Source organism: Gemmatimonadota bacterium, assembly GCA_026706345.1.
GTDB lineage: Bacteria > JAAXHH01 > JAAXHH01 > JAAXHH01 > JAAXHH01 > JAAXHH01.
Genome location: JAPOYX010000184.1, coordinates 1 through 57671, shown reverse-complemented (window position 1 = coordinate 57671; position 57671 = coordinate 1). Strand labels below are relative to the sequence as shown.

General features: G+C 61.3%; 51 protein-coding genes (1 of these 51 running past the window's edge). 33 read left to right on the top strand and 18 right to left on the bottom strand.

Translation table 11 applies throughout. The annotated features are described in order from the left end of the window. The 7 genes in view from rsmG to rpmH are tightly spaced (at most 43 nt apart) and all read right to left on the bottom strand, a layout consistent with a single transcriptional unit that may run on beyond the window. Positions 1–437, bottom strand: the 5' portion of a protein-coding gene (gene rsmG, locus OXG98_12855) for a 16S rRNA (guanine(527)-N(7))-methyltransferase RsmG (GenBank protein MCY3772893.1). It extends 289 nt beyond the left edge of the window; only the first 437 of its 726 coding nucleotides appear in the window; its start codon is at positions 435–437; its stop codon lies beyond the left edge, outside the window. Further along, positions 438–2360 (bottom strand): tRNA uridine-5-carboxymethylaminomethyl(34) synthesis enzyme MnmG, encoded by a 1923-nt coding sequence (gene mnmG / locus OXG98_12850; GenBank protein ID MCY3772892.1) that lies wholly within the window; start codon positions 2358–2360, stop codon positions 438–440. Between the two features lie 27 nt (positions 2361–2387). After that, positions 2388–3770, bottom strand: a complete 1383-nt coding sequence (gene mnmE, locus OXG98_12845; protein MCY3772891.1) for a tRNA uridine-5-carboxymethylaminomethyl(34) synthesis GTPase MnmE — start codon at positions 3768–3770, stop codon at positions 2388–2390. A gap of 43 nt (positions 3771–3813) precedes the next feature. Continuing rightward, entirely contained in the window at positions 3814–5580 is a 1767-nt protein-coding gene (gene yidC, locus OXG98_12840) for a membrane protein insertase YidC (protein ID MCY3772890.1), read from the bottom strand. A gap of 39 nt (positions 5581–5619) precedes the next feature. Further along, positions 5620–5919: a membrane protein insertion efficiency factor YidD gene (gene yidD, locus OXG98_12835; protein ID MCY3772889.1), complete on the bottom strand. Its 300-nt coding sequence runs from the start codon at positions 5917–5919 to the stop codon at positions 5620–5622. Then, on the bottom strand, positions 5904–6275 hold the full coding sequence (gene rnpA, locus OXG98_12830; GenBank protein MCY3772888.1) for a ribonuclease P protein component: 372 nt from the start codon (positions 6273–6275) through the stop codon (positions 5904–5906). Before rnpA ends, yidD begins: the two co-directional genes overlap by 16 nt. Before the next feature lie 32 nt (positions 6276–6307). Then, positions 6308–6442 carry a 50S ribosomal protein L34 gene (rpmH, locus tag OXG98_12825; protein MCY3772887.1) on the bottom strand — a complete coding sequence of 45 codons (135 nt, stop codon included), beginning with the start codon at positions 6440–6442 and terminating at the stop codon, positions 6308–6310. Positions 6443–6784: 342 nt separating this feature from the next. Here rpmH and dnaA point away from each other — a divergent pair, with 342 nt between their 5' ends. From dnaA to OXG98_12755, 14 genes are all read left to right on the top strand, one after another. Next, complete coding sequence (dnaA, locus tag OXG98_12820) at positions 6785–8164, top strand: chromosomal replication initiator protein DnaA (GenBank protein ID MCY3772886.1); 1380 nt, start codon at positions 6785–6787, stop codon at positions 8162–8164. Between the two features lie 732 nt (positions 8165–8896). Then, complete coding sequence (dnaN, locus tag OXG98_12815) at positions 8897–10027, top strand: DNA polymerase III subunit beta (protein MCY3772885.1); 1131 nt, start codon at positions 8897–8899, stop codon at positions 10025–10027. A 4-nt stretch (positions 10028–10031) separates the two neighbouring features. After that, entirely contained in the window at positions 10032–11141 is a 1110-nt protein-coding gene (gene recF, locus OXG98_12810) for a DNA replication/repair protein RecF (protein MCY3772884.1), read from the top strand. 9 nt (positions 11142–11150) lie between these two features. Beyond that, positions 11151–11456: a DUF721 domain-containing protein gene (locus OXG98_12805; GenBank protein ID MCY3772883.1), complete on the top strand. Its 306-nt coding sequence runs from the start codon at positions 11151–11153 to the stop codon at positions 11454–11456. Between the two features lie 5 nt (positions 11457–11461). Further along, entirely contained in the window at positions 11462–13876 is a 2415-nt protein-coding gene (gene gyrB / locus OXG98_12800) for a DNA topoisomerase (ATP-hydrolyzing) subunit B (protein ID MCY3772882.1), read from the top strand. Positions 13877–13990: 114 nt separating this feature from the next. After that, positions 13991–16489 (top strand): DNA gyrase subunit A, encoded by a 2499-nt coding sequence (gene gyrA, locus OXG98_12795; protein ID MCY3772881.1) that lies wholly within the window; start codon positions 13991–13993, stop codon positions 16487–16489. Positions 16490–16631: 142 nt separating this feature from the next. Beyond that, positions 16632–16799, top strand: coding sequence for a lysine biosynthesis protein LysW (gene lysW, locus OXG98_12790; protein MCY3772880.1), 168 nt, complete (start codon positions 16632–16634; stop codon positions 16797–16799). Positions 16800–17039: 240 nt separating this feature from the next. Further along, positions 17040–17894 carry a RimK family alpha-L-glutamate ligase gene (locus OXG98_12785; GenBank protein ID MCY3772879.1) on the top strand — a complete coding sequence of 285 codons (855 nt, stop codon included), beginning with the start codon at positions 17040–17042 and terminating at the stop codon, positions 17892–17894. Then, positions 17891–18730: a lysine biosynthesis protein LysX gene (lysX, locus tag OXG98_12780; GenBank protein ID MCY3772878.1), complete on the top strand. Its 840-nt coding sequence runs from the start codon at positions 17891–17893 to the stop codon at positions 18728–18730. Before OXG98_12785 ends, lysX begins: the two co-directional genes overlap by 4 nt. Then, positions 18727–19770, top strand: coding sequence for an N-acetyl-gamma-glutamyl-phosphate reductase (gene argC, locus OXG98_12775; GenBank protein ID MCY3772877.1), 1044 nt, complete (start codon positions 18727–18729; stop codon positions 19768–19770). Before lysX ends, argC begins: the two co-directional genes overlap by 4 nt. 9 nt (positions 19771–19779) lie before the next feature. Continuing rightward, a complete protein-coding gene (hisS, locus tag OXG98_12770) occupies positions 19780–21045 on the top strand; it encodes a histidine--tRNA ligase (GenBank protein MCY3772876.1) in 1266 nt (421 codons plus the stop codon). Next, positions 21042–21839 (top strand): [LysW]-aminoadipate kinase, encoded by a 798-nt coding sequence (locus OXG98_12765; protein ID MCY3772875.1) that lies wholly within the window; start codon positions 21042–21044, stop codon positions 21837–21839. Before hisS ends, OXG98_12765 begins: the two co-directional genes overlap by 4 nt. Positions 21840–21938: 99 nt before the next feature. Continuing rightward, complete coding sequence (locus OXG98_12760) at positions 21939–23198, top strand: acetylornithine/succinylornithine family transaminase (protein ID MCY3772874.1); 1260 nt, start codon at positions 21939–21941, stop codon at positions 23196–23198. Continuing rightward, entirely contained in the window at positions 23195–24304 is a 1110-nt protein-coding gene (locus OXG98_12755) for a [LysW]-lysine hydrolase (protein ID MCY3772873.1), read from the top strand. The genes OXG98_12760 and OXG98_12755 overlap by 4 nt, the downstream gene beginning before the upstream one ends. A gap of 55 nt (positions 24305–24359) precedes the next feature. Here OXG98_12755 and OXG98_12750 read toward each other — a convergent pair whose 3' ends face one another. From OXG98_12750 to OXG98_12740, 3 genes are read right to left on the bottom strand one after another with little or no spacing between them, the layout of a single operon-like run. After that, complete coding sequence (locus OXG98_12750) at positions 24360–25142, bottom strand: DUF4159 domain-containing protein (protein ID MCY3772872.1); 783 nt, start codon at positions 25140–25142, stop codon at positions 24360–24362. 18 nt (positions 25143–25160) lie between these two features. Beyond that, a complete protein-coding gene (locus tag OXG98_12745; protein ID MCY3772871.1) occupies positions 25161–26396 on the bottom strand; it encodes a VWA domain-containing protein in 1236 nt (411 codons plus the stop codon). Further along, positions 26377–27294, bottom strand: a complete 918-nt coding sequence (locus tag OXG98_12740; protein MCY3772870.1) for a MoxR family ATPase — start codon at positions 27292–27294, stop codon at positions 26377–26379. The genes OXG98_12745 and OXG98_12740 overlap by 20 nt, the downstream gene beginning before the upstream one ends. A 292-nt stretch (positions 27295–27586) precedes the next feature. On the opposite strand from OXG98_12740, the gene OXG98_12735 reads away from it, so the two are divergent. The 8 genes from OXG98_12735 to OXG98_12700 all read left to right on the top strand — a co-directional run bounded on the left by OXG98_12735 (position 27587) and on the right by OXG98_12700 (position 33260). Next, the gene (locus OXG98_12735) at positions 27587–28060 is read left to right on the top strand and encodes a cytochrome c maturation protein CcmE (GenBank protein MCY3772869.1); all 474 of its coding nucleotides are present in this window, start codon (positions 27587–27589) and stop codon (positions 28058–28060) included. A 54-nt stretch (positions 28061–28114) separates the two neighbouring features. Then, on the top strand, positions 28115–28738 hold the full coding sequence (locus OXG98_12730) for a zinc ribbon domain-containing protein (GenBank protein ID MCY3772868.1): 624 nt from the start codon (positions 28115–28117) through the stop codon (positions 28736–28738). Between the two features lie 10 nt (positions 28739–28748). Next, positions 28749–29939, top strand: a complete 1191-nt coding sequence (locus tag OXG98_12725) for a hypothetical protein (protein ID MCY3772867.1) — start codon at positions 28749–28751, stop codon at positions 29937–29939. Continuing rightward, complete coding sequence (gene ccmA, locus OXG98_12720) at positions 29932–30642, top strand: heme ABC exporter ATP-binding protein CcmA (protein MCY3772866.1); 711 nt, start codon at positions 29932–29934, stop codon at positions 30640–30642. Before OXG98_12725 ends, ccmA begins: the two co-directional genes overlap by 8 nt. A gap of 107 nt (positions 30643–30749) precedes the next feature. After that, positions 30750–31430 carry a heme exporter protein CcmB gene (locus OXG98_12715; GenBank protein ID MCY3772865.1) on the top strand — a complete coding sequence of 227 codons (681 nt, stop codon included), beginning with the start codon at positions 30750–30752 and terminating at the stop codon, positions 31428–31430. A 2-nt stretch (positions 31431–31432) separates the two neighbouring features. Further along, positions 31433–32155 carry a cytochrome c biogenesis protein CcsA gene (gene ccsA, locus OXG98_12710; GenBank protein ID MCY3772864.1) on the top strand — a complete coding sequence of 241 codons (723 nt, stop codon included), beginning with the start codon at positions 31433–31435 and terminating at the stop codon, positions 32153–32155. A gap of 73 nt (positions 32156–32228) precedes the next feature. Next, positions 32229–32396: a CcmD family protein gene (locus tag OXG98_12705; protein MCY3772863.1), complete on the top strand. Its 168-nt coding sequence runs from the start codon at positions 32229–32231 to the stop codon at positions 32394–32396. Between the two features lie 96 nt (positions 32397–32492). Beyond that, positions 32493–33260 (top strand): RNA methyltransferase, encoded by a 768-nt coding sequence (locus OXG98_12700; protein ID MCY3772862.1) that lies wholly within the window; start codon positions 32493–32495, stop codon positions 33258–33260. Positions 33261–33365: 105 nt separating this feature from the next. Here OXG98_12700 and truA read toward each other — a convergent pair whose 3' ends face one another. The 6 genes from truA to OXG98_12670 form a co-directional block, all read right to left on the bottom strand. Next, on the bottom strand, positions 33366–34112 hold the full coding sequence (truA, locus tag OXG98_12695; protein ID MCY3772861.1) for a tRNA pseudouridine(38-40) synthase TruA: 747 nt from the start codon (positions 34110–34112) through the stop codon (positions 33366–33368). A 32-nt stretch (positions 34113–34144) separates the two neighbouring features. Further along, positions 34145–34966, bottom strand: a complete 822-nt coding sequence (locus OXG98_12690) for an energy-coupling factor transporter transmembrane component T (GenBank protein MCY3772860.1) — start codon at positions 34964–34966, stop codon at positions 34145–34147. A 359-nt stretch (positions 34967–35325) separates the two neighbouring features. Further along, the gene (locus OXG98_12685) at positions 35326–36579 is read right to left on the bottom strand and encodes an asparagine synthetase B (GenBank protein MCY3772859.1); all 1254 of its coding nucleotides are present in this window, start codon (positions 36577–36579) and stop codon (positions 35326–35328) included. 85 nt (positions 36580–36664) lie between these two features. Next, on the bottom strand, positions 36665–36862 hold the full coding sequence (locus tag OXG98_12680) for a hypothetical protein (GenBank protein ID MCY3772858.1): 198 nt from the start codon (positions 36860–36862) through the stop codon (positions 36665–36667). A 295-nt stretch (positions 36863–37157) separates the two neighbouring features. Further along, entirely contained in the window at positions 37158–38366 is a 1209-nt protein-coding gene (locus OXG98_12675; GenBank protein MCY3772857.1) for a threonine synthase, read from the bottom strand. Positions 38367–38474: 108 nt separating this feature from the next. Then, complete coding sequence (locus OXG98_12670; GenBank protein ID MCY3772856.1) at positions 38475–39299, bottom strand: DUF1207 domain-containing protein; 825 nt, start codon at positions 39297–39299, stop codon at positions 38475–38477. Positions 39300–39580: 281 nt separating this feature from the next. Here OXG98_12670 and acnA point away from each other — a divergent pair, with 281 nt between their 5' ends. Together acnA and gap are read left to right on the top strand one after the other, a co-directional pair. Further along, positions 39581–42343: an aconitate hydratase AcnA gene (gene acnA / locus OXG98_12665; GenBank protein ID MCY3772855.1), complete on the top strand. Its 2763-nt coding sequence runs from the start codon at positions 39581–39583 to the stop codon at positions 42341–42343. A gap of 148 nt (positions 42344–42491) precedes the next feature. After that, positions 42492–43490 (top strand): type I glyceraldehyde-3-phosphate dehydrogenase, encoded by a 999-nt coding sequence (gap, locus tag OXG98_12660; protein MCY3772854.1) that lies wholly within the window; start codon positions 42492–42494, stop codon positions 43488–43490. 18 nt (positions 43491–43508) lie between these two features. On the opposite strand, the gene OXG98_12655 is transcribed toward gap, so the two are convergent. Beyond that, positions 43509–45857 carry a response regulator gene (locus tag OXG98_12655; protein MCY3772853.1) on the bottom strand — a complete coding sequence of 783 codons (2349 nt, stop codon included), beginning with the start codon at positions 45855–45857 and terminating at the stop codon, positions 43509–43511. Between the two features lie 314 nt (positions 45858–46171). Between OXG98_12655 and OXG98_12650 the strand changes: the two genes are divergently transcribed. From OXG98_12650 to OXG98_12610, 9 genes are all read left to right on the top strand, one after another. Beyond that, complete coding sequence (locus tag OXG98_12650) at positions 46172–48793, top strand: hypothetical protein (GenBank protein MCY3772852.1); 2622 nt, start codon at positions 46172–46174, stop codon at positions 48791–48793. Between the two features lie 600 nt (positions 48794–49393). Further along, the gene (locus OXG98_12645) at positions 49394–49807 is read left to right on the top strand and encodes a hypothetical protein (protein ID MCY3772851.1); all 414 of its coding nucleotides are present in this window, start codon (positions 49394–49396) and stop codon (positions 49805–49807) included. Positions 49808–49883: 76 nt separating this feature from the next. Next, a complete protein-coding gene (locus OXG98_12640) occupies positions 49884–50522 on the top strand; it encodes a stage II sporulation protein M (protein ID MCY3772850.1) in 639 nt (212 codons plus the stop codon). Next, positions 50476–51111 carry a hypothetical protein gene (locus OXG98_12635; protein MCY3772849.1) on the top strand — a complete coding sequence of 212 codons (636 nt, stop codon included), beginning with the start codon at positions 50476–50478 and terminating at the stop codon, positions 51109–51111. Before OXG98_12640 ends, OXG98_12635 begins: the two co-directional genes overlap by 47 nt. 22 nt (positions 51112–51133) lie before the next feature. Further along, complete coding sequence (locus OXG98_12630; GenBank protein MCY3772848.1) at positions 51134–52066, top strand: M48 family metalloprotease; 933 nt, start codon at positions 51134–51136, stop codon at positions 52064–52066. Positions 52067–52103: 37 nt separating this feature from the next. Further along, positions 52104–53306, top strand: coding sequence for a hypothetical protein (locus tag OXG98_12625; protein MCY3772847.1), 1203 nt, complete (start codon positions 52104–52106; stop codon positions 53304–53306). Beyond that, positions 53303–54028 (top strand): YIP1 family protein, encoded by a 726-nt coding sequence (locus tag OXG98_12620; GenBank protein MCY3772846.1) that lies wholly within the window; start codon positions 53303–53305, stop codon positions 54026–54028. The genes OXG98_12625 and OXG98_12620 overlap by 4 nt, the downstream gene beginning before the upstream one ends. Before the next feature lie 21 nt (positions 54029–54049). Then, positions 54050–55264 carry an efflux RND transporter periplasmic adaptor subunit gene (locus OXG98_12615; protein MCY3772845.1) on the top strand — a complete coding sequence of 405 codons (1215 nt, stop codon included), beginning with the start codon at positions 54050–54052 and terminating at the stop codon, positions 55262–55264. Between the two features lie 20 nt (positions 55265–55284). Continuing rightward, positions 55285–56508, top strand: a complete 1224-nt coding sequence (locus OXG98_12610; protein MCY3772844.1) for an ABC transporter permease — start codon at positions 55285–55287, stop codon at positions 56506–56508. A 66-nt stretch (positions 56509–56574) separates the two neighbouring features. Here OXG98_12610 and OXG98_12605 read toward each other — a convergent pair whose 3' ends face one another. Next, positions 56575–57513, bottom strand: a complete 939-nt coding sequence (locus OXG98_12605) for a M48 family metalloprotease (protein ID MCY3772843.1) — start codon at positions 57511–57513, stop codon at positions 56575–56577. Positions 57514–57671 lie beyond the last annotated feature (158 nt).

Genomic DNA, 57671 nt, shown 5'->3' with positions numbered 1-57671 from the left:
GCCCTGGCCACGGCGCCATCGTACAGCTTCTCCGGTTCAAGCAGCGATTCAGCGCGGGTATGCTCCACCGTTACATTGTTCAGCACAAGAACGCGCCTCATCTTACGAAGAAATGTGCTTTTCCTGCGGTTTGATTCAACCAACACGAAGTCTGTATCGGGCAGTAATATGGCCAGAGGAATGCCGGGAAAACCACCCCCGCTTCCAATGTCCAGAATCGTCCCGTCAGTTGGAAGGATGCCTTTCAGGACGGGCATCAGCGAATCCAGAAAGTGCCGCGATGGAATGCGGTCCATGTCGTTTCTGGATATGAGCCCGAACACCGTGTTTACGCGCCGGATCTCGTCTCGGTATCGGCCAAATGCCCCGATTTTATGGGCATCCAGCTGATGGCCGGTGTCCCCGACATCCTGCAGGAACTGCGCAAATGAATCCATTTATGCTTCGGGATGTTCCACGTGGAACACCTGGTTTTCACTGCGGTCAGTTGCATTGATTCGTTCGAGGTGCACTGCGAGGATGGACAGGTCCGCCGGCGTTACGCCGGGGATCCGGGATGCCTGCCCCATGGTTTCCGGCCTGATGGCGGTCAGCTTCTCGCGGGCTTCATGGGACAGCGCGGCAATGGAAGTGTAATTAAAGCCCAGGGGGATAACACGTGTTTCCCACGACCGCATTCGGTCGATTTCCCTCTGCTGGCGTTCGAGGTATCCCGCGTACTTTACGGCAGTCTGGATCTGACCGATGACAGAGGGCTCATGGGCCATCGGTTCCGGATCGACGGTGGATATGTCGGAATACTGTATCTCCGGACGGGACAGTAACTTATGCAGAGACACCGGTTCCGAAACTGGTGCGGAAGACCTGGTTTTGAGCAATGGATTCACCTGTCCGGGCGCCACGTACATCCCCTTTAGCCGATTCATTTCTTCTTCCACCAGCCGCCGCCTTGCGACCGTGGCGTCGTGCCGTTCCCTGGAAATCACACCGTTTTCGAAAGCGCGGTCCGACAGGCGCATATCCGCGTTATCGTGCCTCAGCAGCAGCCGGTATTCAGCCCGTGACGTGAACATCCGGTAGGGTTCATCCGCGCCCTTCGTGATGAGATCGTCTATCATCACCCCGATATAGGCCTCACCCCGGTCGAGCGTGAACGCCGGCCGATTCCTTACTGACAGCGCGGCATTGATGCCGGCCAGAATGCCCTGCGCAGCCGCCTCCTCATAACCCGTCGTGCCGTTGATCTGTCCCGCGAGGAACAGCCCGCCGACCTGCCGGGTCTCAAGGCTCCGGGTCAGATTCTCCGGGGGGATGAAATCGTATTCCACGGCGTATCCGAATTGGAGAATGACGGCGTTCTCGAGGCCCTTGATCGTACGCAGCGCCCTGTCCTGCACGGGTTCCGGCAGGCTGGTCGAGAATCCGTTTACATACACCTCGTCGGTATTCCATCCTTCGGGCTCCAGGATGATCTGGTGGCTGTTCCTGTCGGGGAATCGAACGATCTTGTCTTCTACGGACGGACAGTACCTGGGACCGCGTCCCGTGATACGGCCCGAGTACATCGGCGACTGGTCCAGCGCGGACCGGATGATATCGTGCGTCAGGGCACTTGTGAATGTCAGGTAACATGGGAGCTGTTCATCGGCCGGCGACAATCTCTCATGGGAGAAATGCTCGGGAAACTCATCTCCGGGAATAACTTCTAAATCACTGTAATCTATAGAGTTGCCATCTATTCTAGGTGGCGTGCCGGTCTTCAGTCGGCCGATATTGAAACCGAGGGCCCGCAGGGAGTCCGACAGCTCCGTTGCCGCCTTTTCTCCCAGGCGTCCTCCAGGCGCGTTGCTCGTTCCACGATGCATGACACCGTTCAGAAAAGTTCCGGAAGCCACGACCACGGCCCTGCATGAAATGGACCTGCCGTCGCTCGTCCGGACTGCCGTCACGCGACGGTCGTCGATGTCCAGGTGCGTCACCTCTCCTTCCACCACTCTCAGGTTTTCGGCCTCCCCGATGACCCGCTGCATGTACTCCCGGTAGGCCGCCCGGTCATTCTGGGATCTCAAGGACTGCACGGCCGGACCCTTGCGCGTGTTCAGCATCTTGACCTGCAAGGCCGTCGCATCCGCGGCCTTGCCCATTTCGCCGCCCAGCGCGTCGACCTCCCGCACCAGTTGGCCCTTTCCCAGGCCGCCGATGGACGGGTTGCAGGACATCTGCCCGATTTTCGACGCATCAAGGGTAACGAGCGCCGTTGTCACCCCCATTCTCGCCGATGCCAGGGCGGCTTCGCATCCCGCGTGGCCACCGCCGACCACGAGGACTTCCACCGGTTTCGTCAGTTCAGTTCCGGTCACCGCATGGTCCTTGTTCCACGTGGAACATCATTTGCCTATACAGAACCTGGAGAAGACATGGTCCAGTACCGCATCACCGATTTCTTTTCCCACAAGAACGCCGAGGTGACGGACGCATTCCCGTAGATCGATGGCGGCCATCTCGGCGCCGAGCCCTTCTTCCAGGACTCCGATACCTCGATCCAGGCTCGCCTTAGCCTGGTTCAGCAGATCCCCCTGGCGAGCATTCACTACGAGGCCCGACTCGAATCGGGCGGGATCGTATTGTACGATATCAAGCATCGCTTCCACCAGGTCGTCCAGGCCCGTGCCCGCTTTTGCCGATGTCCTGACGCAACGGCCTCCGGCCGTCATTCCGGCGTAGGAATCCGGATCGTACGTATCCAAGTCGCACTTGTTCAATATAAACACGCAGTCTCGCCGGGACAACAGGTCCGCAAGACTCCGGTCATCGTTGTCCGGCGGTCCGGAGGCGTCGAAAACCACCAGCGGTATGTCCGCCTGGTCCAATTCCTTCCGCGACCGTGCAACGCCCTGCCGTTCAACCCAATCCGACGTCGACCGGATTCCCGCCGTATCCACGAAAGTGACGGGCACACCCCGGATATCGACGCTCTCCTCAATGGTATCCCGCGTCGTCCCCGACTCCGGATGCACGATGGCCCGGTCCAGGGACGTCAGCATGTTGAGCAGACTGGATTTTCCCACGTTGGGCTTTCCGAGCAACGCGATTCGGACGCCGTCCCTCAGTACGCGCGTCTCGTGGGAAGACTTGATCAGGCGGTCCAGCGCTTCCTGGACGGGGCGCAGTTGATCCAGGAAGGTCCCGGGCTCCATATCCGGGATGCCCTCTTCGGTAAAATCCAGCGTAACTTCAATATATGCAATGACTTGAATAAGTTTCACCCTGAATTCGTCTATCTGCTGCGAGCAAGTTCCGCTCAACTGCCTGAGCGCCGCACGCGCACAGGCGTCGGTCCGCGCCCTGATCAATTCTCCCACCGCCTCGGCCTGCAAGAGGTCGATCCTGCCGTTGAGAAACGCACGTTTCGTGAACTCGCCGGGTTCCGCCGGCCGGGCGCCCGACCGGACCAGCACATCCAGGATCATGGCGCCAGGCACCATGCCCCCGTGGCCGCTGAATTCGATCAGGTCCTCCCGGGTATAGGTGCGCGGCGCCTTGAAGAGCGACATGAGCACTTCATCGACCCGTTCGCGGCTTCGAGGATCGACGATGTGGCCGTGATGTATGGTATGCGTCCGGCACGCGGAAGGCCGGTCGGCGCCGCTGAAAACGCGGTCGGCGATGGCGAACGACTCGGGGCCGCTCATGCGCACCACGCACAGGCCGCCCTCGCCGGGCGGCGTGCCGATCGCGGCAATGGTATCGTTCGGGGCCTGCGAGGTCATGGGGTTATCGAGGCGCGCGGTCCCTGCTGCGCCCGGGACTGCGTCACTTTGCGAGTTGGACCGGGAAAAAGCGGTTCTGTATCGCCTGCTGCGCGATGGTCAGCACGTTGATCATGGTCCAGTACAATATGAGACCGGATGGCAGGTTCATCATGATGAAGAACAGCACGGCGGGCATGATGTAGACGAACATGGCCTGCCGGGGATCCTTCATCGTCATCTTGGACTGGAGCAGCATCGTGGCCGCCATGAGGATGGGCAGCACGTAGTACGGGTCCCTGAGGGACAGGTCCTGGATCCATCCGACGAATGGCGCGTCCCGCAGTTCTATCGTACTGCTGAAGATGGTATAAAGCGCGATGAGTATCGGCATCTGCAGCAGCAGGGGCAGACACCCGCCCAGGGGGTTTACCCCCGCTTCCCGGTACAGCTTCATCATCTCCTGGTTCAGTTTGGTCGAATCGTTCTTGTACTTTTCCTTGAGCGATTCCATTTTCGGCTGGAGTGCGGCCATGCCCTGCGTGGCCTTCATGCTCTTGTGGGTCAGGGGAAAGAGCAGGATCTTCACAATGATGGACAGCACGATGATGACGATGCCGTAATTGGAGATGAACTGGTGCAGCCAGACCAGCGAAATGAGCGTGATCCTGCTGATCGGCTGAATGATCGTCCACCCGAGATCGACAGCGCCCTCGAGGCCGTATCCGTATTGCTCCAGCGTATCGTAGTGGACCGGTCCCAGGTAGAGGAGGAAATTGTCCGTGAGCGGGGAGGCGAGTCCCATGGACAGTTCCGCGGCGATCTGGCGGTCGTCATACTGGGGCCGCTGGAAGGGCCGGCCGTTCAGCCGGTAGCCCCTGGCCTTCCTGTCCACGGGCACCATGGCGGTGAAGAAATACTTGCTGCGGACCCCGACCCAGTGGGTTTCCCCCGTGGTCTCGGGCCTGGGGTCTTCCAGCTCCCCGCCGAGATCTTCATCGATCACGGTGTCGTTGAGCGAGGCGAATCCCCGGAAGGCGTACAGGTCCTGGTCCCAGTCCTTCTCCGTCACGTTGATCCCGCCGCCCCAGCGGAGATAATACTTGCTGCCCAACGCCAGGTTCTCGCCGCCGTATATCCTCACCTGGAGGTCTACGGCGTAGTCGTCCCGGTTGATTGCGAATACCTTGGTGATGGTCAGACCCCCGGGCGTATCGGCCGTGAGTGTTACCGATCCCGTGGCCTGTCCGGGACCGAGCACGACCGCGTCGCGGTCCGCCGCGAACCGCAGGGCCCGGGTGCTGCGGGGTCCCCGCTCCGTCGTGAGAATGATGTCGGGACCGGATTCGCGGTCGGGAGGGACGAGCTCTACGTCTTCTCCGCCGATACCCCGATAACCTTTGATTTTCCAACTGGTTATGACGCCGCCCAGCGTGCTGATCACACCACGGAAGTTCTGGTTTTCAACGACGATTTCACGTGGTTCCGGAGCGCCTTCGACCGGGGGGAGGAACAGTACGCGCTCGGAGCGATCCCAGCTGTCCGCGGCCAATTCCCTTCGGGGGCCGCTTTCGGTCCGGGCGGCCGGAGTCCGTGCCGGCGCGGGCTCGAACTCGTCCGCCGGGGCATCGTAGGCCGGTTCGGCGGCATCGCCTGTCGAGTAGGTCCCCGCGGGATCATCTACCGGCGGGAAGTCTCTCTCCTGTTCCGGCGTGAACGTCCGGTCGACGGGGGGCGGACGCGGAGGCGCGTACATGGGATATATAATGTAGTAGTATCCGATCCAGGTCAGGATGATGAGGCCGAAGGCGCCGAGTACCCGCTTTTCCATAGTTGACGTGATTCCAGGGTTGTAAGCCGTGGCATGCGGCTATTCGTGTGATCCGCCTGATCCGCCTGGACCGCCCGGGCTAACCGGGCCGGCCAAGCGGTCCGGTCGTTCCACCGGGTCGTATCCGCCCGGGTGAAAGGGATGACAGCGCAACAGCCGCCGCACGGCCAGGTAGGATCCGGCGAACGGACCTCGTCGTTCCAGCGCTTCAATGGTGTAATTCGAACAGGTGGGGGTAAACCTGCAGCTTGGCGGAAGGAACGGGGATACTGCCAGTTGGTAGCCGCGGACGACCCATGCGAGCGTGGTTGCGACCGCTGCGGTCAGCCTTTTCCACATAAACGTGTCACCGCGGTATGGTAGAGGGAAAGAAACTCTTCATTCATCTGGCGGTACGTAGCTTCCTGCCTGGGACTGCGGGCGATGAGCACCAGGTGCACGCCGCGCTTCAGGCGGTTCCTGTTAAGCCGGTAGATCTCCCGCATTCTCCGGCGAACCAGGTTGCGCTCGACCGCGCCGCCGTAGCGCCTGGTCGCAATGAAACCGACCCGGCGCTCGAGCCGGTCCGGAGAGGAAGCCAGGGACAGGATCATGGACCGTCCCCTGACGGTCAATCCGCTTTTCCTCACCCGCTCGAACTCCCACCGGTGTCTCATGCGTTCGTCGTGGGGAAAACATCGGGAACCGGCGGCCATGGTGCATCGGTCCTGCGGCGATCCGGCGGCGCCTAAACGGCAACGCGGGTCCTTCCCTTGGCGCGGCGGCGGTTCAGGATCAACCGCCCCGCCTTGGTGCTCATCCTTCGACGAAACCCGTGCCTGCGGTGCCGCTTCAGGTTGCTCGGCTGAAAGGTCCGCTTCATCAGTTACTCCCGGCTTTTCACGCTTTTCACCTTAAAAAAAACAGCCCTCTATATTACCTGGAGAGGCTGATTTTGTCAAGTGGTTTTAGTTCATTCCAGTGGTGCAAATCTTTTCGATATAACTCTTGACAGTGCGCTGCCCACGCTACATACTAATGAGGAGATACTACCCGCAACGTTTCCGCCTTCCGTGGATTTGTTGTCGTACCCAATTATCGTTTAAATGTTGTAATTACAATTATTTAGCATGTTGCATGCGAGTGTACGCGCATGCTTTCGGACCGGCTTTTCCCGGTCCGCCCCCCGATGTTTCGGCCCCCTGGGCAGACAAGGTAATCCGCAATGAAGCAGGAAGATCCTGCACAACTCTGGTCGGTGTGTTTGTCGGAACTGAGGGGCATGATCCCGGCGCAGACGTTTGCGACCTGGTTCGAGCGGACCAAGGGGCATGACGTAACACCGGATAAATTCACCATAGAGGTGCCGAATCCGTTCTCCGGCGAGCGGATCCTGAAGGGGTTTCACGACAAGATCAGCCAGGTCGTGACGACCCAGCTCGGCCGCCAGGTCTCCATAGACTATCATATTTTCGAAGGCAATACGCAGATTGTCCCCGTGCTCACCGACCTGCCCTCCTACGGTCCGCCCGGTCCGGCCCAGGCGGCCCGCGAACGGCAGACCGCGGACGAAGAGGAAACCGACAACCTCTACGACAACTACACCTTCGAGAACTTCGTCGTGGGGGAATGCAACGACTTCGCCCACGCGGCCTCCCTGGCCGTGGTAAAATCCCCGGGCCAGCAGACCTTCAACCCTCTCGTGATCTACGGCGGCGTCGGCCTGGGCAAGACCCACTTGGCGCAGGCGATCGCCCACGAGTCGAAACGGCTCGGGACCGTCGACCGCATCCGGTACGTCACGTCTGAAATCTTCTACAGCGAATTCATCGAGTCCATACAGGAAAAAAAGACGAAGGAGTTCGCGCAGACCTACCGAAACGTCGACCTGCTCATCGTGGACGACATCCAGTTCTTTTGCAAGGGGCACAAGGACCGCACCCAGGAGGAGTTCTTCCACACCTTCGACATGCTGCGGCAAAAGGGCAAGCAGATCGTCCTTACCAGCGACCGGATCCCGAAGGAGCTTTCCGGCCTGGAAGAACGCCTGGTGTCCCGGTTCGAGTGGGGGCTGCTCGCGGACATGAAGCCGCCCGACTACGAAACCAGGGAAGCCATTCTTCAGAAAAAAGCGGACAAGGACGGGCTGTCGCTGAGTCCGGACGTCATCGCCTATATTGCCGACCGGGTCGCATCGAACATACGGGAACTGGAGGGAGCCGTGCTCAGCCTGCTCGCGTACGCTTCGCTGAGTCACTGCGACATCACCATCGATGTGGCGAAACGCGTGCTGAGCAACAAGATCCGCAGAAAACAACGTTCCGCGGGGATCGAGGATATTCAGAAAGCAGTAGCCCGGCACTACGACGTGTCCGTCGAGGATCTCGCCGCGAAGACCCGGAAAAAGCACGTGGTGACGGCCCGCCAGATCGCCATGTTCCTTTGCCGGGACATGACCCGGGCGTCGCTCAAGGACATCGGGGCGATCTTCGGCAAGAGAGACCACACGACCGTTATACACGCCTGCCAGACGGTCAAGAAGCTCCTGCTGAACGACGAGCACCTGCAGGAAGACCTCGATAAGATCAAGAATTCGCTGCTGTAGCCCGCCTGCCGTTCGGTAATGCCTTTCACACCGAGATGGAAGCACCAGGGTGTGGATAAATGTGGAGTTATCCACACCTTGTCAACATGGGTTGCTTCCTGTAACCTTCCCTCCGGCAATATGTTTCGTATTGTTTATCCAATGTATCCACACCTATCCACCATCAATGTCAAGCCTTGATGTGGAAATGGGTTCCGGATCGGGCACGAAACGACATTCCTACGGTGGGGGATCCGTTCACACCCGGACCGGGTCCATCGGGGTGTGTTTTTAATGTGGATAACCCCGGAGATACTGGCATAAGAAGTGTCGATGTCATATGTATAACAGCGCGTTTTGGCCGATTCGTGTTCTAGTGTGTGGATAAATGTGGATAAACATCTGTTTAGGTGGTTGTTTTTCCACATCTTGTTTTTGATATAAATTATTGTATATGTTGATTTTATAAAGAAAGATACTGTATTATCAACATATCCACATAGTATATTAGTATTATTATCTTTATATATCATACTTAATATATACTATATATGGTACGTTTTCAGTGTCCCCTTGCCACATTCTACAACATGGTGTAGGTTTTACCACACAAATCCCTTGCGCAAGCCCTCCTCGTTCTTTATATATTCAATAGTTGTAAAAGGTTACTGTACATAACACCCACCCCTGTAGCGTTCTGCGCGCTCCGGACCGGGCAAGGCAACCGGTGCCGATTGCCCAAAGGAGTACTCCGTGAAGATTACCATACCGGCCAGTTCCACGCTGATGAGCGGGATACAGACCGTCCTGAATGTCGTGCCGCCCAAGACTACCCTGCCCATTCTGTCCAACATGCTGCTGGAGACGGAGGACGGCCACCTGACCATCGGGGCCACCGATCTGGATATATCCATCGTGACGAAGATTCCCGCCCAGATCACGGAAGGGGGATCAATCACGGTGCCGGGAAGGAAATTCGCGGAGATGGTGCGCGAATTGCCTGACGCACCCGTAGATATAGAGGTGGACGGCGTCAAGGTAATCGTCCGGTGCGACCGGGGGGTGTTTCGCCTTGTGGGCATAGACAAGGAAGAGTATCCGGCCCTTCCGGATGTGCCTTCCGATCAGACCATAACGATTCCGGCGTCTTCGCTGCAGCGCCTGATCCGCAAGACGGTGTACGCGGTATCGAGGGACGAGACCCATCCCAGCCTGTGGGGCGCCTTCCTGCGCATAGGCGGCGGTTCCGTGCGGATGGTCGCCACGGACGCCCATCGGCTGGCCAAGACGACCTTGCCCTGCGAAGTCGATGATACGGTCACCGAAGGAATCATCGTGCCCCCGAAGGCCCTGAACAACCTTTCACGGCTCATCGGGGAATCAGACACGCCTTCCCGCATAACGATCGGGGACAATCACGTCGTGTTCGACCTGGAGAACGCCCAGTTGTACGCCAGGCTGATCGAAGCGACATACCCCGATTACGAGCGGGTCATTCCAAGCGGAAACGACAAGATCGTCAAGGTGAACCGCGAGGTTCTGGAAAGCGCCGTACGCCGCGTGTCCGTCCTGTCCAACTCGACCACGCGGCAGATCAGGTATTCGGCACGGCCGGGATTCATCGAGCTCAGTTCGTCCAGCCACGATATCGGCGGCGAGGCCCGGGAGGAGGTGCCGGCCGAATACGAAGGCGACGCCATGGATACGGCCTACGACTTCCGCTACCTCCTCGACGTCGTGGAGCGGATAGAAAGCGAAGACGTGGTCTTCAAGCTCGATTCACCCGTCAGTGCCGGGATCATCACGCCTTCCGAAGAAGAGGCGGAAGGCGAGGACTACCAGTGCCTGATCATGCCCCTGAGACTAACCGACGTGGAAAACTGACAAGGTGCATCTAAAGCGGCTGTCCCTTAGTCATTACAGGAATTACACATCCCTGGCGCTGACCTGTGACCTGCAAACGAACGTTTTTATCGGAGCGAACGGACAAGGCAAAACCAACCTCCTGGAGGCGGTCTATTACCTGTGCGTGGCCCGGTCCTGCCGCGAGGCGCAGGACAGGGAGCTCGTGCGCATGGGCGCGGACCATTTCCTGATACAGGGACGGGGCCGGTCGGCGGAAGGCAGGGAGGTCGAGGTACAAATCAGATACGGGCGCCAGACAGGCAAGAAGGTACTCGTGAACGAGTCGCCACTGCGCAACCTGTCGGACCTGTACGGCATCATGGCCGCCGTGGTGATTTCACCGGACGACCGGAGGCTCGTCCAGGGATCGCCGAATTCGCGCCGCCGTTTCCTTGACATCGCGATCTCGCAGTCCAACGCGGCATACCTCGCTACCCTGCAGGACTACAGGCGGGTGGTCCGGCAACGAAACGAGGCGTTGCGCGCGCACCAGGAAAACCCGGAAAGAGCTCCGGACCTGGAGGTCTGGAACGCGCCGCTGGTCGACCTGGGCAGCCGCATCATGAGAAAGAGGGTGGAAGTCGTCTCGGCCCTCAAGGAAGAAGCACGGCGGGTTCACGCCGCGATCAGCGGCGACGACGAGGTCCTCGAGCTGGACTATGCGCCATCCTTCGAATGCGAGGCCCTCGATGACATCGAGGGGGCTTTCCAGGAGGCGCTGGACCGGAACGGGCACCGGGAACGGGCGCGGGGCATGACGGAAGTGGGGCCGCACCGGGATGACCTGTCCATCACCATGAACGGAGTCTCGCTGCAGGCCTACGGCTCCCAGGGGCAGCACAAGACGGCGGCGACGGCCCTGAAGCTGGCGGAGGCCCGCTTTCTCTGGCACCAGCTGCAGGCGCCTCCGCTGCTGTTGCTGGACGACATATTCGCGGAGATCGACGCCGCGAGGACGGACCGTCTGATGGAAATGGTCCCCGCGTACGGCCAGACCTTCATTACGACGGCCAAGGAAAGCGATATCGGGGACTACCGGGAGGGGATCACCCGGTTCCGCGTCCACGAGGGCGCGGTGACACCCTGCGACTGAGGTTCGGGCATGACGCGAAAAAACAAAACCACCACCCTCGGCGACGCCCTCGGTAAACTGGTGCGAAGTCTCGGCATGGAAGGCAGGCTGGAGGAACAGCAGGCCGTGGACAGGTGGGCCCAGGTGGTCGGCGATCGCATCGCGCTGCACGCGCGGGCGGTATTCTTCGAAGGGGGCAAACTGGTCGTGGAGGTAGACAGCGCGGCCTGGCGGCAGGAACTGTTCTACATGAAGCAGGAGATTCTGAATCGACTGGACCGCTCATTCGGCAAGCCCCTGGTCCAGGACATCATATTCACCAATTCCAGAAGGTAAAATCGATGTCAGAAACACGGGAAAATACGCCGGACAGCGTGGACGGCCAGGACAGCGTGGACGGTGCGGAATTGCCGGAATCGGGTCCCGGCACCCCGGAACCCGATCAGTACGACGCGGAGAATATCCAGGTCCTAAAGGGGCTCGAGGGGGTTCGCAAGCGGCCCGCCATGTACATCGGGAGCACCAGTTCCACGGGCCTGCATCATCTCGTGGAAGAGGTGATGCAGAACGCCATTGATGAACATCTCCAGGGGTTCGGCGACACCATCAAGACGTACATCGAAGAAGAAGGACATATCTCCGTGATCGACAACGGCCGCGGCATACCGGTCGAGACGCACCCCACGGAGAACCGGCCCGCCGTGGAAGTCGTCATGACCATGCTCCACGCCGGGGGGAAGTTCGACAACAAGTCCTACAAGGTATCTGGAGGGCTGCACGGCGTGGGCGTGTCGGTGGTCAACGCCCTGTCCGAGTGGCTGGTCGTCGAGGTGCGCCGGGACGGCAAGATCTATTACCAGCGGTATGAGCAGGGTATCCCCGTATGCGGCCTGGAGGTAAGGGGCGAGACGGAGGAGAACGGAACGACCGTCTCCTTCAAGCCGGATGATGAGATCTTCGACGCGACGGAATTCAATTTCGACCACATCGCCCACCGCTTCCGGGAACTGGCCTTCCTGAACCGCCACATGCGCATCGAACTGCACGAAGAGGCCAGGGGCAAGTCCAGCGTTTTCGAGTACCGGGGGGGCATCGTCGAATTCGTCGAGTACCTGAACGAGAACAAGACGCCCATCCATGACACCATCGGCATCCGCCAGAACCGGGACGGCAACCAGATCGACATCGCCTTTCAATACAACGACGGCTACCAGGAGAATATCTTCACGTACGCCAACACCGTGCGGACAACGGAAGGCGGCTTCCACCTCGTGGGATTCAAGACGGCCCTCACCCGGTCCATCAACAACTACGCCCAGCGGAACAACCTGCTGAAGAACCTCAAGGTGCCCATAACCGGCGACGACACGCGGGAAGGCATTACGGCCATCGTGAGCGTGATCATTCCCGATCCCCAGTTCGAGGGCCAGACCAAGGAGAAACTCGGCAACAGCGACATACGCGGCGTCGTGGAGTCGGTGGTCGGCGAGGGGCTCTCCACGTACCTGGAGGAGAATCCGGCGACGGCGAAGAAGATCGTCGAAAAATGCATCCAGGCGGCCATTTCCCGGGATGCCGCGCGCAAGGCGCGGGAGCTGACCCGTCGCAAGAGCGCGCTGGAAAACACCACCCTGCCGGGCAAGCTCGCCGACTGCACCCTGAAGGATCCCATGGCCTGCGAAATCTACCTCGTCGAGGGCGATTCGGCCGGCGGCACGGCCAAGTCGGGCCGAGACAAGACCTTCCAGGCCATTCTACCCCTCTGGGGCAAGCCGCTCAACGTGGAGAAAGCCCGCATCGACACGGTGCTGAGCAACGACAAGCTCCAGCCCATCATCACCGCGCTCGGGGTGGGCATTGACGACGATTTCGACCTGTCCAGGCTCCGTTACGGGCGCGTCATCATCATGGCGGATGCCGACCATGACGGGCTGCATATCCGCACGCTGCTGCTGACCTTCCTCTTCCGGTACATGCGTCCGCTGGTGGAACACGGCCACGTCCTGATCGCGCAGCCCCCGCTGTACCGCGTGCGCAAGGGCCGGCGGGAGGACTACCTCAAGAACGACAGGGAGCTCTGGGAATACCTGCTCAACCAGAGCGTGGACCGCACCAGGGTACAGCGGGCGGACGCGAACGGCAACGGGCACGCCCTGACCGAAGACAAGTTGCTCGCCCATCTCCGCGAGATGATGGACTTCGAAGAGCAGATCGGACGATTGGTCAAGACGGGCATGAAGCGCGACCAGATCATGGGGATGCTCAAAGAAAGGGACCTGTACGACGCATACCGGAGAGATCTGCGCGACCGGGCGGCAGCCCGAAAGGAACAGGAAGAGGCCGGCGAAGTTCCAGTGCCCGTGGATCCCGTCGAAGAGGCTCTGGATCCCTCCCTGTACCGCAGGCTTCGGCAGCTCTGCCGCCGGCTGGAGGACGTCCTGGACAACGAAATGGTCGTCAGCACGGACAAGACCGAGAAGCGGGTCAGGGGGGTCGGAAAACTGATCGACGCCGTCCTGGACGTGGGGCGGGAAGGCGCCACGATCTCGCGGTACAAGGGCCTGGCCGAGATGGACGCCGAAGAGCTGTGGCAGACGACGATGAACCCCGAAACCCGCACGTTGCTCCGGGTAACCCTCGACGACGCGGTGGAGGCGGACCGGATATTCACGATCCTCATGGGCGACAACGTGGCCGCCCGAAACGAATTCATCCAGCGAAACGCCCTTCTGGTGAACAACCTGGACCTGCACTGACACCCGGCGCCTGCCGCACATAAGCGGATCGGGCGGTCCGGACGGTCCGTGCAGTCGGGCGACACCACGAACAGCCATCAACCGGAAACGGGATAACACGTTCAAGGGGAAAGCATGGCGGTAGAACAACACGACAACATCCAGCCCATCTTCATTGAAGACGAGATGAAGAGTTCTTATCTCGACTTCTCCATGAGCGTGAACCTGTCGCGGGCGATCCCGGATGTGCGCGACGGCTTCAAGCCGTCGCAGCGGCGCATTCTAGTGGCGATGCGCGACCTGAACCTCACGCCGGGCAGGCCCACGCGAAAGTGCGCCAAGATCGTCGGCCAGACCATAGGCGATTACCATCCCCACGGCGACCTCGCCGTGTACGATACCCTCGCGCGGATGGCCCAGCCTTTCAGCATGCGCTATCCCATGATCTTCGGCCAGGGGAATTTCGGCTCCATCGACGGCGATCCGCCGGGCGCCATGCGGTACACCGAATCGAGAATGTCCCGCCTGGCCATCGAGATGATGGAGGACATCGACAAGAACACCGTCGACTTCATGCCGAACTACGACGAATCGAAAGACGAGCCGACGGTGCTTCCGGGCAAGTTCCCCAACCTGCTCTGTAACGGATCGCTCGGCATCGGCGTGGGCATGGCCTCCAACCTGCCTTCCCACAACCTCGCCGAGGTGGTGGACGGGATCGTGGCCGTGATCGACAATCCGGAAATAACGATCGAGGAGCTCTCCGGGCACATCAAGGGTCCGGATTTCGCCACCGGCGCGATCATATACGGCCGCAACGCGATAAACGAGTATTTCCACACCGGCCGCGGAAAGATCAAGGTGCGCGCCCGCACGACGATCGAGGTTCATGAACAGAGCGAGAAGGAAACCATCGTCGTCACGGAGATCCCCTACAAGGTCAACAAGTCCAGCCTGATCGAGAAGATCGCCGACCTCGTCCGCGAAAAGCAGTTGCTTGGCATTACCGACATACGGGACGAGTCCGACCGGTCGGGCATGCGCATCGCCATCGACGTGCGGCGGGACATTCCCGGCAACATCGTACTCAACCATCTTTTCAAGATGACGCCTCTTGAGACCACCATCGGCGTCACCATGCTGGCGCTCGTGGACGGCCGGCCCCGGGTGCTGAACATCAAGGAATGCATTCAGCACTTCATCGACCACCGCCACGAGGTGCTGGTGCGCCGGACGGCCTTCGACCTCGAGAAGGCGGAACAGCGGGCCCACATCGTCGAAGGCCTGCGCGTGGCGCTCGACAACGTCGACCGCGTGATCGAAATCCTCCGCGGATCGCGTACCGGCGAGGAGGCCATGGAAGTCCTGGTGGACGAATTCGGACTGTCGCAGGCCCAGGTCGAGGCGATCCTGGACATGCGCCTGCAGCGCCTGACCGGACTGGAACGGGACAAGCTCGAGGATGAGTACAACGAGTTGATTGCCCGGATCGCCGACTTCCGGGACATTCTTTCGCGGCTGGAACGGCGGATGCAGATCATCAAGGAAGAGATGATCGACTTGAAGGAACGCTTCGGCGACGAAAGACGGACCGAGTTGATCGACATCGAGGGCGATCTCAGCATCGAGGACCTGATCGCCGACGAGGAGATGGTGATCACCATATCGCACGCCGGGTACATCAAGCGCCTGCCCATGGACACCTACCGGAGCCAGAACCGCGGCGGCAAGGGCATCACCGGCATGAAGACGCGGGAAGAGGATTTCGTGGAACACCTCTTTTCGGCTTCGACCCACTCCTACATCCTGTTCTTCACGAACCGCGGCAAGTGCTACTGGCTGAAGGTCTGGGAGATCCCGGAAGCCGGCCGCACGGCCCGCGGCAAGGCCATCGTCAACCTGCTGCAGCTCGGCCAGGGAGAAAGCGTCGCGGCCTTCCTGCCGATCAGGACTTTCGACGACGAGCACTACATCCTGATGGTGACGCGGAACGGCCTCGTGAAGAAGACCGTCCTCTCGGCGTACGGGAATCCCCGGAAGAACGGCATCGTGGCGCTGAACATCCTGGAGGGCGACGCCCTCATCGAGGCCCTGCTTACCGACGGAGACAATGACATCGTGATCGCCAGCCGGAACGGCCAGGCCGTCCGCTTCCACGAGGGCGACGTCCGGACCATGGGCCGCGGCGCGCAGGGCGTGCGGGGCATCCGGCTCGGGGAAGAAGACCGGGTCGTGGGGATGCTGGCGTCGGGACGGGACTCCACGCTGCTTTCCGTTACCGAGAACGGGTACGGCAAGCGGACGGGCATAGAGAACTATCGCCTGACTCGCAGGGCCAGCAAGGGCGTAACCAACATCCGGACGAGCGAACGCAACGGCTCCGTGGTCTCGATACACGCGGTCTCCGACGAAGACGAGCTGATGATCATCACCGTGGACGGCCTCATCATTCGCCTGCCGGTCCGCGACCTGCGTCCCATCGGCAGGAACACCCAGGGCGTCCGCCTCATCAACCTGGGCGAGGGAGACCGGGTGATCGACGTGTCCAGGATCACGCCCGGCGATGAAGAGGACGATCCGGCGTCTTCCGAATCCGCAGAAACCGGCGGGACAACCGAGGCGGATGAGACATAGATGAGCCATAAAAAACCGCTTGACACGTTTGGCCCGCATCATATATTTCGACCGTTCTGAAAGGAAGAAAGGGACCTTCCCGGAAGGGTGAAAGGACCTTCGAAACGGTTCGTTCCAAGGCTGCATGGACGTAAACGGGGGGATCATGGGAACCTGCCCTGAATGTGGCGCCTCGGTCGACTTGGATTTTGATGTCGTGGAAGGCGAAATCATAACTTGTGAAGAGTGCGGCGCGGAACTCGAAGTGATCAGCGCCAATCCGCTGGAGCTGGCGCTGGCGCCGGAAGAAGAAGAAGACTGGGGAGAGTGAGTCCGTTCCCGCGTGGCGGATTCGTAAACGTACAGGAAATTACGATGAGCAAACGAATGAAACATAAACATGGAAATCATGATTGTGATTTGCGTTCGTTCGCTCATCGCGGCCCGCAGTAAACTGCCACAAGGCATTGCCGGGCCAAGGGAACTGACAGGAGCCATGTTCCTCTTCCGATAGGGCGAAGAGGCCGGCTCCTTTTTTTATGGCCTGGCCGGCGAGAGGAAGTATCGATCCATGGAAATGGGCATCGTGCTGTCGCGCGTCCGCAAGGACGAAAAGCGTCTGATCGCCGAGGCGGGCCGCCGCGGAATCGACGTGACGACGATCGACAACACCCGGCAGGTATGCGAACTGGACCGCCGGCATATGGATCTCGACGTGGTCCTGGAGCGATGCGTGGATCACCACCGGGCCGTGTACGCGCTGACCGTGTTCGACCACTGGGGCATCCCCACGGTGAACCGGCAGTCCGTGGTGGAGACTTACGGCAACCGGCTGCTGACGACCCTGGCTCTGCGGGAGAACGGGGTGCCGACGCCGGACATGCGCGTGGCCTATACGCCGAAATCGGCCCTCGGAGCCATGGAGGACCTGGGTTACCCCGTGGTCCTGAGACCCGTGGAGGGTCCGGAGGATCAACTGGTTTCCCGCATAGGGGACAAGTACACAGCGGCCACGGTCCTGGAGCACAAGCGTATTCTGGGCGCCTATCACCATTCCATCTTCTTCATGCAGAAACACATCGACGCGCCCGGACACGACATAAGGGCGTACGTGGTCGGCGACGAGACGGTCGCCGCCGTATCGGTGCTGACCCACCACTGGATCGGATCCATCGCCGATGGCGGCCTGATGAAGCAGGAACCCGTAACGGATGAATTGAACGCCCTCGCGGTATCCGCCGTCCGGTCCATCGGGGGCGGCATAGCGGTGGTGGACATGGTCCGCACCAGGGACGCTTGGTTCGTGCAGGAGATGGGGCGGCCGACCGGTCTTTCCGACGCTTCGGACGCCACGGGGGTCGATATTCCGGGCAAGATCATGGACTATGTGGTGGATACGGTGGATCAGGGGGGACGGAACTCGTGAAGATCGGCATGTTGCTGTCCGTCGTTTCCAAGGAGCAGAAGATGCTGTTCGAGGCGGCCGCGAACCGGGGCATCAAATTCGACCGGATGGACGACCGGCGCATCGTCTTCGACCTGGAAAACCACCGGTACGACCACGACGTCATCCTCGAGCGGTGCATCAACCACTCCAGGGCGCTCTACTCGCTGAAGATGCTCAACGCCAGCGGCATCAAAACCGTCAATACCTACGACGTGGCCCGCGTGTGCGGGAACAAGTTCCTGACGACCATGGCGCTGGTGGACCACGGGGTGCCGACGCCGAAGGCCCGCGTGGCCTTCACGGCGGAATCGGCTCTCGCGGAGATGGAATCCATGGGCTATCCGGTCGTACTCAAGCCGCCCATCGGTTCGTGGGGCCGCCTGATCGCCCGGATCAACGACCGTCACGCGGCTGAAGCGGTGCTGGAGCACAAGGAGACCCTGGGGTCCTTTCAGCATTCGGTGATCTACATCCAGGAGTACGTCGAAAAGCCCGGCCGGGACATTAGGTCCTTCGTGGTTGACGGCGAGACCATCTGCGCCGTCTATCGGTTTTCCGACCACTGGAAGACCAACACCGCCCTGGGCGGGACGACGGCCAACTGTCCCGTGGAGGGCGAGGTGGGAGAACTCTCCTCCCGCGCCGCGGAAGCGGTGGGCGGCGGCGTGGTGGCCGTCGACCTGCTGGAATCGGCGGACGGGATCCTGGTCAACGAGGTCAACTACACCATGGAATTCCGGAACAGTGTCCAGCCTACGGGAGTGGACATCCCCGGGCGAATCATCGACTATCTGCTAAAGGTGGCCCGATCATGATCAAGGTGTCGATCGCAGGCGCGTCCGGGTACGGCGGCGGGGAACTGCTGCGGATGCTGCTGTTCCATCCGGAAATCGAGATCCGGCAGGTGACTTCCGAATCGCTGGCCGGAAAGCCCGTGGGCCGTTCCCATCCCAACCTGCGCCGGGTCACGGACCTCAAGTTCAGCGCCCTGGCCGACCTGGAACCCTGCGACGTGCTGTGCCTGTGCCTCCCCCACGGCGAGGCCATGAAACGGTGGGACGCCCTCTCCGGCCTGGCGGGCCGCGTCATCGACCTGAGCGCCGACTTCCGCCTGCGCAATCCGGCGGATTACCCCACCTGGTACGGGCACGAACACACGCACCCGGAAATGCTGGGCCGTTTCGTGTACGGGCTGGCCGAACTGTACCGGGACGAGATCCGGGAAGCCGAGTATGTCGCGTGCACCGGGTGTCTGGCCGCCACGGCGATCCTGTCGCTGGCGCCCCTGGTCAGGGCCGGCGCCGTCGATCCTTCGCGCCTGTTCATGGAAGGGAAGATCGGTTCCTCCGCGGCGGGGCACCGGGCCGACCGGTCCACCCACCACCCGGACAGAAGCGGCGCGGTACGCTCCTTCAAGCCCACGGGCCATCGCCACACGGCGGAGATCATGCAGGAGCTGACCTTCGGCGGGCAGGCGCCCGGGGTCCATTTCTCGGCGACGGCCATCGAAATGGTGCGCGGCATCCTGATGACCACGCACGCTTTTGCAAACGGCAACCTGTCCGAAAGGGATATCTGGGGTATCTACCGGGAGGCCTACGACCGGGAACCCTTCATCCGCATTATCAAGGAGCGCCAGGGCGTGTTCCGGTACCCCGATCCGAAGTTTCTCTCGGGGACCAACTACTGCGATATCGGGTTCGAGCGGGACGCGCACAGCGACCGAGTCGTGGTCATGGGCGCATTGGACAACCTGGTCAAGGGTGCCGCCGGGCAGGCCGTGCAGGCGCTTAACATCATGTACGGGTGGGACGAGCGGACGGCCTTGGAGTTTCCGGGCCTGCACCCGGTATAGGAAGAAGAAATGAACTACAAGGCCCCCAGAGGCACCTACGACATCCTGCCGGAGGACCAGGCCTATTGGCGGCACGTGATCGAGAGGACGCGGCGGGTCTGCGAACTGTACGGCTATGAGCAGATCGACGTGCCGGTCTTCGAGCAGACCGGCCTCTTCGAACGGAGCGTCGGCGAGTCCACGGACATCGTGGAGAAGGAGATGTACACCTTTCTCGACCGCAGCGACGAGCGCATGACTCTGCGCCCCGAATTCACGGCGGGGATCTGCCGGGCCTACGCCGAGCACAAGCTCCATGGCAGGCCTCAGCCCCTGCGGCTGTTCACGATCGGCCCGGCCTTCCGGTACGAGCGTCCCCAGGCGGGCCGGTACCGCCAGTTCTACCAGATCGACGTGGAGGTGCTGGGCAGCCAGGACCCGGCCGTCGATCTCGAGGTGATGCAGGTGGCCTGGCAGATCTACGAGGACGTCGGCATCCGCGGACTCTCCTTCCAGGTGAACAGCACGGGATGCCCCGCGTGCCGGCCGGGATACCTCGATACGCTGAGGTCCTGGTACGCGCAGCACCTGGGCGAGATCTGCGGCGACTGCGAACGCCGCTACGGACAGAACCTGCTGCGGCTTTTGGACTGCAAGAACGAATCCTGCCGCACGATCTCGGAAGACGCGCCGCGGATCCAGGACTCCCTGTGCGAAGATTGCGGCGGCCACTTCGACCGCCTGCGGTCCTACCTGGACGGCCTGGACCGGCCTTACGAGGTAAACCACCGCCTGGTACGGGGACTGGATTACTATACGAAGACCGTATTCGAGGTCTGGGCCGCGGGCATCGGCGCGCAGAACGCCGTATGCGGCGGCGGACGATACGACGGGCTGATCGGGACGGTCGGCGGGCCCGAAACGCCGGCGATCGGCTTCGCCTCCGGCATTGAGCGTATCATACTCACCATGAAGCAGGAGGGGATCGAGCCTCCCGGCATGCCGAAGCCGTCGGTATTCGTCGCCTATCTCGGCGCGGAAGCCAAGTCCGCCGCGGTGGTCCTGGCGCAGGAGCTGCGCGCGGCCGGCGTAGGCACGACGGCACTGTGGGAAGACCGGAGCCTGAAGGCCCAGATGAGACAGGCCGACCGGCTCGGCGCCGCCTATACCCTGATCATCGGTGAAGAAGAGGTGAGAAACGGCGTCGTCATGCTACGTCGCATGGCGGACAGCACGCAGGCGTCCATACCCCGGTCGGAGGTCCTCGGCGCGGTAAAAGAGGGAGAACGTACATGATCGTGGTGAAGACGGGCGGCAGCAGGGGCATCAACCTGGATTACGTCCTCGAAGACATCGCCCGGCAAACGGAACCGCTGGTGCTGGTGCACGGCGCGTCGGACGAATTGAACCAGATATCGGAGCAACTGGGCAAGCCGCCCCGCATGGTCACGTCGCCGTCGGGATACACGAGCCGGGTCACCGATCAGGAAACGCTGGACATCTTCACCATGGTGTACTGCGGGAAACGCAACACCCGCATCGTCGAGAAACTGCAGCAACTGGGCGTCAACGCCGTCGGCCTCAGCGGCGTGGACGGCCGGCTGCTCGAGGGCCGTCGAAAGCCCAATATCCGCATCGTCGAGGACGGCAGGACGAAGGTCCTGCGGGACGACTACACCGGCCGCATTGAAAAGGCAAATGTTTCGCTCCTGACCACGCTCCTCGACCAGGGGTACCTGCCCGTCGTCAGTCCCCCCGCCATCAGCTACGAAGGCGAGGTGATCAACGTGGACGGGGACCGCGCGGCCGCCGTGATCGCCGACGCCCTGGGCGCGGAACGGCTGGTCATCCTCTCCAACACACCCGGTTTTCTTGAGGATGCGGACGACGAGAGCACCCTGATACTCCGGATATCCCGGGACGGAATAGACGAGGCGATCGCGACCCACGCCAGGGACCGCATGAAGAAGAAGCTGCTTGGCGCCAAGGAAGCGCTGGAGGTGGGCGTGGGCCAGGTGATCCTGGGCGACGGCAGAATACCCGAACCGGTCACTGCGGCCTTGCGCGGCGCGGGCACGGTGATCGGGTAACGGCTGCCCGGGCCGACAACCGGGTAGCAGCCGCCCGGACCAGGGAGCAGACAGCGGTAAAGACGGATGAACGGTAACGTCGATAGGAGCCGAAGGAAAATGACAGACTATCAGGAAATGGAAGACCGCGGATCCATGGGGATTCTGCCGAAGCGGGACGTGGTGATCGTCCGGGGCAGCGGCACGCGGATCCGGGACGACCGGGGCCGGGAATACATCGACTGTATCGGCGGAATCGGCACGGCAAACATCGGCCACAGCCATCCGGCCGTGGCGGAGGCGGTCGCGCGGCAGGCGAAGCGGCTCGTGATTTGTCCGGATACCTTCTACAACGACCGCCGCGCGGAGTTGGCCGCGGCTCTGACCCGGACCGCCCCGGTGGGGCTGGACCGGCTCTTCCTGTGCAATTCGGGTACGGAGGCGGTGGAAGCTGCGCTTAAATTCGCCCGCGTCGTAACCGGCCGGTCGGGCATCATCGCGGCCCAGCGCGGGTTTCACGGCCGCACTTTCGGTGCCTTGAGCGCGACCTGGAATCCCAAGTACCGCGCCCCCTTCGAACCGCTCGTGCCGGGGTTCACCCACGTGAAATACAACGACGCCTCCGCCATGGAGGAAGCCATAGACGACGGGACCGCCGCGGTGATCCTGGAGGTGGTACAGGGCGAGGGCGGCGTGCGGCTCGGCGACGGCGCGTATCTGAGGCGCGTGGAAGCGCTGTGCCGGGAACGGGGCACCCTGTTCGTCGTGGACGAAGTGCAGACCGGCTTCGGGCGGACCGGTGCCATGTTCGCCTGCCAGCACCATGACCTGCGACCGGACATCCTCTGTCTGGCCAAGGCCATGGCCGGAGGCCTGCCCGTAGGCGCGGCGCTCTGTGCCGACTCGGTCCGGGACGTCCCCGCCATGTCCCACGGCAACACCTTCGGCGGCAGTCCGGTGATCTGCGCTGCCGCCCTGGCTACGCTGCGTGTGCTGGAGGAGGAAGGGCTTGTCGAGAACGCCCGGGAGAACGGGGCGTATTTCCGAGATCGCCTCGTGGCGCTGGACGCACCCGGCGTCCGGGAGGTCCGGGGTTTGGGCCTGATCATCGGGGTCGAGTTAAAAGGAAGGGTCACCCCTGTCCTCCGGGGACTCATGGAGCGCGGCGTGATGGCCCTGCCCGCGGGCAACACGGTGCTGCGCTTCCTGCCGCCCCTGTCGATCTCCAGGGAAGAGATCGACCAGGTAGTGGAGGCCGTGGGCGCAGTGCTGGGATCACTGGAGAAAAGTTCGGCGGACCGTGGAACCCGCGCGGAAGCGCGATCCCCCGGCAAGCGGCGCGTGCGGCGCAGTCCGGCCGGCGTCCGGGAGGCCGAATGAGCCGTGACCGCGACGACATCGCCCTGCTGCGCGGCCTGGTCGAGCGATACAGTCCCTCCACGCAGGAAGGCGAAGCCGTCTCCTTCCTGGTGGATGCCATGGAGCGCCGAGGTCTCCGCGCCTGGGTGGACGAAGCAGGGAACGCGGTAGGCGAGACAGGCCGGGGCGAACCACACATTGCCCTGGTCGGCCATATCGACACGGTACCCGGAATCGTCCCCGTGCGGGGAGAATCGGGCAGGCTTTACGGTCGCGGCACGGTGGACGCCAAAGGTCCCCTGGCCGCCTTCGCTGCCGCCCTGTCCCGGTTCTCGGCAATCGACAGTGCCCGGATCACGGTCGTCGGCGCCGTGGAGGAGGAGTGCCCTACCTCGAAGGGCGCCCGTCACCTTGTGGACCGCATGCGGCCGGACTACGTATTCATCGGCGAACCGAGCGGCTGGGACAGTGTCACCATCGGATACAAGGGCCATGTGGGGTTCGACTACCGCCTCAAGCAGCCCAACGCCCATCACGCGGGAAACCATCGACGCGCGGGGGAACGGGCCATCGGCCTGTACAACGCGCTTCAAACGCGCGTCGCCGGCCAGGCTACGGAAAGCGAATTCGAATCACCACGGCTCGAGTTAAGACGATTCAGTACCTGCGACGAGGGGTTGACCGAGGGCGTCGAAGCGTATTTCTCGGTGCGCGTGCCGCCCGGTTACGACCTGGATGACCTGATCGGCTTCGTGACGGAACAGGCGGATCCCGCGGAAATCGTGTGTGACCAGCGGCTGGCGGGCGTGGTCGCCGCGAAGAACACGGCGCTGGTCCGGGCCCTTTTGAAGGGCATCAGAAAGGAAGGCGGCCGTCCGACCTTCAAGAAGAAGACGGGCACGTCGGACATGTGCATCGTCGGACCGGCATGGAAGTGTCCGATTGCCGCCTACGGTCCCGGCGATTCGAGCCTGGACCATACGCCGGACGAGCACATCGTCCTGGACGAGTACCTGCGGTCCATAGAGGTGTTGGCGGCCGCCCTCGAGCACCTGACGGTCACCGAGCGAATCAATCCAACCACAAATCGGCGAGACGGACCGCCTGGCGTTCAGTCCGGCGACTAAACCACCGAGAACGCGCTTAATCGAAACGGCGGGCCTGGGCCTGGACGCCGCGGAGTCAATGGGTCATCGCGTAGATGGCGTAGTTCACGGCGAGCCGGTACGCGGTCACCGAATACGCGCGCGGGTACCCGGGATCGGCCGCGTGCTTCCAGCCGTCGCCCAGGTCGGCGTTCCAGTTCATCAGCACCATGAGCCTTCCGCCATCGTCGGTTATGCCCCGCAGCCGGTGGCCGTACAACGCGCCGTCCCGCTCGTAGTTGCCCGGTCTCCACAAGGCCGCGGTACCGGGCACCAGGGGATACTCGTCGAAATCGTAGTAGCAGTGGAATATCGCGTGACCGGCGGGGACCTCCGCGATGTCGCGTTCGGGGAACACCCGCTTCATCTGCGATTCCCAGACCGCCCACTGGCGCGATCCGTGGAAATCGTCCACCATCAGGAACCCGCCGCGCAGCAGGTACTCCCGCAGGGCGTCCACTTCCTCCTGGCTGAACTGCAGGGATCCGACTTCCAGGATATACAGGAAGGGAATATCGAACAGATCGGGGTCGGTCAGCTCCACGGCCTGCGGTTCGTTGATCTTGAGGGAGGTCGTGGCCCGCAGGGCACGGATCACGTTGGCGTCGGCCGACGGGAAATCCACCGACCACCGCCCCCATCCGAATCCCCGGTAGAACCCGCCGTAGTTCTGGTACACCACCCGGCCGAAGGTGAAATCATTGCGCAGAAACAGGTCGTGACCGGAATCTCCGCTGCCACGGGTCGTCCACAGCGCCACGCCGAGCAGGCAGACCGCAAGGACCACGCCGATGCTTCTGGGAAGGTGTGCGTGTTTCATTTATGAATCCGATCTGACTCACGCCCTGAGAATCAGTTCGCCGATTTCCTGGAGCTGGGCCAGGTTCCGGCATTCCAGCACGTGGTCGCAGTGCGGGCTGTAACGGGACATGACGGAATCGTCGGTGTCCCAGTACTGCGTGGGCTCGGGGTTCAGCCAGATCGTCTGGTGCACCCTTTTTCTAAGCTCGTCCAACACCCAGTCCTGGGGGTCGAACCAGTTCGTCCGCGCGTCGCCGAGGATGACGAGCACCGTGTTTCTGGAGAGGGACAGCAGGTGTTCGTCGTGGAACTGGTAGAAGGCCCTTCCGAAATCGCTCAGGCCGAAGAAATTCAGGGCGTGGTCGTCCTTCAGGTTTTCGACGATTTCTTCGAAGGGCCTGCTGTCGAATTCGTCCGTCACCTCGTTGATCCGGTCCACGAAGAGAAAGCTGCGGGCCCGGCTGAACTGATTCTGCATTTCGTGGACCAGCTTGATGAAGAAGCGGGCGACCTCCCAGACCGATCCCGAGACATCGCACAACACGACAAGTTCGTTCTTCTTGATCTTGCGGTGCTTGTAGATGATGTGAAAGGGCAGGTTGCCCGTGCGAAAACTCCGCTGGATCGTATTCTTGATGTCGACTCTGCCGTGGCGCGACTTCCTGTAACGAAGCGATTTGCGCGTCACGAGATTACGGGCGAGATCTTCCACCGCTTCGTACAGGTTTTCCACGTCGCCCGGTGGCAGTTCCTGGTAGAGGTCGACGTCTTCCGCCTGCTGGTTCGGCTGCGTGCCGGGCTCGGTGACCGCGTCCGACGCCTGTTCCCCTACCTGCACGCGGGCAAGCATCCGCTCCAGGTCGCCTTCCAGGTCTTCCGACTCGTCTGTATCCGCAGGGTCCCCTTCCCCGTCTCCCGCCATGGCCTCTCCCTGTTCGTCCTGGAAACGCCGGACGTCCTGTTCCCCGTCATCGGGAAACTCGTCGATATCGGGATGGCCGTCGGGCGGCCCCTCGGTCTCCCCGCACGGATCGTCCAGTTCTTCCGCGTCGTCCCCTACCTGGACCAGGAAAAACTGCTCGAAAGCCTCGTCGAAGGCGGGAATGTCCTCGCGGGATTTGACGAGGGTGGCCCGCAGGGACGCCTTGAAGGCCGGCCGTTCGGTGACCGGCGCGTGCCGAAGCACTTCAGCGGCGTCCAGTGTCTCGGCCATGGAAACGCGTACGCCGGACTGTCTGAGCAGCCTGGCAAACTCAACCAGCCGCTTGATCATGGTAGCCGTCCCGCATGATCCGTTCGATATCCTCCCGGTCCTTCATCAGGACGTTCAGCGTGCTCGAAAGGATGTCGCGCGAGAGGTGCTGCGCGTTCAGGACCACCAGCGCCAGCGCCCAATCGATCGTTTCGGCGATGCTGGGGGGCTTGCGCATGTTGAGCGTCCTGATTTTCTGGACGAACCGGACGACCTGGTTCGCCAGGTCCGCATCGATACCGGGTGTCTTGCGAAGGACGATCCGGACCTCCTGCTCAAGGGAGGGATAGTTGATATATAGGTACAGGCAGCGCCGCCTGAGCGCCTCGGACAGGTTCCGGTTCGCGTTACTCGTCAGCACAACGAGGGGCCGCCGGGCCGCGGTCAGTGTGCCGAGTTCGGGGATGCTGACCTGGAAGTCGCTCAGCACCTCGAGGAGGAAGCTCTCGAATTCGTCGTCTGAGCGGTCGATCTCGTCGACCAGGAGGACGACAGGTTCCGGCGAGAGGATAGCCTCCAGCAGAGGCCGCGGGAGCAGGAAGTGCCGGGAAAAGAAGGCGCTGTCCTCCCGGTTGAGCGCTTCAACCGCGTTTCCGAGCGTATCAGTTTGGTTCAGCAGGTCGCCGATGCGGTCCTTGAGCATCTGCGTGTACAGCAACTGCTTGGTATATTCCCATTCGTAAAGCGCCTTGGACTCGTCCAGCCCCTCGTAGCATTGCAGCCGGATCAGGCGCCGGTCCAGCGCGCCTGAAAGCATTTTTGCGATCTCCGTCTTGCCCACGCCGGGAGGGCCCTCTACCAGCAGCGGCTTCTCGAGCCGTTCCATGAGAAAGACGGGCGTGGCCAGGTCGGGACCGCAGATGTAGTCCCGGGCTTCGAAGCGCTGGATGACATCCTGGGCAGACGTGAAAGCGGACATGATGTTCCTGAAGGGAAATCCGAACCGGTGCGCGAACACGGGCGGTTACGGGGCAGGCGCCATGGTCTCTGGACGTGACTCCTGGCGGGGTTGACCCCGGCGTAAGGTAGGGGAGGCCCGGCCGGGTGTCAAGCAGATTCGCCGGCGCAGGTTACAGGGTTTGAGGACGGCGAAAACGCGCATCCGCGGCAAGCCGGAGGACTGTCCGCGGCGACAAATATCGCTTGCTGGAACCGGGCGAATCGCCTATATTGCGAGGGTCGCGCCAGACAAGACAACTACGGAGCATACCATGGAAAATCGTAAACGGAAAAAGCAGCGGAAATTCCTTGTGGGCTTCGGCCTGGTGATCGCCGCCATCGGTTACCTGATCTATACCGGGGTGACCGATGCGACCATGTACTACCTGACCGTGAGCGAACTGAAGGCCGCCGTAGCAACGGGCGAGGTGGCCTACGACGAGAACCTGCGCCTGCACGGGAAGGTCGTGAACGGATCAATCCAGCGAGGCGACGTAGGCTCCATGCGCATCCGTTTCATCGCTCACGAGGGCGGTGTTCAGGCCCCCGTCGTCTACACCGGCGTAGTCCCGGATACATTCAGGGACGATTCGGAAGTGGTCGTGGAGGGCGGATATGCCCGGGACGGGACCTTCAACGCCCATACACTCTACGCCAAGTGTCCGTCCAAGTACGAGGCCGAGGGGGGATACGGTCAGTATGAGCAGACCGAGCCGAAGTCGCCGGAGCCGCTTCCCCGGTCCTAGGGGGACGGCGCACCGGTTCGTCCGGCACGCGTACAAGGGGAGCCGGTTCGGATCATGACACTGGTTGCTTGCGGACTGCTCGCGCTGGGCGTACTGGCCTTCATGATCAGTCCTATGCTGGAAGGGTCGGCCCGCCGCCCCTGGACCGCCTGGTCCACCGGGTCCCGCCGGGACGATCTGCTGAAGAAGAAGGATTTCATCTATTCGTCCATCCGCGAGCTGAACATCGATTACAACATGGGCAAGCTGGCCGCCGAGGATCACGAAGCGCTCCGCCAGGAATACATGCAGGAAGCGTCGGACGTGCTCGACGAACTGGATCGGACCGCCGGCACCGACCTGTCCGTCGAGGAACAGATCGAGGAGTCAGTGCTGGAGGTCCGGCGGCGGCGGGACCCGGCGGCCACTGTAGTGGAGACGGCCGTCGATGATACGGCCGTCGATGAAATGGCGCCGGTCGTGGATACGCCTGTTGAAGAAAGAAAGACCGCCGCCGAGCGGCCGGCGCAGACCGTGAGTGTTCAGTCGTGCGTGAGTTGCGGCACGATCAACGAGGAATCCGCCAACTTCTGCATCGAGTGCGGCGCTTCTCTGAAGCGCGGTACCTGCGGCGGCTGCGGTACCGAAAATCCGGCCACTGCCAAATTCTGCGCGCAGTGTGGAGAAAAACTGACGTGATGGTGATTCCTTGAGATCCGAGCGGATTTCGGGCCCTTCGGGGCTTTTTGTTTATTATGCGGTCCTGGTGGCCTGTGTCACCATGGCGGTGAGCGTGGTGATCGGGCCGATCCGGCCGGCGCAGGCCCAGGAGACGGCAAGTATAGCCCTCGCCGTCGTGAACGGAACCACCGGTCTGCCGATGGCGGGACACCCGGTGACCCTGCTGAATCACAGTAGCGAAGAGGGTCCGGATCAGACCCTTGCAAGGGTCGTTACCGACGGTGAGGGCCGTTACGAGTTCACCGGACTGGCGGCCGACGGGTCGCACTACGTGGTCGCCACCCGGTACCTGGAGATGCCCTACCTGACCGGGCACATCCCCCTCGAACCGGGCTCCGGCCGCGTAGAGGAGTTGCTCCAGGTCTTCGATATCACGACCGATGAAACGGACCTGGTCCACAGCGCGGTCCACCTGGTCGTGGATGCGGGACCGGAGATTCTGAACGTCACGGAAATCATCGTCGTGGAAAACCGGGGCAACCTGACTTTCGCGCCGCCGCCGGCCGTGGGCCTGGGCCTCGTCTACACCCTGCCCGCGGCGGCGTTCGGACTGCAGCCGATGGTGGAAGGGCTTCAGCATACCGATCGCGGTCTGCTGTTCTCGGCGCCCATACCCCCGGGGGTCGCCCGGATCGTATACGCCTACAACGTGGACAGGGCGTCCATAGACCACCGGTTCACCAGGCAGATGGACTATAACGTGGACAGGGTCCAGGTTCTGGTCTCACCGAGCAGCGAGACCGTCACCGCCACCAATCTGACCAACGACGGGGTGCAACAGGTCGGCGAAGACGAATACCTGCTGCTTTCGAACCGTGTCGGCGTGGGACGGGGCATGTCGGTGGAAGTCGCCTTCCCCAGCGTCCTGGCCTGGCAGGACGTCATGAAATGGGGCATGCTCGGATTCGTGGTGCTCATCGTGGCCGCCGGCCTCGTCGTAGGGATCCGTGTCAAGCCCGAGCAGCCGGACGAACCGCCGGCCCGGGCCGATCTCTCGCCCGAGGACGAACGGAAGTACACGGCGATCGTCCAGGCCATGGCCGCCCTGGACGATCATTACGAGAGCGGAGGGCTGGACGAGTCATCCTATCGCGTCCGCCGCGACGGCCTGAAAGACCGGGCGCTGCGGCTGCGCCGAACCGGGAGCCGCGATGACTGATCGATCCGCCCCCGGCATCAGCATCCGTCAGCTGACCAAAACCTACGGCCGTTTCCGGGCATTGCACCGGGTGGACATGGACGTGGCGCCCGGTTCCTTCCTGGCCCTGTTCGGTCCCAACGGCGCGGGCAAGTCGACCCTGCTGGGCGTCATCGCCGGGCTCGTGCGCCCGTCCCGCGGCCAGGTGTTCCTCGACGGCGACGAAATCACGAAGGACCGCGACGAATCCCTGGGCAGGCGGATCGGCGTGCTGTCCTACCAGACCTATCTATACGACGAACTGACCGTACGGGAGAACCTGCGGTTTTACGGGAAACTGTTCGGGGTAGAAAACCGCGAGGAGCGGATAGAAGAGCTGTTGCGCACGGTGGGCATGGAGACCAGGTCGGGGAGTCCGGTCCGCACGCTTTCACGCGGCATGCGCCAGCGGGTGGCCCTGGCCCGGGCCCTGCTGCACGACCCGGATATCCTGTTGCTTGACGAACCCTACTCAGGACTGGACCAGGACGCGCTGGCCATGCTGAAGGCAATCCTTATCGAGCGGAACAAGACGATACTGCTCGTGACCCACGACCTGGTCCGCGGCATGGAGTCCGCCGACCGCGTGGCCATCCTGAACCGCGGAAGCCTCGTCTTCGAGGCCGAGACCCGTGGCCTGTCTCAGGTCGAATTCGAACGGACCTACCGGGACCACGCGGTATGATCGCTGTCCGGTCCGGGTCGTCTCACGAAACAGGCCTCGGCCCCGAATCCGTGTAAACCAGGTACCAGGCACCCGGGAAGAGCTGGAGACGGGAGAAGCCAGAACCCATGAGATCCTTCCTCGCTCAGTCATGGCAGATTTACCGCAAGGACATGGTCGTAGAGTACCGCACCCGCGAGCGGGCCGTAACCATGTTCGTCTTCTCGCTGATCGTCGTGATCATTTTCAACTTCGCCTTCAACGCGGGGGCGGATGTAATCCGGCGCGTGGTTCCCGGCATGATCTGGGTGGCCTTCGCCTTCGCGGGCATGCTGAGTGCGAGCCGGTCCTTCTCGCCGGAGAAAGACCGGGGCACCTTCGACGGCCTGCTCCTCACGCCCATCGACCGCGGATCCATCTTCCTGGGCAAGCTGCTGGGCAATATCACGCTCATCGGGCTGGTCCAACTGGCGGTGCTGCCCCTCTTCGTCCTGTTTTTCAACATGACAATCCTGCCTTATCTGTCTAAACTACTGGTGATCTTCTTTCTGGGGACGGTCGGTTTCTCGTCCGTCGCCACCCTGTTCGCGGCCGTGGCCGTCAACACGCGCATGCGGGACGTCATGCTGCCGGTCCTGCTGCTGCCCGTCGCCTCACCAGTCCTGATCGCGCTGGTGGAGACGACGCGGACCGCCTTCGAGGGCGGGGACTGGCAGGACATGACGAACTGGATCAGGTTGCTGTCGGTGTTTACCGTCGTCTTCCTGGTCGCGTCCGTCATGCTGTTCGAGTACATCGTGGAGGAATGAAAATGGCCGGAATCGCCGCCCGCCTGCGCATCACGCCCTTCGGTCTCATCTGTCTCGTGGGCCTGGTCGCCTCGCTCTACCTCTCGCTTCTCTGGGCGCCCCGGGAGCGGGTCATGGGGGATGTGCAGCGGATCATGTACTTTCACGTCGCCTCCGCCTGGATCGCGGAGTTCGCCTTCGTGCTGGTGGGCGTATCGAGCGTCATCTACCTGTGGCTGCGGGAGCGCAGGTGGGACATCGTGGCCTACAGCGCCGCGGAGGTCGGCTTCGTCTTCTGCTGTTTCGTGATGATCACCGGACCGATCTGGGGCAAGCCGGTGTGGGGCACGTGGTGGACCTGGGACCCGCGGCTCACCTTTTCCATGATCCTCTGGCTCATCTACGTGGCCTACCTGATGCTGCGTGTGTACGGCGACGACATGCCCCAGGTGAAGACCTTCCTCGCCGTGCTGGGCATCCTCGGTACGATAGACATCCCCTTCATCCATTTCGCGACCATGTGGTGGCGGGGCCTGCATCCCGATTCCCTGGTCATGACGGAAGAGGGTCTCGGCGCGGGCATGGAAGTCGACATGCGCATCGCGCTGGGTGTGTCGGCGATCGCCTTCACCCTGCTGTTCTTCTACCTTATGGGACGACGGATGGCGCTGGAGCGGCTACACGACGAGACGGAGACCCTGCGGGAACGCGTGGAGCACCGGCATCCCGGCAGTGTCGGGGTTTAAGCGGATATCTGGAGCGTAAGACAGCGCAGGTTTGAGCGTACGGTTTTGTGCGCGTTAAAGGAGAGTTAACACCGTGGATCAGAACTTCTGGTACCTGTTTTCCGCCTATACGTTGATCTTGGTCGGACTGTTCCTCTACCTCTTTACGCTGGCTGGCCGCGAGAAGAAGCTGGAGACGGAGATCGCCGAGCTCAAGGCCGCCGTGGAAGCACTGGAGTCGAAGGAAGACGGGCAGGCCTGACCGGCGTCTCCCCGCAAACAGAGACGCCAGCCATTTCCCAGCCGTCCCATGTATATGAGGGCGGCTTGTTTGTTTCGGAAACACTCGGATCTCCCCATGGCGGATCGATCGGAAAGTATCGCACCGGACTTTTTCTCCCGAATCCACATCATCCTCGTGGAACCGAAAGTGCCGGGTAACATCGGCGCCGTCGCCCGGGCCATGACGACCATGGGCCTTTCCCGCCTCGTCCTGGTCAACCCCGCCGAATTCCGCCACGAGGCGGAAGCCCGATGGATGGCCCACGGCGCCGGAGAGATCCTGGATACGGCCCGTGTTGTCCCGACGCTGGAGGAGGCGGTGGATGATCTCGCCCTCGTCGTGGGTACGACCAACCGCACGCGCGGCATCTGGCTGAACCCCATCCAGTCCGTGGAGCAGGCCTGCACCGAACTGGCTGCCGTCGCTCGGAACCAGCCTGCGGGGATTCTCTTCGGTCGGGAGGACCGCGGCCTCCTGAACGACGAACTGCAACGGTGCAGCGTCATCGCCCGGATCCCCGCGGCGACAACCTACCCGTCCCTGAACCTGTCCCAGTCCGTCATGGTCTGCGCGTACGAACTGTTTCGTATCGGAGGAGAGGCGCCGCTGCCCTCCGAGGTGCGCCTGGCCGGGCACCGGGAAGTGGAGCGGGTCTCTCGGCGCATTCATGAAACGCTGCTCAGGATCGGCTTCACGTCCACGCCGAGCGAGGAGACCTTCCTGCGTTCCATCCGCCGCGTCCTGCGGCGCAGCCTGCGCCTGGAACAGCGCGACGTCGCCACGCTGCACAAGGTTTGTGACGAGATCGACGCGTACGTGGACCGTCGCGGCGGCGGGTCGTAATCATCGAATTCGCCCCGCAGGGGCGAATGGTGGTGGTGGATCTGCCGGGTCCGCCGGGTTCGTCGGGTCCGCCCGGCTCGCCCGGACCGCCTGGTCCACCCGATCTCAGATCCCGAATTCGGAAGGATAGCGCACCGCTTCCAGGCACAGTCCGTGCGCCGGAGCGTTGGCGCCCGCCGCCCTCCGGTCCTTCGCCTCCAGCATCTCCGCCATGGCGCTTTCCGGCCATCGGCCGCGCCCGATATCCACAGCCGTACCCACGATGGTCCGGACCATGTGGTGGAGGAAGCGATTCGCCTCGATATGAAGCCGGAGTTCGTCGTCCTGCTCGACCCAGTCCAATTCCCGCACCTCGCAAATCGTTCCGTCGGCGGTCGACGTGGCCTGGCAGAAGGACGTGAAGTCGTGGCGGCCGGAAAGCGGCGCACAGGCGCGGCGCATGCCGTCGACGTCCAGCGGGTAAGCCACGTGCCAGGCATGGTGCCGGCGCATGGCGCTCGGGCGCCGTATGATCCGGTAGACGTACCGGCGTCCCACCGCGCTGAATCGTGCGTGGAAGTCATCGGTCACCAGCGCAGTCTCCAGCACGCGCACGTCCGGCGGCAGGACGCCGTTCAGCCCCTTCTTCAGCCGATCCACCATCACGTCCGAATCCGTCCTGAAGTGGACGACCTGACCGGTGGCGTGCACGCCGGCGTCCGTACGTCCGGCCGCGGTCGCGCGGAGGTCGGCCTGCAGAACGGTGTGAATCGCCTCCTCCAGGACGCCCTGCACGGTGCGGCCCTCGGACTGGATCTGCCAACCGAGGAAACCGGTGCCGTCGTATTCGAGCTTGAGGACCAGGGTGCGCATGGCGGAAGTGGCGTGTTTCGGATGGCCGGGGATCAGAACAGACTGTTGATGGTGTTGTTGCTGTTGACGACCGCGCTGAGTACAAGCAGGGTCGCCACGGCACCCATGGCCACGTAGTCGTTTCGGCCCAGGGCCAGAATGCGAAAATGCGTGCGGCCGGTACCGCCCCGGTAACAGCGGGATTCCATGGCGACGGCCAAGTCCTCGGCCCGCCGGAAGGCCGAGAGCATGAGGGGGATGAGCAGGGCGGTCATTTTACGGACGCGCCGGAAGAGATTCCCGGTGAAGTCGGCACCCCGGGCGGCCTGGGCCTTCTGCAGGCGGTCCGCTTCCTCCACCAGCGTGGGGATGAACCGCAGGGCGATGACCATCATCATGGCCAACTCATGGGCGGGCAGCCCGAAACGTTCCAGGGGCTTAAGCAACCGCTCGATGCCGTCCGACACGTCCAGCGGCGCGGTGGTCAACATCAGCAGCGCCGCGATCAGCATGATGACCATCAGGCGCAGGGTGAAAACCACGCCCTGGAACATCCCTTCCCAGGTGGGCCCCGGCACGGTGTATCCCGCGACTACCACGACTTCTCCCGGCGTGAAGCACGCGTGGGCCGCGAAGGTGATGATCAGAATCAGCCGGAAGGCCTTCAGGTTGTTCAGCGGCAGGCGGAGCGGCACGCCGGAGACCCGGACCAGGACACTGACCATGGCCAGCATGAAGAAAAAAAGCGGCAGGGTCTTTACCCAGATCAGCGCCGCCATCAGCGCCAGGGCGCCGCACAGCTTGGTGCGCGGGTCCAGTCGATGTATGGAAGATTCGCCGGGGTAGTACTGTCCCAGCGTCAGGTTCTGGAGCATGGGGTCGCTGAATTACAGCTTGCGGGAAGGAGACGCAGGCATGGACAGGAATGTCACGCCCCGCTGTCGCGCCGGGCAATAGAATACCCCACACAGGCGAGCATAAGTATTTTTAGGAGAACCTGTTCGGAACAGTGGTTGTCCCCCCGGGCAGTTCTGACGTCCTCCGTTCTGGTGAGGCATGCCATCGATACCCGGAGCAGGATTCCCTATGGTATAGCAAAGGTTCTTTTAAAATGACTTTGCTGGAAACCTGTGTGAGGTAACAGTAATTATACTTGATGCGGCGCGGGCCGGCAAGTGTTTTTGAATTTTCGCAGGAATTACCGCCGGGTTCCGCACCACCGCAGGGACAGCCGTCAGGTTTTGCGCTTCTTCTTTTTGGCCGCGGGGAAGAGGACGTTGTTCAGGATGAGCCGGTAACCGGGGGAGTTCTTGTGGAGGGCGAGATTGGTCGGCGGATCGCCCACCAGGTGCTCCTCGTCCTCCGGGTCGTGCCCCCCGTAGAAGGTGAAAGTCCCCCTCCCGTAGTTGCCGTGGATATACTTGACGTGGTCGGTACCGGCTTCCTCGGCAAGCACGACCACGGTGCGCTTGAGCACGTCGCGGTGAAAGGACGTGGACAGTCCGTAGAACCCGGCGATGTAGTTCACGTGATTTTGCGTGAGCATGGTGGGGACGGGGTCGTACTTGGCCGAGAAGTCAAAGAGGGTGAAGGGTCCGGTCATCACCTTGCCGGCATTGACCTGGTTCACGTCGATGTTGGAAAAGGAACCGACGAGCGGGTTCAGCTGCAGGGTGAAGTTCTCGAAGGCGAACGTCTGGCCGAAGTCCAGCTTGGACTGGGCGTCGGGATCGATGGGCGTGTGGTCGTACTCCGGCGCCACGATGTCGGTGCGGGCCGAGGCCAGGGCGATCTCCAGGGTCTCCGTCGCCGCGCACATGGCGAAGAGAAAGCCTCCGTTCCCCACGTAGCCCTTGATGCCCTGCGCCACGGCCTTCTTGGCCTCCGCGACCGTCGGATACCCCAGGGTCCTCGCCAGCGTTTCGTCGGTGGCCTGCTGCTGCTGGTACCAGGGCGTGCGGTGATAGCTGTAGAACTTGCTGTACTGCCCGGTGAAATCCTCGTGGTGCAGGTGCAGCCAGTCGTACTGCTTCAGCTCTCCGGTCAGCACCTCCGTGTCGAAGATGGTCTTGTAGGGTACCTCGGCGTACTCCAGCGCCATGGTCACGGCATCGTCCCAGGGACGCTTGTCGGGCCGGGTGTACACGGCGATTTCGGGTGCCTTTTCCAGCAGCACCCGGTCCATGTTGTGCTCTTCGATGTGGGCGTAGATCCGGACCAGTTCCGCGCCGTCGATCACCTTGAAGCTCACGCCCCTCAGGTAACACGCCCGAACCCGGTCTGCCGCGGGGTCCATGATGAAGGATCCGCCGCGGTAGTTCAGCAGCCATTCGACCGTATAACCCTGCTCCAGGGCCTCAAAAGCGATGCCGTAGGCCTTGAGATGGTCCTGCTGTTCCAGGTCCATGAAGATCAGCATCTTCTGGGCGCTGGCGGAAGGGGCCGAAAGGAGGAAGAGTGTTACTATAGCCAGGATGGATCTAAACATGACGGTTCTCTGGTACATAAGGCGGAATCTGTTGTGAAATGTGGCATTGCTCAAGAAAGAGTCAAGATGTTGACAAGACCATAAACTAGATATACTCGGGAGGTGGGGGTTTAGGGTTTTTGTCGTCCCAGTCCCAGTAATACCTTATCAAACGTATGTGTTTAGCGGCTTGATTGAGGGAGTCGTGTATCTCTTCACGCGTGGCCCCTTCGTCAAGTTTCCGTCTGGCGACGTTGATTGCAGCCATTGCAGGACCTATCTGCTCGAAGGCCATCTCTGTCACAATCTTCTCCTAACGATTGTACATCTGTCACGAGAGAACGGGTTCCCATCCGTATCACGATCAATAGGGCGCCTGTGAAAAGGAAAGTCGCAGGTAGGCAGTTCGTTTACGCGACGAGTTTCCTGGACGTTACTGAGTATATGGAGAAATGTAAGACAATATATATGTTAAGTAATAAACCAGATATTGGTTATTCCGTTAAATCATGTAGTTGGTCAACCCAATCATGTGGTTAGTCAACTAAATCATGTAGTTGGTCAACCCAATCATGTGGTTAGTCAACAAACTTGCGGGATCAGTTTGTTGATTCACCCTCCTGCAACTCTGCCAGGCTGTCCACGTACTTGTGACCGCTTCCGGTGTTGAAGAGTACCACCCGGTCAGAACGTTCGATGCGGCCCAGGGCGAGCAACTTCCTCAGGCCCGCCAGCACGGCGCCGCCTTCGGGCGAGGCGAAGATGCCCTCGAAGGCCCCGATCTCCCGGACGCCCCGGACCATGTCGCCGTCGGGCACGGCTACCGCCTCCCCGTTGCTTTCCCGGATGGCGGCCAGCATCAGCTTGTCTCCCACGGCGGAGGGCACGCGCAGTCCGCTGGCGAGCGTGCGGGCGTTCTCCCATTCGGGCGCGTCGGGCCAGTTCTGTTCCCAGGCCCGGACGATGGGTTGGCACCCGGCGGCCTGCACCGCGACCATGCGGGGCCGTTCCGGTCCGATCCACCCGAGCGCTTCCATTTCGGCGAAAGCCTTCCACATGCCGATCAGGCCGGTCCCACCGCCCGCGGGATACAGGATCGCGTCGGGCAGAACCCACCCAAATTGTTCCGCCAGTTCGTATCCCATGGTCTTCTTGCCCTCGACCCGGTAGGGTTCTTTCAGGGTGGACACGTCGAACCACCCTTCCGCGTCTTTTCGAGCGGCTACGAGCTTGCCGCAGTCCGTGATCAGTCCGTCCACCAATTCCACTTCGGCGCCGTGGGCCCGGCACTCCACGATGAAAGGCAGAGGGGTGTCCCGGGGCATGAACACGTGCACAGGGATACCGGCCTTGGCGCCGTAGGCCGATAGCGCGCCCGCCGCGTTTCCTGCGGAAGGGATGGCCAGGGATTCAGCGCCCAATTCCGTGGCGCGGGACACGGCCATGGCCAGGCCCCGGGCCTTGAACGAACCGGTAGGATTGACGGACTCATCCTTGATGTACAGCCCGTCCATGCCCAGGCGTTCGCGCAGGCGCCGGGCGTGCACCAGGGGCGTGCCGCCCTCGCTCAGCGTAACGATGGCCGACTCATCGCGCACCGGAAGCATCTCGCGGTAGCGCCAGAGCGTGGGCTCGCGCATCGCCAGGGCTTCCGGGGTCAGCGCCTTGCCCGCCCCTTCCGTGTCGTACCGGGCGAGGAGCGGCCGGCCGCAGTCGGGGCACAGGTTCTGCAGCTGGTCCGCCGGCAGATGATTGCCGCAGTCACTGCATTCCAGGTCGATGAGAAAGCTCATGGTCTTCACTTTCACTCAGGTTTCCGTCGCGTGGGAATGTTCCGCTCTCCCGCACGGCACACCGGCACAGCAGACCGGCACGGCACGCGGTTTCTGCCGTGCGAATCTTCTCCCGCGCAGTTTTCACAAATCGAAGAACAGTCCGATCCCCGCGTAGTCATCCTGCTGGCGATGGAACTGGCCGTGTTCGCTGCGTCCGCCGTGGTAGACCAGGGCGAAACGCAGACCCCTCGATTCCCCGGAGTGAAACATCAACCCGGCGTGCGCCGTGCGATTGACGGACAGGTCCCCGTCCCGAAAGACCCGTACGTCGCAGGCAAGGTAGGCGCGGGTCGCCCCGCCCGTAAGGGGACTGGAGACCAACTCCGCTCCGGCCTGGACCCGCCACCGCCGCACGTCCGGGATGGCGTGGTTCGACCACCGGAGGCTGCCGTAGGCCCGCGCGCTTCCGATTACCCCCCCCCTGCGCGCTTCCCGCTCGTATGACCCGTACAGCGTGAAGTACTCCCGGCTGTAGGTCATGGCCCCCATGGCCTGCGCCGACCCGTCGTATCCGTCGGCCAGGTGGGCGCTCACGTGGGCGTATTCGAAACGGCCCGTGAGTCGCCCGCCTCCCAGGTCCGCGTGCATCCCCACCAGGTAGTCGGCGGTCTCGAGGGGAAAGGTCGTCCCGGACCACCGGAGCCTCGAGAAGACGCCCGCATGGATCCCGGTCCTGAACCGCAGCCCGCTCCCTTCGTCCCAAGCGTAATCGGCAGCCTCCCAGGAACCGGCGATATCCCCGTTCAGCCGGTCGTCCAGGTTGGTGACGACGGCGAACCGCGTCTGGGTGGGGTCGGCCAGCAGCGGGCGGAACAGCCGCTGCTGCGGGGCCGCGAAACGCCAGGTCCCGGCCACGGCTTCGAAAGCCGGGCCGGTCATCAGGGAACAGGCGCACACCAGGACCACGTATCGCAAAAGGCGTCTTCCAGTTTTCCGGGGCTTCATCGCAGAAGGAGACTCAATGGGCGACGGGTGATGAACGGGGCCGGATCTGCCGGCTTGGCCTACCGATGATAGGCCGGACCGTCTCCGTGTGTCAAGCACCGAATGACCGCCGGGATACCGATGCACAAGGCGTTTCGCCCGCGTCAACAGGAGGATAGTACTTGACAGGCGCCCGTGAGGTCCTTACGTTGCGGTTTCTCGCAAATTCGATTTTTTGCCCGATCCGCGGGGAGTCCTGTATCGTGTCGCGTAACCTGAACAGTTTCGGCGCCCGCGCCGAATTGAACGCGGGCGGAAGCACGTGTACATACTATTCGCTTGCGCGGGCCGTTGATGGCGGCGGCGGCGATATTTCGCGCCTGCCCTTTTCTCTGAAGGTCATGGTAGAGAACCTGCTGCGCCACGAAGATGGCGTGACCGTCTCCGCCGAAGACGTGACCGCCGTCGTCGAAAGCGTCGGGGGCGGGCTCGCCGAGCGGGAGATCGCCTTCCGGCCGGCGCGGGTGCTGATGCAGGATTTCACGGGCGTGCCGGCCGTCGTCGACCTGGCGGCCATGCGGGACGCCATCCGGAAACTGGGCGTCGGGGCCGACCGCATCAATCCCCTGCAGGACGTGGACCTGGTCATCGACCACTCCGTCCAGGTGGACGAGTTCGGGTCCCGACGGGCCTTCGCGGCCAACGTGGACCGCGAATTCGACCGTAACCAGGAGCGGTACCTCTTCCTCAAGTGGGGGCAGCAGGCCTTCGACAACTTCCGCGTCGTCCCGCCCGGCACGGGCATCGTGCACCAGGTGAACCTCGAGTACCTGGCCAAGGTGGTCTTCGGCCGGGAACGGGACGGCGAAACGGTCGCCTATCCGGACACCCTGGTGGGCACGGACTCCCATACCACCATGATCAACGGCCTTGGCGTGGTCGGCTGGGGCGTCGGCGGCATCGAGGCGGAAGCGGCGATGCTCGGACAGCCCGTATCCATGCTCATTCCGTCCGTGGTGGGATTCAAGCTGACGGGCGCGCTACCGGCCGGAGCCACGGCAACGGACCTGGTCCTGACGGTCACGCAGATGCTCCGGGCCCACGGCGTCGTCGGCAAGTTCGTCGAATTCTACGGTCCGGGCCTGGACAGCCTTTCCCTGCCCGACCGGGCCACGATCGCCAACATGGCGCCCGAGTACGGGGCCACTGTGGGGTTCTTTCCGGTGGACGGCGAGACGCTTTCCTACATGGAACTTACCGGCCGCGACGCGGACGAAATCGCCCTGACGGAAGCGTACACGAAAGCGCAGGGCCTGTTCCGCACGGGTGATTCGCCCGATCCCCTCTTCGCTGAGGCATTGGGACTCGACCTCGACGCCGTGGAACCGAGCATGGCGGGGCCGAGGCGGCCCCAGGACCGGGTTTCGCTGTCCAGCGTGAAGCCTTCCTTCCGGAGGGAGCTGGCCGCCATGCTGGCCGACGAGAACCCGGACCTGTCCAGTGACACCGTCAACCGGTGGGTGGACGGCAACGGACACGCACCCGGAGAGCTGGGCACGCTGACGAAGAAGGCGGCCGTCGATATGGATGGATCGTCCTTCGAACTGGGACACGGGTCGGTCGTCATCGCCGCGATCACCAGCTGCACGAACACGTCGAACCCGGCCGTGCTCGCGGCCGCGGGGGTCCTGGCCCGAAAAGCCGTGGAACGCGGCCTGTCCACCCGGCCCTGGGTGAAGACCAGCCTCGCGCCGGGCTCGCAGGTGGTGACTCGCTACCTGGAAGACATGGGGCTCCTCCCCTACCTGGAGCAGCTCCGGTTCCACGTCGTGGGGTACGGCTGCACGACGTGCATCGGCAACAGCGGGCCCGTGCCCGCCCCCATCGGCGACGCGGTGCAGGAAGCTGAACTGGTGGCGGCCGCCGTGCTGAGCGGCAACCGGAATTTCGAGGGCCGGGTGAACCCCATCGTCAAGGCGAATTACCTCGCCTCGCCGCCGCTGGTGGTCGCCTACGCCCTGGCGGGCCGCATGGACGTGGACCTGTACCGCGATCCCATAGGAACCGATCAGGAAGGCAACGACGTCTATCTGCGCGACATCTGGCCGACGCCGAAGGAAGTCCGGGAAGCCGTGCGAACTTCGGTGCGGCGGGAAATGTTCCAGTCCATCTACGCAGACGTCTTCACGGGCGACGACCGTTGGGCCGAGCTGGCCGCGACGAGCGACGAGTCCTATGCGTGGGACGACGCGTCCACCTACGTAAAGCTCCCGCCCTACTTCGACAACATGCCGACGGAGCCGGACGAAATCTCGGACATACGCAGCGCCCGCGTACTGGCGGTGCTCGGAGATTCCGTCACGACGGACCACATCTCGCCGGCCGGTTCGATCCAGGCCGACAGTCCCGCGGGCCGATACCTCGTCGAGCGCGGCGTCGCACCGAAAGACTTCAATTCCTACGGCGCGCGACGGGGCAACCACGAAGTCATGATGCGGGGCACCTTCGCCAACATCCGGCTGCGCAACGGCCTGGCGCCTGGCACCGAAGGCGGCTGGACGAGAACCTCGCCCAGCGCCGAACCGGTCTCCATCTATGACGCCGCCATGGCGTACCGCGAGTCGGACACGCCCCTGGTCGTGATCGCCGGCAAGGAATACGGCTCCGGCTCGTCCCGGGACTGGGCCGCCAAGGGGCCCAACCTCCTCGGCGTCCGGGCCGTGATCGTGGAAAGCTACGAACGCATCCACCGGAGCAACCTCCTCGGCATGGGCATCCTGCCGCTGCAGTTCGAGGAGGGCGAAAGCGCCGAATCTCACGGTCTGACGGGCTTCGAGACCTACGATATCGAGGGGATCAAGGGCGGCATCAAGCCCCGGCAACGCGTCGGTGTCCGCGTGACTGCCGAAGACGGTGCCACGAAAACACTGAATACCGTCGTGCGCATCGATACCCCGGTCGAAGTGGAGTACTACCGCCACGGCGGGATTCTGCAGTACGTGCTGCGGGGGTTGTTGAAAGATTGAGAAGCGCGGATGCCCGGCGGAAATGCACAGGAGCATAGCAGCGCGCACAAAACATAGATAACGAACCGGTCAATGCCGGCATGGATTAAGGGAAATCGGCCCGTACACGCGGGACGGTTTCCCGAAACTTTTGGAGGCAATGCGCATCATGGGCATCAGGGTAGGGATCAACGGGTTCGGTCGCATCGGCCGCATGGTCTTCCGTGCCATGTCGGAGCGGACCGGGTTCGACGTGGTCGCCATCAACGACCTGACCGACAGCGCGACGCTGGCGCATCTGTTGAAGTACGACTCCGTGCACGGCCGGTACGACCATCCGGTCGAGGCCGTGAACGGCGGACTTGCGGTAAACGGCAACAAGATCGAGATCGTCTCCGAACGGAATCCGGCGGATCTGCCCTGGGGCGACCGCGGCGTGGACCTGGTGGTGGAGTCGACCGGGATCTTCACCGACGGCGAACAGGCCTCGGACCACCTGTCGGCCGGGGCGAAGAAGGTGCTGATCTCCGCGCCGGCGACCAACGTGGACGCGACCATCGTCATGGGCGTGAACGACGGGATCCTGACCGATGCACACCGAGTCGTCTCCAACGCGTCCTGCACCACCAACTGTCTCGCCCCGATGGTATCCGTGCTGCATGAGCACTTCCACGTCGTCCGTGGTTCTATGACCACGGTCCACGCCTACACCAGCGACCAACAGATCATCGACTTCGCTCACAAGGATCCCCGGCGCGCCCGTTCGGCGGCCCTGTCCATGATCCCCACAAGCACCGGCGCGGCCAAGGCTATCGGCGAGGTAATCCCCGAGCTCAACGGCCGGCTGAACGGGATGGCCGTCCGCGTGCCCGTCCCCGACGGCTCTCTCACCGACTTCGTAGCCCAGGTCGAACGAGTCCCCACGGCCGAAGAAGTCAACGCCACCTTTGCAGCGGCCGCGAAGGGCCCCCTCGAAGGCATCCTCGAGTACTGCGAAGACCCCATCGTCTCCGTCGACATCGTACACAACCCCGCCTCGTGCATCTTCGACGCCGAGCTGACCATGATCATCGACGACAACCTCGTCAAGATTTGCGGTTGGTACGATAACGAATGGGGCTACTCCAACCGCTGCGTTGACCTCCTGGAGCGGCTGGCGGTCGTGTGAGGGGACTTGGCGGAACGGCTATGCTTCGCCGTGCCGGATCATGCGGTAACCGACCCCGCGCACGTTCGAGATGTAGGAAGGTTCCGCCGCGTTGTCGCCGAGCTTTCGCCGCAGGCGCTTGACGATGGCGCGCACGAGCCTCGCGTCGCCCAGGCCCCGCCTGCCCCAGATCTCGCGCAGGAGGGCGTCGTAGGTGGCGACCCGCCCCACGCAGAGCGAGAGCACGCGCAGCACCTCGTACTCGGTCGCCGTGAGCGCCACGGACTGCCCGCCGAGCATGACTTCGCGGCGGTCGTAGTCGATGACCAGGTCCCCAAGCACGAAACGTTCGGGATTGGCTCGCCTGCGCAGGATCGCCCCGATTCGCGCCGTGAGTTCGGTCGGCGAGAACGGCTTGACGATGTAATCCTCGGCACCGGCCTCCAGGGCCCGCGCGATCGTTTCGTCGCGACCGTAACCCGAGATGAAGATGACCGGCAGTGTGGCAAGCTCGGGAACGGTCTGCATAAGCTCGATGCCGTCCGTCCCGGGCAGCACCAGATCAAGCAGGATCAGTTTGGGTTTTTCTGTTTCGATTATGCGCGAAAGTTCGTTGTGCTCAGCCGTGACCAGCACGGAGTAGCCCGCGTCGGCGAGGGTGTCGCGTACGTACCGAAGCGTTTGCGGGTCATCGTCCACAACGAGAATGGGTATCGGCTGGCGTCCGTCGGCAGGCCGCCCGGACGGACGTCGGACAGCCACGGCCGCGGCGTCTTCGCCAGCCAGTTCCGCAACCGGTATCGTAAAGGTGAAGCGTGCGCCTTGACCTAATCCTGCACTCTCGGCCCTGATGCGACCGCCGTGCGCTTCGACCAATCCCTTGCAGATGGCAAGACCCAGCCCTCCAGCCGTGCCCGTGCTTTTTTCGGAACGGGCGTATTTTTGAAACAACTGTCCCAGAAGTTCTGGTGCGATGCCCCGCCCCTCATCAGAGACCGCGATTGCGACGTGCACCCCGTCGCGCTCCGCCGAGATGCGGATGGGCGCGGTTTCCGGCGAATGACGGGCCGCGTTGGCAAGCAGGTTGTTCACCACCTGCAAGATACGCTGTCTGTCGGCCAGGACCCTGGGCAGGTCGGACGGCAGGTCAATCTGGACGGTGTGTCTGCTGCCGCCGGAAAGAAAGGTGTTGCGCGCCCGGTCCACCAGGACGCCGACGTCCGAGGGCTCGGGGTGGACCGAGAGCGTGCCGGCGTCGATGTGTCCCGCATCGAGCAGGTCGCTTATCAGGCTGTCCATGTGGTCGGCCTGCTCGTTGATGATGTGGAAGAACTGGCGGATTTCGGCCGGGTCCAGCGCCCTCGAGGCGTCCAGCACCGTCGCCGCCGAACCCTTGATGGAGGTCAGCGGCGCGCGCAATTCGTGGCTCACCATCCCGAGGAACTCGGCCCGCGTCCGTTCCAGGTCCAGGACCGGCGACAGATCCTGCATGGTGACCACCAACGACGCGACCGAGCCATCGTCGCCGCGGATGGGGGTGGCATTGACGAGCAGCGTTATGCTGCGGCCGTCGGGTACGGAAAGCACGATCTCCTCGGCCCGCAACGTTTCGGCGCCTCCGAGCGCCTGTACCAGCGAGCACTTGTCCAGCGTCATTTCGCGTCCGTCAGCGAAGCGACAGGTCAGCACCTCGGGAATGGCCTCCGGTGAACCGCCCGGCATGCGCACACTTTCCACGATCCGCTTCGCCTCCCGGTTCAGCGACGCGGGACGGCCGCTGACGGTGTCGAACACGACGACGCCTATGGGGGAGGTCTCGACCAGCGCTTCCAGATCGGACCTCGCGCGTTGCTCGACACCGTGGGCGCGTGCGTTGACGATCGCCGTCGCCGCATGCAGGGCGAACAGCACCAGCACCTCCTCATCTTCGTCCGTGAACTCCTCCCCGTCCTCTTTGTCTACCAGATAGAAGTTGCCGACGTGCGTGTCGCGGTGGCGCATCGGCGTGCCCTGGAAGGTCCCGGCAGGCAGCCGGTCGGCGGAGAAGCCGAGGCCGCGTACGTAGTCGGACAGGTCCGAGAGCCTCAGTGGTCTCTGCGGATCCCGGAAGTGCTCGAAGAGAGTCGGCCCCTCGGGCCACTCCACCAGGCCGCGGTGTTCGGTCTCGGTGAGGCCGGATGTGACGAAATCCTGAGGAGCGCCCGCTTCGTCGATGGTGGCTATGGCGCCGTAGCGCGCGCCGGTGAGGGTCCTGGCGCTCTCCACGATCTCGTTCAGCGCGGTTTCGAGGTCAAGGCTCGCGCTGATGCGCAGGCTCGCCATACAAAGCGCGGAGATGCGCGTACGTAACGCTTCGATCTCGCGTCCCGGATCATCGTATACACTCAACTGTCAGTCCTCCCTGCAGCGTATGCAGCACCGTCAATTCTTCCGCAACGACGGACCATCCGCTCTGTCGATCGGATTCAACCCCGGCCGTCCGCGACATATCGCGACATATTCTGCTATCATGATGTCTCGCTGTATGGCAATAAATCGCACAATTATCCTCTTGTATTGTCATTATTATACGTTTTTATCACGTAAATCTTGATATTTCCTCACTGTAGTGCTGAGCTTCCCGTCATTTAACGGCTTGTGATCCGGTGCGTACGGTTGTAAAATGGTATGTCGGTCGACAACACCATCCCGGGTCGAATATCATGCGAATAAAACTGATGGTTTGCCTGATTGTCTTCCTGGCGCCGTTCCAATCTTCAAGCGCGCGGCAGTCAAGCTGGGAAAAGACGATCGCACAGGGGCCGGTCGCCTCGCGTGCGACCCGTGCGCCCGCGCAACGGGAGACGGCCACTCGACAGAACGGCAGTCCCCGCCTGCTCGTCGTCGACTACGCCATGACCTATCCGGAAGAAAACACCCGGGTGATCCGGGCGTTCTCGGAAGCGGGTCTCGACGTCGATTACCGGCCATATTATCCGGCCATGGTGGAACGGGACGCCGGAACATACGACGTCATCCTGCTGCTGGGCGGCGGCGATCCCGGCATGAGCATCCAGGAAGTGGACCTGGCCATCAACTTCGTTTCGAGGGGGAAAGTGCTTGTTCTGGCGATGCCGTCCGACGGTCCCTACGGCGAACGGAGAAAGGTCAATCCCGGCATCCACGACCGGTATCAGTTCAACGAGGTCCTGACTCGCCTGAACATCAACCTGCACGCCCTGAATGCCGACCATGAAACCAGTCCCGTCCTGAATCCCGTGGTATTCTTCGAACCCGCGGCCGGCCATCCGGTCGCACGGGACCTGGACGGGACCGTTGCTGCCCGTGCCGGCACCCGCCTGCTTGTGGGCGTCGGCGCCGTGCCGCTGCTCCTGGAGCCGGAAGCGGCGTCCGGAGAGGAACTCGAAGAGGCGTCGGCGCCCGAACGAGAACCCCAATACCGGATCGTCCGGCGCACCCTGCGCATCCATCCGGCCGACGCCATTGCCGGGGAGGATATCGAACTGCTGTTGCGCGGCGAGCAGGAACTGCGGGCAAGCCTGTACTACCGAAACCGGGAACAGCCCGCACCGACGGACTGGACCACGTCGAGATTCAAGGGGAGAGTGGAGGGCGTTTCGGATTCGAAAGACACGTTGACCGTGCGCATGCCCGGCAACCGGTGGGGATCCGAACACGCGCTGGTCTCCGTCCCGGTGGAGGTTATAGCCGCCGCGTTCGCCGGCCGGGAGATCCGGGAGGAGATACGTTCCGCGGAAGACCTGGAGTCCATGCGGGACGACGAGGAGACTTTCGGCCGCATGGCGGTGGCGGCCGCGGGTAGGACCGACCGTTTGAACAAGGGGTACGTCCTGGCCGTTGACCGCCAGGCTCTGACCGGCGTTGACCGGCCCCCGCCGCCGCTCGGCATCGGCGCCGTGGACCCGGGCCTCGAAGACCTGGGAGGTTTTCTGGATGGACTCGCGCGGTATGTCCGCGCGCTGGCCGATTCCCAGGGGGACTGGTCCCCCGACCACGAGTATCCCACGGCCCGGATGCCCGGCAACCGGAAACCCGATATACCCCTCAACAACATCTCCATACTGACGGCGCTGCCTGAACGGGTCCGGGTGATCGACAGCGCGGTGTCAGGTTCGAGTGCCGACCCGAGTTCGAGTGTCGGCCCGAGTTCGAGTGTCGGCCCGAGTTCGAGTGTCGGCCCGAGTTCGAGCTCTGGCTCCGGTTCGGTTCGGGGCGCGCGCTCAGGCGCGGGTCTCTCTTCCGGCACAGCGGACGATGTTTCGCATCGAGGCGCATGGGACTTCATCGCGCGCCGCCATGAACATGTACCCGATCTCGCCGATATGCTGCCGAATCTTGGGATGGATTTCCTGTGGACCGTGGCGCCGGCCGCCAGTTATACGGGGGGAGCCGAGATGACGGGCGACGTGCGTTTCGAATCGTGGGCCCTGCCGATTCTGAACCGCCTGGACGGTACGTCGACGGCCTGGTACGCAGGCATCAGCGCCCCTCGCGACCGCGAGATATCCGGCGACTACGCGGCCGCCCTCGACGCCCGCGGCAATCCCGTCGGCCTGCCTTCCAAGCTGGACATGGCCTACCTGAGCCGCCACCTCTTCGAACCTGCCCGCGCCATAGCCCGGCACAGCCGCGGCCGCGGATCCTTGAAGGCCATTGTGCATGACTGGGAGCCACATATCACCCGGCCGCTGGAAGCCTACGCCGCGACCGACGTCTTCGACGACCTGCATTTCCGATACTTCATACGCCATCTCGTCCGGAACGGGCTGTATCACGGCGACGAATTCAAGTCGCTCATGGGGCTGGGCCGGGACAACCGGTTCGAGTGGCTGCTGAAGTCGGGATATCTCGAGACCTACATCCAACTGCAGGAAGCCAACGCCGAGCGCCTCGGCACGCTCTACCGGCAGTCCATGGACCAAATCAACCCGGGACTGCACCACGGTGCTTTCGTCCGCTCCCCGCGGCCGAACTGGTTTCATCTGGGTTTCTGGCGCGGCGCCGGCACGCCGGAACGTCCCTTCCTCGTCTTCTCCTATGAGCGGCCACCGGAATGGTACGCGCCCTTCCTGCGCGCCCGGGGCATCTCCGTCCGGGTGATCCCCGTCGGACTGCTCGGCCTTATAAGCAAAGAAGATCTGGAAGGCCACCTCCGAAGGGCCTCCGACCGGGGCGGCTACGCCCTGGAACGGGGCATCTGGCTCGTCGCCGACCCGGTGGAAGAAGCGAGCCTGAACGCACCCGGAAAGGGTATGACGCGGGAAGTGTTGCTGGAGGCGATCCGAAGCGCAGCCGGGAATTAGCGGTGCAGCAAGACCCTGCCGTCACCTGTAAGTTTCGATTCTCTAAATATAGTGGGAAGGTAGTGTGTGCTTGAAGGCCCCTTGCGGTTTGAAGAGGATTGGCGCAAATCCGGGATGACATTTACCGGATGAGTCAATTTGGACCGGCATTAATGAACATTGTGCACGAGTTCAGCACGATCAGGCGACTGATGGAATTGCACATGGGAGAAGCAACCGAGGAGGAGTTAGCTGAGGAGGTGGAGGCGGATAAGAAGGAACTGCGTGAATTCGAAAGAGAAAACAAAAAGCGAATGAATCGAAGAAGGGAGTGAGGCCAGATAGCCTGGTATACAGGCATACGAGCGGAATTTCGAACGCCCGGCGGAACGATCGTCGGGCTTTTTTATTGCAGAAAAATAAGATTTTCCGCGAGAATCGAAAAATTCCGAAGGACTAATCCATTAAGACCGCGCGGCAGATGCTGGATTCACTTACAACATCAGGTCGAGTTTCCGTTTGACGATCGAAGCGCTCTCGGAACCGCGCACTCCGAGACCTGTAACCGAGTTCCCTGGTACAAGCGCAGGAAATGAGGTCCGCATCGAAGGAGAACGGAGGATGGAACCTGAATCGATGAGGAATGGAGGCCGACGGAATCCCAAATACGTTCGAAGGATAAAGTACACACGTTCGATTCTTATTCAATACACGTTCGATCAAACCAGCAATAGAGGAGTACTGATCATCATGAAAAAGCTTATTCTCTCCGTATTCATGTTCGCCCTGATCGCAGGCGCAAGCGTCAACTCGACGGCCAGCGCGCCGCTGGCTGAAACTCCCGGTGTCGTTGCGACGCCGAACCTGATCTACTGCCTGTACAATTCCAATGCGGCCTTGGCCGCCGGCAGCGTATTGGGTGGAGTTGCGGGTGGCGCGGCAGCTGGTTGGTTGGTGACATCCGGCTATGGTTTATTGGCCTGCGTTGGCGGCGCAACAGGTATCGGTGGCTTGTTTATAGGTGCTGGAATTTAGTAAGCCGGCCAGTATGGAGGATGGAGGCCTGCAACGGCCTCCATCCTTTCCTCGAATTTGAAGGACGGTTCTTGAAGTGGAATCCATATCGGCGCGAATAACAGACAAATTACCCTGGTTGCTTTCCTTTGCTTCCATCATCGTCGGTTTGGGTGTTGGAGTGGCAATACCCCTGGATATGATTGCGAAAGAACCAACAGATCCGGGTTCCTCCTCACTCATGCTCGATTCACGTCCATTTCTGGATGGCGGGGATGAATGGAAGTTCATTATAGGCAACAATTTGCTCGTTTCTATGAAAATACTATTTGGCCTTCTGTCCTTTGGATTAGTCAGTGTCATGATATTGGGCTGGACAGGAACTATCGTGGCATGGTCTACGCTTTCGGCGCTCGATTCCGGTACTTCGATTTACGCCATAGCCGCTTTGGTCCTGCCCCATGGCGTGATCGAGTTGGCGGGGTTTACGTTTTTCGGCGCTGTGGGATGCGAAGGCCTGGTCCTCTTCTATTATAAACTCAAGTACGATTCATGGTTTATCGATTCGAACAGGCTGACCTTGAACGTACGTAGACTCGTCACAGGATTCCTTCTGATTTCAGCGGCTTCGATTATCGAAACACTTGTCACTGGCCAGATAGTGAACAAAACAATTGAACGGATTGAATATGAAAACCCCAGGCAGGTCCTCCAACCGGTTAACTTCAATCAGTGAAACCGAGCCGCTCTGGACGGGTATCGGGATGTTTGTCGTGTACTTGATAATGAACGGGTTGGTACTGTTCCTGACATTCAGGTCAGTGGCCGGGCAATTGCCGGATCACCTTGCCGAATCCTATGGACAGGTTTTCCTGGCTCTGTTCATTGGCATGGTATTGAGCGTCACGTTAGGCGAAATCGTGATTTTCGTTTTGGGATGGGTATTTGTTATGATCGCCGTTGCACTATTGAACAGTAGACGCCGTCATCGCGCGCTGTTTGGATGGCTGGGTGTCGCATACATCCCGGTTACAGCGTATTCGATCATGGCGGTTGTTCTCATGCTTGTTTTTTCGGACCAGATGGTCTATGTCGGCCTGTCGACCCTGTCCACACTCGATCAATTACCCGGTGAGATTATGAAAATGCAGGATTCCGGGTTTTATAAGTGGGTTCGGTATGGCCGGATGTTCGCGCTGATCCTGGTAGTCGCTTTTGCCATCGAAGTGGCGCACAGGGTTTGCTCGCTGTCCAGATTCAAGGCAGCCGGTGTGATCCTGACCTACGTCGCACTTAATGTCCTGCTACAAGTCATTATGTCATAACGCTGATATAAAGAGGGCAACAGTGGTCGATTCTACAAATCGATTAAACGAAGCAACCGGCAGTGTTTCGTCAACCGATGATGAACCCATCCGGTTGACCTGGCGCGACAAACTGGTCGAATTCGGGCTGAACATGAGTGTAATCACAGCAGGCATGTGTATTGCGTTACTCGTGTTCTTGAGCATTCTGCTCACCGCGGACGACGTGATTGAAAGGGCAGTTCCGGGTCTGTTTGACCACGGTTCGTTAACGATTGTGATTCTAATCGTCTTGTCAGCTACGGTGGGAAACGTCTGTGCATATTTGTGTTTTCCATATCTGGTACGTTACATCTTCCGCGGATATGAGTTACGAGACGATCGTCTGGACCGGTCGGTGGGAAAGTTGATTGCTTCCACAGGAATGGACATAGCAGCCGAAAACTTGTTCACCATTAAGAGTAGGACAGCCAACGCAATGGTTACCGGGCTTTTCCAAAAAAACAGGTACATCTTCTTTACGGACAAGCTTCTGGCGAAAGTGAACGAAGAGGAGATCCTGGCAATATTCGCTCACGAATTGGCCCACATTCGTCACCGGCACCTGCCCAAAATGCTGTTGGCTACGTTTATGTGGATCTGCGGAATGCAGGTATTCATGTACCAGGTAGATTTCAATGCTTATTTCGATGCTCTGGACGAGTCTTTCAAATTGTGGGCCTACAGTATTATAAACGTCGTGAATGTGTGGATTCTCATGTTTCTTGTCCTCTACCCGTTATCGAGGCGGAACGAATACGAAGCAGATGCTACCGCGGCCGGATGGGTGGGGGTGGAGTGCTATAGTCGGGCCCTCTACCGCCTGCATCAAGTGAATGAAAGCTTAAAGCCACCACCGAGGTTTGCCAAAGTGCTCCTGACTCACCCCACGATGCAGAACCGCCTCGACCGTGTTGCACAGTTGAACTCGAAATAGTTGAGTTTTAATCAGATGAGAAGGAAAACCCCCTACATTGAAACTTTTTCGCTTTTTAGTTTTGCCGGTACTTTGCGTCCTGCTCGACCTGCGTTTCGCATCGCACGGGGCGTTGCCGGACTCCCTGGCGCTGTCCGAATTCGCCAGGATCATGACCGCGTTCTCCGAAGAGCCCGGTCACTTCCCCGGGAACAACTTCGTTACCAATGAATCGTCCTACCTGCACGTCGTTCCTACGGTAATCGAACTGGGCAAACGCGGCGGCGTGTATATCGGCGTCGGTACGGAACAGAACTTCTCCTACATTGCCGCCTCGAGACCGGATATCGCTTTCATCGTCGACATCCGACGCGAGAACCTGCTTCAGCATCTCCTCTACAAAGCCCTTTTTGCCCTGGCCCGGGACCGCACGTCCTTCCTGATGCTGCTGTTCAGCCGACAGAACCGGGAGGGCGAATCGGATGCGAACGGAACTCCAGAACGCACGGCCGCCGTTACCGGAGTTCTGGATTACATCGAGACGTCGACCAAAGCCGACTCCCTGCAATTTGAAGAAAACTGGAAGCGGCTTCGGCGGGAAGTAAGGCGGTATGGGATCGAAGACCGGGACGATCTCGAAAAGATGCTTTACGTCTACCGGTCGTTTTACGAAAAACAGCTTTCGATCCGGTACGCCGAAACACGCCTGAGAAACGGCCTGTCCTATCCTACGTTCAGGGATCTGATGGCAGGTACGACGGTAAAAGGGGAGTTCGCCAGTTTCCTGTTTACAGAAGATGCATTCAGCTTTGTGAAAAACCTGCATCTCAGGAACCTGGTCATTCCCGTCGTGGGGAACTTCGCTGGCGAGAAAGCGTTGCGGGCCATCGGCTCGTACGCTGAAGCCCACGATACGAGCATATCCGTCTTCTACGTGTCGAACGTAGAGTACTTCCTCATAGACCACTTCTACTACGTGTTCAAGTGGTACGTCGCGAATGTCGACGCGCTTCCGATCGATGAGCACAGCCTGATGATTCGTTCATACCTTGGCGTGGAGTCCCATCCCAGGAGAGTCGGCCGGCATCTGTCCACGAGCACGGCGCATCACATCGGCACGTTCCTGGAGAGTTACAGGCGGGGTGCGTATACCCGTACGAAACCGGTCTGGTGGAGGTTCTGGCCCTGGGGCATCCCATTCTGGTCGGGCGGCGGACACAGCTACTACCATCTGGTCATCATGGGGGATCTATGTCCATGAGCGCTACCACAGATCTGGCAAGATATGCCGGGCGGTGGCTCCAGGTTTTCTACAGGCCAGGGAAGGCTTTCGCGGATCTTGAAACAGGACCTTCCACCGCCGAGTTGATGTTGGTGCTGATCCTGGTCATGTCGGTCGTCCTTTGCGCCGGAATAGTTACTTTGCCCGTTGCGCTGGATACGGAAAGGGCGTTGATCGAGACCGAATTCCAGTCCTATTCGGATCTGAGTGTAGATCAAAAATCCATCATTCTACGCGAGGCCGTGAAATTCGACCATCGTCAGCTCATCGGCCTTTTGATCATGCCGGCGAGCGTCTGCTTCATGGTCGCTGCGTGGTCGGTGTTGGGAAAACACTGCGGTGAACTGATATTCGGCAAACCGCTGCCGTACGGCAAGGTCCTTCCGATTACCGGCTATGCCTCGCTTGTCCTCGTCCCCGAAACCATCGTCAAGACCTCGCTGGTATTGCTTTTTGATTCGTTCAATCTCCCCATCCATCCTGGTGTGTTTCTCGATGATGCGGACCCCGAAACCCTCTGGAGCCTGTTCCTGCCGGGCGTCGATTTCTTTGGAATCTGGTTTCTTTTCCTGCTGGGACTCGGCCTGGCACAGACTTTTCGGGGATCTGCGAAGCTCACCTGGCTCGTGCTGGGATTGGCGTGGGGCATGTGGATTGTCATTCGCCGGACCGTGGAACTGCTCGGTACGGTTTACGTGTAGCTTTTGGAAATCACTTCGGTCATGAAAAAACGGTTAGTCATTGCCTGTGTATCGGCCTGCAGTCTCGTTGCCGTTCTGGTGTACTTTGTTTTCAGTTCCACGGTTCGGGATGCCACGTTTCAGATCCTCCAGGTTCAACACGGATCGATCTCCGAGGTTCTGGCGGAGACGGGCACTATCCAGTTCGTCAGGACCGTCATGGTCAAGCCCACGATTTCCGGGGAAGTCAGACATATTCACGCCGATGTCGGGGATCGGGTTTCAGCGGGGGATGTCCTTGCGGTGATAGAGCCGGACCCGTCCCAGTCCCTTCAGTTGTCCCGGCAGCGCGCCCGGGTGGACGGCGCCCGGATAGATCTTTCAGAAAAGGAGATGAACTTTGAGCGAAAGCGCAAGCTTTACGAAAGGTCCCTGATATCGTCCGAGGAATTCGACCAGGCAAGGATCGCAAACACCCGGGCCCGTCACGATCTCGACATGGCGGAGCTTGAACTCCAGATTCTGGAATTGAAGGTAAACGTCGAGGTGGATTCGAACCAAACGCATGCTGCCGTGCGGGTACTGTCGCCCCTTGACGGCATTGTCATTGCCCGCGCGGTGGAGGCGGGCGAGGTCGTAGCTTCAGGCACTTCTTCGTATACCGGCGGCACGGAGATGTTCCGGATCGGAGATCCGGACCGGATGATCGTCAAATCGGCCGTTGGAGAAATAGACGCGGGAAGGGTCAGGCCGGGACAGGCCGTGCAGATTCGTGTCGATGCCTACCCGGACGCGATGTACCGAGGACGCGTGGAGCGCGTCGCGCCTGTCGGTGTGCGCAGACCCGGCAGCACGCTTGTCACGTTCGATGCCGAAATCGTGATATCGGATCCATTGATGGAATTGCAGCAGGGAATGTCCTGCGATATCGACATCGTGGTGGAGAAGAACGACAACTCGGTGCTGGTGCCCGCTTCTTCCGTCATGGAAATGGTCGACTACAGGGGTGCAAGCATCGAACAGAACAGTCCGGCATTGACGGGATCGGCGCCCGGCAATCGGCACATGGTCTATCGGTGCACTTCGGCGGACCCCGAATTGTCGAGGTGTCCGGAAGCGTATCTGGAATCTTCCGTGGTCGAGATCGGTATCGAATCGACCGAAAACGTGGAGATCCTGTCCGGTATTGAATCCGGCGCGCACATCGCACTGGATGCCAGAGCGGTTCATGCCGCGCTAAACGCGAAACTCCCTTAACCTCAAGGATCCAGTCGTCTGTGTCCATTACGCACCATATCCAGACCGTGTTTGCCAATCTCGCGCACTACAGGCTGCGTTCAGTCCTGACGTTGCTGGGGATTGCGGTCGGCATCGGCGCGGTAACCGCCATCATCGCGATTGGAGAAGGACTTCACGACATGGTGATGGAGGAGTTCGAGTCCGTGCGCGGCGGCACCATGGTGTGGGTGAGCCCATCGAAATTTACTAACCGGGAAGGACGTTGGATGCCGGTATCGGATTACGAACATCTCGTATGGAAGGATATGCTTGAAATCGGGAGAAGGTCGAACGCTGTGCGCCAATTGGTCCCTGCCGCGACATTGAATGCGGATCTCAGATACGCGAAAATGTCGCATGGCGGGATGTTGTACGGCACGACGCCTTCATTCCTGGACATGTACCAATGGCCGGTTTCCACGGGTCGATTTATCATCGACCGCGACGTAAAACACTGGCGCAAAGTATGTGTACTGGGCGATGAACTGGCCGCTAAGCTGTTTGACGATAGCAATCCGATCGGCAAGGAACTGAAACTGAATGGTCAGCGGTTTGCCGTGATTGGCGTCATGAAGCCAAAGACCGTTTTCAATGAGAGTTGGGGCAACCGGGTCTTCGTTCCGATAACAACGGCCCAGAAACGGATGCTTGGCCATGAGGGCTTCGATCTTTTGTCCATCAAGGTAGCGGATTCGCGTGTTATGGATAGTGTGATGGGCGACATAGAGGCAGCCTTGAAAACAGTCCATGGTGATGAGGCTGTATTTGACATAGTCAGTGGAAAAGACGCAATGGACCAGATAGGTGGTGTGATAAACGCCGTTAAATCGTCGATTGCCGCCGTAGCGGGCATCTCACTGATGGTTGGTGGAATCGGGATCATGAATATGATGCTGGTCTCCGTCACTGAACGGAGGCGGGAAATAGGCATCAGGAAGTCAGTAGGGGCGAGACATGTCGATATCGTGAATCAGTTTACGCTGGAAGCCACATGTATCAGTACCTTGGGCGGGTTACTGGGGATATCGCTGGGACTGGGCCTTGGTTCGGTTTTCTCGTTTATCTTGAATCAGGCGTGGGATCTCACTTTCACCAGCGGGACGTCGGTTTCAAATCTCCTCGTGTCGCTGGCGATTTCACTGGCAATAGGTCTATGTGCCGGTATCTATCCTGCCTTAAAGGCGTCGCAGTTGAGCCCGGTGGATGCGATGAACAAGGAGTGATCCCGTAATACCCGCCCTTAATCTTCCTTACAAACGCGGATAATACGCGGAAATCACCAACCTGTGCTATTCCACCTTCCCCACCCGCTCCAACCTCTCCTGCAACGTCGGGTGGGTACCCAGTTTCGCCAGGACCTTCCGCGGCGGTTTCATCTGGTCGTTCAATTGATGCAGGCGGCGCAGGAACTGCTTGTATTGGCTTATGCCTACCCACCTGGCGGCGGTCGCGTCCGCCTGGTATTCGTGCCGCCTGGAAAGCGGGTACAGGACGAGGAAAATAAGCAGGTAGACATTCAAGGCGTTTGTTCCACCATACACCCACATTTTCCAGGATTCTTCGATCGACCGGAAGTAGGCATGATAGCCGATCAGACTCAGGAATACCTGGACTCCGAGGGTCCATAGCAAGAGGACCACAAACATCCTGGGCACGTGCCGGTGCCGCGCATGGGCCAGTTCGTGCGCCAGAACCGCCATGATCTCTCCTTCTGCCATTCGCTCCAGGAGCTTGTTTGTAAAGAAGATGTACTGTGCCTTGCGGAAGAGGCCGGCCACGACGGCGTTGGCCGTCCTGCCCTTTATGGCGTATAGCCGTTCGGCCCTCATGTCCATCCCGGTCACGGAAATCAAGCGCTCCAGGGCGCGGTCGATGCGCTCGTCCTTCAACTCGTATCCGCGATAGACGAGACGTACAATGTAGGGAGCACAACTGAACGAACAGGCATTGCCAATGGCCACGGCCGCGACGACCAGGATGATGAACGGGATCGAACCCGCCTCCGTGAATCCCGGGGCCAACTCCTCCAGGGTACTGGCCATGGTGATCAGCGAAGCTATGATAACAAACGTCCCGATCAGTATGCCGCACATGATCATCGCCATCACCAGGCCTGCTTCGACCAGTTTCTCGCGCCAGTTCAGCCGGATCGTATCGTCATCCCGAATCTCCGCGTCTGCACGAGGGCCCTCGGCTTCTGGTGGATTGTGGTTCGCACCATCAGGCATTTCAGGTACTCCGGTTTGTTGGTCGGCTAAGCTCGTATTTTAAGACGAACAACAAACGTTTGCAAGATCAATTGTTGAGTGTACTTCCGTATCCACGTATATTCCACCCGAAACTTGCCTGCCGCAACAGCCCCCCTGCTCTGCCTTGAAACGAATGC

Coding starts and splice junctions, on each gene's coding strand:
- mnmE (MCY3772891.1), bottom strand. CDS start 3,770: ATGACCTCGCAGGCCCCGAACGATACCATTGCCGCGATCGGCACGCCG.
- yidC (MCY3772890.1), bottom strand. CDS start 5,580: ATGGAAAAGCGGGTACTCGGCGCCTTCGGCCTCATCATCCTGACCTGG.
- yidD (MCY3772889.1), bottom strand. CDS start 5,919: ATGTGGAAAAGGCTGACCGCAGCGGTCGCAACCACGCTCGCATGGGTC.
- rnpA (MCY3772888.1), bottom strand. CDS start 6,275: ATGGCCGCCGGTTCCCGATGTTTTCCCCACGACGAACGCATGAGACAC.
- rpmH (MCY3772887.1), bottom strand. CDS start 6,442: ATGAAGCGGACCTTTCAGCCGAGCAACCTGAAGCGGCACCGCAGGCAC.
- dnaA (MCY3772886.1), top strand. CDS start 6,785: ATGAAGCAGGAAGATCCTGCACAACTCTGGTCGGTGTGTTTGTCGGAA.
- OXG98_12805 (MCY3772883.1), top strand. CDS start 11,151: ATGACGCGAAAAAACAAAACCACCACCCTCGGCGACGCCCTCGGTAAA.
- gyrB (MCY3772882.1), top strand. CDS start 11,462: ATGTCAGAAACACGGGAAAATACGCCGGACAGCGTGGACGGCCAGGAC.
- gyrA (MCY3772881.1), top strand. CDS start 13,991: ATGGCGGTAGAACAACACGACAACATCCAGCCCATCTTCATTGAAGAC.
- OXG98_12785 (MCY3772879.1), top strand. CDS start 17,040: ATGGAAATGGGCATCGTGCTGTCGCGCGTCCGCAAGGACGAAAAGCGT.
- argC (MCY3772877.1), top strand. CDS start 18,727: ATGATCAAGGTGTCGATCGCAGGCGCGTCCGGGTACGGCGGCGGGGAA.
- hisS (MCY3772876.1), top strand. CDS start 19,780: ATGAACTACAAGGCCCCCAGAGGCACCTACGACATCCTGCCGGAGGAC.
- OXG98_12765 (MCY3772875.1), top strand. CDS start 21,042: ATGATCGTGGTGAAGACGGGCGGCAGCAGGGGCATCAACCTGGATTAC.
- OXG98_12760 (MCY3772874.1), top strand. CDS start 21,939: ATGACAGACTATCAGGAAATGGAAGACCGCGGATCCATGGGGATTCTG.
- OXG98_12755 (MCY3772873.1), top strand. CDS start 23,195: ATGAGCCGTGACCGCGACGACATCGCCCTGCTGCGCGGCCTGGTCGAG.
- OXG98_12750 (MCY3772872.1), bottom strand. CDS start 25,142: ATGAAACACGCACACCTTCCCAGAAGCATCGGCGTGGTCCTTGCGGTC.
- OXG98_12745 (MCY3772871.1), bottom strand. CDS start 26,396: ATGATCAAGCGGCTGGTTGAGTTTGCCAGGCTGCTCAGACAGTCCGGC.
- OXG98_12740 (MCY3772870.1), bottom strand. CDS start 27,294: ATGTCCGCTTTCACGTCTGCCCAGGATGTCATCCAGCGCTTCGAAGCC.
- OXG98_12735 (MCY3772869.1), top strand. CDS start 27,587: ATGGAAAATCGTAAACGGAAAAAGCAGCGGAAATTCCTTGTGGGCTTC.
- OXG98_12730 (MCY3772868.1), top strand. CDS start 28,115: ATGACACTGGTTGCTTGCGGACTGCTCGCGCTGGGCGTACTGGCCTTC.
- ccmA (MCY3772866.1), top strand. CDS start 29,932: ATGACTGATCGATCCGCCCCCGGCATCAGCATCCGTCAGCTGACCAAA.
- OXG98_12715 (MCY3772865.1), top strand. CDS start 30,750: ATGAGATCCTTCCTCGCTCAGTCATGGCAGATTTACCGCAAGGACATG.
- ccsA (MCY3772864.1), top strand. CDS start 31,433: ATGGCCGGAATCGCCGCCCGCCTGCGCATCACGCCCTTCGGTCTCATC.
- OXG98_12700 (MCY3772862.1), top strand. CDS start 32,493: ATGGCGGATCGATCGGAAAGTATCGCACCGGACTTTTTCTCCCGAATC.
- truA (MCY3772861.1), bottom strand. CDS start 34,112: ATGCGCACCCTGGTCCTCAAGCTCGAATACGACGGCACCGGTTTCCTC.
- OXG98_12690 (MCY3772860.1), bottom strand. CDS start 34,966: ATGCTCCAGAACCTGACGCTGGGACAGTACTACCCCGGCGAATCTTCC.
- OXG98_12685 (MCY3772859.1), bottom strand. CDS start 36,579: ATGTTTAGATCCATCCTGGCTATAGTAACACTCTTCCTCCTTTCGGCC.
- gap (MCY3772854.1), top strand. CDS start 42,492: ATGGGCATCAGGGTAGGGATCAACGGGTTCGGTCGCATCGGCCGCATG.
- OXG98_12650 (MCY3772852.1), top strand. CDS start 46,172: ATGCGAATAAAACTGATGGTTTGCCTGATTGTCTTCCTGGCGCCGTTC.
- OXG98_12645 (MCY3772851.1), top strand. CDS start 49,394: ATGGAACCTGAATCGATGAGGAATGGAGGCCGACGGAATCCCAAATAC.
- OXG98_12635 (MCY3772849.1), top strand. CDS start 50,476: ATGAAAACCCCAGGCAGGTCCTCCAACCGGTTAACTTCAATCAGTGAA.
- OXG98_12620 (MCY3772846.1), top strand. CDS start 53,303: ATGAGCGCTACCACAGATCTGGCAAGATATGCCGGGCGGTGGCTCCAG.
- OXG98_12615 (MCY3772845.1), top strand. CDS start 54,050: ATGAAAAAACGGTTAGTCATTGCCTGTGTATCGGCCTGCAGTCTCGTT.
- OXG98_12605 (MCY3772843.1), bottom strand. CDS start 57,513: ATGCCTGATGGTGCGAACCACAATCCACCAGAAGCCGAGGGCCCTCGT.